The organism is Limnochorda sp. (genome assembly GCF_047459355.1).
Lineage (GTDB): Bacteria > Bacillota > Limnochordia > Limnochordales > Limnochordaceae > Limnochorda.
This window is the reverse complement of sequence record NZ_VSCV01000004.1, coordinates 56784-112300: the sequence shown is the minus strand read 5'-3', so window position 1 is coordinate 112300 and position 55517 is coordinate 56784. Positions and strand designations below refer to the sequence as shown.

At 69.5% G+C, this 55517-nt stretch carries 49 protein-coding genes, 2 tRNA genes and 1 other RNA gene (1 of these 52 only partly in view); 43 read left to right on the top strand and 9 right to left on the bottom strand.

Annotated elements, in window-relative coordinates; all coding sequences use genetic code 11:
• Positions 1-335 precede the first annotated feature (335 nt).
• Positions 336-411: transfer RNA gene (locus FWJ67_RS03295), tRNA-Glu, on the bottom strand.
• Positions 412-877: 466 nt separating this feature from the next.
• Between FWJ67_RS03295 and FWJ67_RS03290 the strand changes: the two genes are divergently transcribed.
• Positions 878-1282, top strand: a complete 405-nt coding sequence (locus FWJ67_RS03290; RefSeq protein ID WP_369686580.1) for a DUF4236 domain-containing protein — start codon at positions 878-880, stop codon at positions 1280-1282.
• Positions 1283-1734: 452 nt separating this feature from the next.
• On the opposite strand, the gene FWJ67_RS03285 is transcribed toward FWJ67_RS03290, so the two are convergent.
• Positions 1735-2631 (bottom strand): diaminopimelate dehydrogenase, encoded by an 897-nt coding sequence (locus tag FWJ67_RS03285; RefSeq protein ID WP_304173931.1) that lies wholly within the window; start codon positions 2629-2631, stop codon positions 1735-1737.
• A gap of 409 nt (positions 2632-3040) precedes the next feature.
• On the opposite strand from FWJ67_RS03285, the gene abc-f reads away from it, so the two are divergent.
• The 17 genes from abc-f to ftsZ all read left to right on the top strand — a co-directional run bounded on the left by abc-f (position 3041) and on the right by ftsZ (position 22453).
• On the top strand, positions 3041-4741 hold the full coding sequence (gene abc-f / locus FWJ67_RS03280) for a ribosomal protection-like ABC-F family protein (RefSeq protein WP_414482571.1): 1701 nt from the start codon (positions 3041-3043) through the stop codon (positions 4739-4741).
• Between the two features lie 93 nt (positions 4742-4834).
• Positions 4835-5539: a zinc ribbon domain-containing protein gene (locus FWJ67_RS03275; protein ID WP_304173927.1), complete on the top strand. Its 705-nt coding sequence runs from the start codon at positions 4835-4837 to the stop codon at positions 5537-5539.
• An 86-nt stretch (positions 5540-5625) separates the two neighbouring features.
• Positions 5626-5977, top strand: an RNA gene (gene rnpB / locus FWJ67_RS03270) — RNase P RNA component class A.
• 233 nt (positions 5978-6210) lie between these two features.
• Complete coding sequence (mraZ, locus tag FWJ67_RS03265; protein WP_304173925.1) at positions 6211-6642, top strand: division/cell wall cluster transcriptional repressor MraZ; 432 nt, start codon at positions 6211-6213, stop codon at positions 6640-6642.
• Between the two features lie 81 nt (positions 6643-6723).
• Positions 6724-7692 carry a 16S rRNA (cytosine(1402)-N(4))-methyltransferase RsmH gene (rsmH, locus tag FWJ67_RS03260; protein WP_414481854.1) on the top strand — a complete coding sequence of 323 codons (969 nt, stop codon included), beginning with the start codon at positions 6724-6726 and terminating at the stop codon, positions 7690-7692.
• Position 7693: 1 nt separating this feature from the next.
• Positions 7694-8191 (top strand): septum formation initiator family protein, encoded by a 498-nt coding sequence (locus FWJ67_RS03255; protein WP_304173921.1) that lies wholly within the window; start codon positions 7694-7696, stop codon positions 8189-8191.
• Between the two features lie 13 nt (positions 8192-8204).
• Complete coding sequence (locus FWJ67_RS03250; RefSeq protein ID WP_414482570.1) at positions 8205-10313, top strand: penicillin-binding transpeptidase domain-containing protein; 2109 nt, start codon at positions 8205-8207, stop codon at positions 10311-10313.
• Positions 10314-10398: 85 nt separating this feature from the next.
• The gene (locus FWJ67_RS03245) at positions 10399-11895 is read left to right on the top strand and encodes a UDP-N-acetylmuramoyl-L-alanyl-D-glutamate--2,6-diaminopimelate ligase (RefSeq protein WP_414481853.1); all 1497 of its coding nucleotides are present in this window, start codon (positions 10399-10401) and stop codon (positions 11893-11895) included.
• On the top strand, positions 11888-13321 hold the full coding sequence (locus FWJ67_RS03240; protein WP_414482569.1) for a UDP-N-acetylmuramoyl-tripeptide--D-alanyl-D-alanine ligase: 1434 nt from the start codon (positions 11888-11890) through the stop codon (positions 13319-13321). Before FWJ67_RS03245 ends, FWJ67_RS03240 begins: the two co-directional genes overlap by 8 nt.
• Complete coding sequence (gene mraY / locus FWJ67_RS03235) at positions 13311-14291, top strand: phospho-N-acetylmuramoyl-pentapeptide-transferase (RefSeq protein ID WP_304172541.1); 981 nt, start codon at positions 13311-13313, stop codon at positions 14289-14291. Before FWJ67_RS03240 ends, mraY begins: the two co-directional genes overlap by 11 nt.
• 53 nt (positions 14292-14344) lie before the next feature.
• Positions 14345-15442: a putative lipid II flippase FtsW gene (ftsW, locus tag FWJ67_RS03230; RefSeq protein ID WP_304172540.1), complete on the top strand. Its 1098-nt coding sequence runs from the start codon at positions 14345-14347 to the stop codon at positions 15440-15442.
• Positions 15439-16623 (top strand): undecaprenyldiphospho-muramoylpentapeptide beta-N-acetylglucosaminyltransferase, encoded by a 1185-nt coding sequence (gene murG, locus FWJ67_RS03225; protein WP_414481852.1) that lies wholly within the window; start codon positions 15439-15441, stop codon positions 16621-16623. The genes ftsW and murG overlap by 4 nt, the downstream gene beginning before the upstream one ends.
• 129 nt (positions 16624-16752) lie before the next feature.
• Entirely contained in the window at positions 16753-18177 is a 1425-nt protein-coding gene (gene murC / locus FWJ67_RS03220) for a UDP-N-acetylmuramate--L-alanine ligase (protein WP_414481851.1), read from the top strand.
• Positions 18174-19151: a UDP-N-acetylmuramate dehydrogenase gene (gene murB / locus FWJ67_RS03215; protein ID WP_414481850.1), complete on the top strand. Its 978-nt coding sequence runs from the start codon at positions 18174-18176 to the stop codon at positions 19149-19151. The genes murC and murB overlap by 4 nt, the downstream gene beginning before the upstream one ends.
• Positions 19132-20478, top strand: a complete 1347-nt coding sequence (gene murA / locus FWJ67_RS03210; RefSeq protein ID WP_304172536.1) for a UDP-N-acetylglucosamine 1-carboxyvinyltransferase — start codon at positions 19132-19134, stop codon at positions 20476-20478. The genes murB and murA overlap by 20 nt, the downstream gene beginning before the upstream one ends.
• A gap of 89 nt (positions 20479-20567) precedes the next feature.
• Entirely contained in the window at positions 20568-21221 is a 654-nt protein-coding gene (locus tag FWJ67_RS03205) for a cell division protein FtsQ/DivIB (protein ID WP_304172535.1), read from the top strand.
• Positions 21222-21388: 167 nt separating this feature from the next.
• Positions 21389-22453 (top strand): cell division protein FtsZ, encoded by a 1065-nt coding sequence (ftsZ, locus tag FWJ67_RS03200; protein WP_414481849.1) that lies wholly within the window; start codon positions 21389-21391, stop codon positions 22451-22453.
• Positions 22454-22477: 24 nt separating this feature from the next.
• On the opposite strand, the gene sigE is transcribed toward ftsZ, so the two are convergent.
• Positions 22478-23206 (bottom strand): RNA polymerase sporulation sigma factor SigE, encoded by a 729-nt coding sequence (sigE, locus tag FWJ67_RS03195; protein ID WP_369686554.1) that lies wholly within the window; start codon positions 23204-23206, stop codon positions 22478-22480.
• Positions 23206-24168, bottom strand: coding sequence for a sigma-E processing peptidase SpoIIGA (locus FWJ67_RS03190; protein WP_414481848.1), 963 nt, complete (start codon positions 24166-24168; stop codon positions 23206-23208). Before FWJ67_RS03190 ends, sigE begins: the two co-directional genes overlap by 1 nt.
• Positions 24169-24341: 173 nt before the next feature.
• Between FWJ67_RS03190 and sigG the strand changes: the two genes are divergently transcribed.
• Positions 24342-25118: an RNA polymerase sporulation sigma factor SigG gene (gene sigG / locus FWJ67_RS03185; RefSeq protein WP_414481847.1), complete on the top strand. Its 777-nt coding sequence runs from the start codon at positions 24342-24344 to the stop codon at positions 25116-25118.
• 181 nt (positions 25119-25299) lie between these two features.
• A complete protein-coding gene (locus FWJ67_RS03180) occupies positions 25300-26067 on the top strand; it encodes a stage II sporulation protein R (RefSeq protein WP_304172531.1) in 768 nt (255 codons plus the stop codon).
• Between the two features lie 29 nt (positions 26068-26096).
• Here the strand turns inward: FWJ67_RS03180 and FWJ67_RS03175 are convergent, their stop codons facing one another.
• The gene (locus tag FWJ67_RS03175) at positions 26097-26378 is read right to left on the bottom strand and encodes a YlmC/YmxH family sporulation protein (RefSeq protein WP_304172530.1); all 282 of its coding nucleotides are present in this window, start codon (positions 26376-26378) and stop codon (positions 26097-26099) included.
• A 96-nt stretch (positions 26379-26474) separates the two neighbouring features.
• Here FWJ67_RS03175 and nrdR point away from each other — a divergent pair, with 96 nt between their 5' ends.
• The 9 genes from nrdR (at position 26475) to FWJ67_RS03130 (ending at position 38631) form a co-directional block, all read left to right on the top strand.
• The gene (nrdR, locus tag FWJ67_RS03170) at positions 26475-26942 is read left to right on the top strand and encodes a transcriptional regulator NrdR (protein WP_369686555.1); all 468 of its coding nucleotides are present in this window, start codon (positions 26475-26477) and stop codon (positions 26940-26942) included.
• A complete protein-coding gene (pgeF, locus tag FWJ67_RS03165) occupies positions 26932-27720 on the top strand; it encodes a peptidoglycan editing factor PgeF (RefSeq protein ID WP_414482568.1) in 789 nt (262 codons plus the stop codon). Before nrdR ends, pgeF begins: the two co-directional genes overlap by 11 nt.
• Before the next feature lie 73 nt (positions 27721-27793).
• Positions 27794-30061 carry a DNA translocase FtsK 4TM domain-containing protein gene (locus tag FWJ67_RS03160; protein ID WP_414481844.1) on the top strand — a complete coding sequence of 756 codons (2268 nt, stop codon included), beginning with the start codon at positions 27794-27796 and terminating at the stop codon, positions 30059-30061.
• Between the two features lie 72 nt (positions 30062-30133).
• Complete coding sequence (locus FWJ67_RS03155; protein ID WP_304172526.1) at positions 30134-31009, top strand: helix-turn-helix domain-containing protein; 876 nt, start codon at positions 30134-30136, stop codon at positions 31007-31009.
• On the top strand, positions 31006-31899 hold the full coding sequence (gene hslO / locus FWJ67_RS03150; RefSeq protein WP_304172543.1) for an Hsp33 family molecular chaperone HslO: 894 nt from the start codon (positions 31006-31008) through the stop codon (positions 31897-31899). Before FWJ67_RS03155 ends, hslO begins: the two co-directional genes overlap by 4 nt.
• A 30-nt stretch (positions 31900-31929) precedes the next feature.
• Entirely contained in the window at positions 31930-34689 is a 2760-nt protein-coding gene (locus FWJ67_RS03145) for a UPF0182 family protein (RefSeq protein ID WP_414481843.1), read from the top strand.
• A gap of 114 nt (positions 34690-34803) precedes the next feature.
• Positions 34804-35664: a stage II sporulation protein P gene (gene spoIIP, locus FWJ67_RS03140; protein ID WP_304173025.1), complete on the top strand. Its 861-nt coding sequence runs from the start codon at positions 34804-34806 to the stop codon at positions 35662-35664.
• Between the two features lie 97 nt (positions 35665-35761).
• Entirely contained in the window at positions 35762-37444 is a 1683-nt protein-coding gene (locus FWJ67_RS03135; RefSeq protein ID WP_414482567.1) for a DEAD/DEAH box helicase, read from the top strand.
• Positions 37444-38631 carry a hypothetical protein gene (locus FWJ67_RS03130; RefSeq protein WP_304173029.1) on the top strand — a complete coding sequence of 396 codons (1188 nt, stop codon included), beginning with the start codon at positions 37444-37446 and terminating at the stop codon, positions 38629-38631. The genes FWJ67_RS03135 and FWJ67_RS03130 overlap by 1 nt, the downstream gene beginning before the upstream one ends.
• On the opposite strand, the gene FWJ67_RS03125 is transcribed toward FWJ67_RS03130, so the two are convergent.
• On the bottom strand, positions 38517-39398 hold the full coding sequence (locus FWJ67_RS03125; protein WP_304173031.1) for a hypothetical protein: 882 nt from the start codon (positions 39396-39398) through the stop codon (positions 38517-38519). The two genes, FWJ67_RS03130 and FWJ67_RS03125, sit on opposite strands and share 115 nt — an antisense overlap.
• On the bottom strand, positions 39389-41194 hold the full coding sequence (locus FWJ67_RS03120; protein WP_304173033.1) for a DEAD/DEAH box helicase: 1806 nt from the start codon (positions 41192-41194) through the stop codon (positions 39389-39391). The genes FWJ67_RS03125 and FWJ67_RS03120 overlap by 10 nt, the downstream gene beginning before the upstream one ends.
• Before the next feature lie 289 nt (positions 41195-41483).
• Between FWJ67_RS03120 and FWJ67_RS03115 the strand changes: the two genes are divergently transcribed.
• The 14 genes from FWJ67_RS03115 to mnhG (FWJ67_RS03050) all read left to right on the top strand — a co-directional run bounded on the left by FWJ67_RS03115 (position 41484) and on the right by mnhG (FWJ67_RS03050) (position 53213).
• Complete coding sequence (locus FWJ67_RS03115; RefSeq protein WP_414481841.1) at positions 41484-43214, top strand: ABC transporter substrate-binding protein; 1731 nt, start codon at positions 41484-41486, stop codon at positions 43212-43214.
• Between the two features lie 121 nt (positions 43215-43335).
• Positions 43336-44307, top strand: a complete 972-nt coding sequence (locus FWJ67_RS03110) for an ABC transporter permease (RefSeq protein WP_304173037.1) — start codon at positions 43336-43338, stop codon at positions 44305-44307.
• A gap of 24 nt (positions 44308-44331) precedes the next feature.
• Positions 44332-45459: an ABC transporter permease gene (locus tag FWJ67_RS03105; RefSeq protein WP_414481840.1), complete on the top strand. Its 1128-nt coding sequence runs from the start codon at positions 44332-44334 to the stop codon at positions 45457-45459.
• Between the two features lie 49 nt (positions 45460-45508).
• Positions 45509-45584, top strand: a tRNA-Ala gene (locus tag FWJ67_RS03100).
• 465 nt (positions 45585-46049) lie between these two features.
• Entirely contained in the window at positions 46050-46520 is a 471-nt protein-coding gene (locus FWJ67_RS03095) for a Na+/H+ antiporter subunit E (RefSeq protein WP_304173041.1), read from the top strand.
• Complete coding sequence (locus FWJ67_RS03090) at positions 46517-46795, top strand: monovalent cation/H+ antiporter complex subunit F (protein WP_304173044.1); 279 nt, start codon at positions 46517-46519, stop codon at positions 46793-46795. The genes FWJ67_RS03095 and FWJ67_RS03090 overlap by 4 nt, the downstream gene beginning before the upstream one ends.
• Positions 46779-47198 (top strand): monovalent cation/H(+) antiporter subunit G, encoded by a 420-nt coding sequence (gene mnhG, locus FWJ67_RS03085; protein WP_304173046.1) that lies wholly within the window; start codon positions 46779-46781, stop codon positions 47196-47198. The genes FWJ67_RS03090 and mnhG (FWJ67_RS03085) overlap by 17 nt, the downstream gene beginning before the upstream one ends.
• A 151-nt stretch (positions 47199-47349) precedes the next feature.
• Positions 47350-49698: a hydrogen gas-evolving membrane-bound hydrogenase subunit E gene (gene mbhE / locus FWJ67_RS03080; protein ID WP_414481839.1), complete on the top strand. Its 2349-nt coding sequence runs from the start codon at positions 47350-47352 to the stop codon at positions 49696-49698.
• Positions 49698-50231 (top strand): MnhB domain-containing protein, encoded by a 534-nt coding sequence (locus FWJ67_RS03075; protein ID WP_414481838.1) that lies wholly within the window; start codon positions 49698-49700, stop codon positions 50229-50231. Before mbhE ends, FWJ67_RS03075 begins: the two co-directional genes overlap by 1 nt.
• Positions 50219-50581: a Na(+)/H(+) antiporter subunit C gene (locus FWJ67_RS03070; protein ID WP_304173052.1), complete on the top strand. Its 363-nt coding sequence runs from the start codon at positions 50219-50221 to the stop codon at positions 50579-50581. Before FWJ67_RS03075 ends, FWJ67_RS03070 begins: the two co-directional genes overlap by 13 nt.
• Entirely contained in the window at positions 50574-52115 is a 1542-nt protein-coding gene (locus FWJ67_RS03065) for a proton-conducting transporter membrane subunit (RefSeq protein ID WP_304173054.1), read from the top strand. Before FWJ67_RS03070 ends, FWJ67_RS03065 begins: the two co-directional genes overlap by 8 nt.
• Before the next feature lie 24 nt (positions 52116-52139).
• Positions 52140-52610 carry a Na+/H+ antiporter subunit E gene (locus FWJ67_RS03060; protein WP_304173056.1) on the top strand — a complete coding sequence of 157 codons (471 nt, stop codon included), beginning with the start codon at positions 52140-52142 and terminating at the stop codon, positions 52608-52610.
• Positions 52607-52879 carry a monovalent cation/H+ antiporter complex subunit F gene (locus FWJ67_RS03055; RefSeq protein WP_304173058.1) on the top strand — a complete coding sequence of 91 codons (273 nt, stop codon included), beginning with the start codon at positions 52607-52609 and terminating at the stop codon, positions 52877-52879. Before FWJ67_RS03060 ends, FWJ67_RS03055 begins: the two co-directional genes overlap by 4 nt.
• The gene (gene mnhG, locus FWJ67_RS03050; RefSeq protein WP_304173060.1) at positions 52863-53213 is read left to right on the top strand and encodes a monovalent cation/H(+) antiporter subunit G; all 351 of its coding nucleotides are present in this window, start codon (positions 52863-52865) and stop codon (positions 53211-53213) included. The genes FWJ67_RS03055 and mnhG (FWJ67_RS03050) overlap by 17 nt, the downstream gene beginning before the upstream one ends.
• 170 nt (positions 53214-53383) lie before the next feature.
• On the opposite strand, the gene FWJ67_RS03045 is transcribed toward mnhG (FWJ67_RS03050), so the two are convergent.
• Together FWJ67_RS03045 and FWJ67_RS03040 are read right to left on the bottom strand one after the other, a co-directional pair.
• Positions 53384-54814 carry an NADH-quinone oxidoreductase subunit N gene (locus FWJ67_RS03045; protein WP_414481836.1) on the bottom strand — a complete coding sequence of 477 codons (1431 nt, stop codon included), beginning with the start codon at positions 54812-54814 and terminating at the stop codon, positions 53384-53386.
• 3 nt (positions 54815-54817) lie between these two features.
• Positions 54818-55517: the end of a complex I subunit 4 family protein gene (locus tag FWJ67_RS03040; protein WP_304173064.1), read on the bottom strand. The gene runs 791 nt beyond the window's last position; 700 of the gene's 1491 nt are visible here — the last part of the coding sequence; its start codon lies beyond the right edge, outside the window; it ends in the stop codon at positions 54818-54820.

The following is a 55517-nucleotide window of genomic DNA, read 5'->3' as shown; positions in this document are numbered from 1 at the left end:
GAGCGGCAGGCCGACGTTTGGGCCGGGAGCTCGGTCTCGTCTTTCCCGGTGGGGACCGGTAGCGTGGCCGACGGCATGGGGTCAACTCCAGACCCGGATCGGCTACCGGCATTGGGCCGAGGACCCCTGGTATACGGGGCCGGTAGCCTCACTGGGCATCATCTTTTAGCTCTCAGCTCGCAGCGCAAACTCTTGAAGCAGGAGAACGCGAAAACCGCCCGCCCCATCGAATCGACGAGGGGCAGGCGGCCGAGCGCTTGTTCCCGGATCCTGGTCAAGCCTCCGCCCTGTCTCCGTGTTGGTGGACGACCAAGCCAAGCGCTCTCGTGTCGACGTGGTACCCCCAACGGGATTCGAACCCGTGCCACCGCCTTGAAAGGGCGGCGTCCTAGGCCGCTAGACGATGGGGGCACGCGACCCGTCTCGGGGCCGGCAACCGCACTCCATTCTATCCTTCCGGTTCGGGGCCGTCAACCGCGATCCCTGCTGAGCTCAGACGGGTTCGGGGCTGGGGTCCCAGGGATCGGGCCTGGCAGGCCTCGGGCCCGCCCGATGGCGGGCCTGGAGGCCTGTTGCCGTCGAGTTCCCGTGCGGCGCCTCAGAACTGATCGCTCAAGAGGAGCAGGATAAGGATCAGAAAGATCAGGAACGCACTGTCCTGGTCGCCCTTGCGGCCGTAACCCGACATCCCTCGGCCTCCTTCCACAGCAGCGATACACCCTTGACAAGCCTATGGCGGCACGCCAGAGCCCGTCCTCATCCCGGGGACCCATTCACCAGCCGACATGGAGGGACCCCGGGGCTCCCCGGCCGCTCAAGGACACCGGCGCGCGGCCGTTTAGGATGAAAGAGACCATCGACGGGGGGCTGAAACAGCGTGAAAGGGCTCCGATTCCAGAAGCGGATTCCATTAGGTAAAGGCGTGCGGCTCAATCTCAGCAAAAGCGGTGTCGGAATCAGCGCCGGCGTCAAAGGGTTCCGGGTCGGGGTTGGGCCCCGGGGCGGCACCGTCCGGGCGAGCCTGCCCGGCACAGGCATCGGGTACGAGTACCGCACCAAGAAGGGCCGCCGGAGGGAGCGAGCGGCCACCGCGGCCGACACGTCCGCCCTTCAACCGGCCGCTTCCCAGGTTGAACGCCGGGCGGCCCGGGAAGAGGAACAAGGACATCCCTGGGTCTGGATTCTGGCGGGAATCATCGCCAGCCTCGCGACCGGGTCCGCCTGGTGGCTCCTCCTCACGGCATGGGGCCTTGTCATCCTGTTTCGGCGTCGCGGGCAGTGAAACACTCTGCTCCAAGATCTCTTGAGGTGCGCCGCCTGGTCCTCACCGCCACCATGAAGCCAGGCGGCGTGCTTTTATCTATGGAGGCCGGCTCTGAAGTATGTGGAAGCCGAAGGATGGAGGACGACGGTGAATGAGTCCTTCCCCGCTGAGATCTGCTCCGGGCCGGCAGAGAGGAACCGAAGTCGGCTGACATCCAGCCGAATTCGATTGAAAAAGCCCGGCCTGGGCCGGGCGGGGCGCTCTGCCTAGAACTGATCGCTCAAAAGGAGCAGGATGAGGATCAGGAAGATGAGGAACGCATTGTCGTCGCCGTTCAGCTTCACCGGCCTCTGCCTCCTCTTCGCCCTGAGGGCACGTCTGGTACACCCTACGGACCAGCGGTTGGGCTGGCCATAGGCCGTGGGGCCCATCCATGCCCCCGGGCGGTCAGGAGGCGGGCGGGTAGGGGGCTAGACCAGGCGGCGCAGGTTCTCCTCCGGGTCCCCCGGGAGGAAGTCGATCAGGGGCACCTCCAGCAGGGTGTAGGCGCCCGGCGGTTGCTTGAAGCTAGCCCGGAGCGCGGAGACCATGATCTGGGCCGTCAGGGCCGGGTTGTTGATCCGGATATCGTAGACGAACTGTTGGTTGTGGGTCCGGCCTGAGACCCCCTTGCGCTCGATGCGGACTCCGTGGCCCATGTCGACCAGGTCCTGCACCGAGGGCACCTGGATCACCCGGGTCTCGTCATTCCGGAAGTAGGGGTCCTCCACGATGGCCTGCCGCACGGCCTCCAGGTCGGCGCCGGGCTCCAACTCCACATAGACCATGCGGCGGTGGGTTCCCTGGCCGGCGGGGATGGTGATGGCCAGCCCATCCCGCACACCTGGCACCTGCCGGACCACCACCGAGTGCCCCATGCTCATCCCGGGGCCGTAGTTGGTGTAGGTGATCCCCCGGGGGGCCATCAGCTCCATCAGGGCCCGGACCATGGAGTTGGTTCCCGGATCCCATCCGGCCGAGATGATAGCGACCGCGCCATGCTCGGTGGCGATGCGGCCCAGGCGTTCCCTTAGATGGACCAGCTCGCCGTGGATGTCGTAGGAGTCGACGGTGTGGATGCCGGCCCGCAGGTACCTTTCGGCCACCTCGGGAACCTGGCGGGTGGGAACGCACAGGAGCGCTCCGTCCACCTTACCCAGCTGGGCCACCTCCGCCACCACGGGAATGTGGGGTGGAAGCTCCCCCCGCTGGGTCGGATCCCGGCGGATCACCCCGGCCAGGACCATGTCGGGGGCTTCGAGGACAGCCTCGACCGCCGCCTGGCCCACCCGGCCGTACCCAACCACCACAACGCGACGGGTGCTCATCGAGGGTTTCCTCCTTCGTACCAGCCTACCGCCGCACCATTCCCCGTTCGGGGGCTCCATCCTTCCGCGGCGGTGCGTCTTGCGGCCCCAGACACCATCGGGTATGATACATCCCAGGAGTCACGGCCAGTGGGCCGCGCTCCGCCGCATCTCACCGCCCGCGAGGCAGAGGTATTTGCGCATGAAGAGGACCGCCCAGCGTTAACTGCAGACCGCAACGCCGCACCGGGGAGTAGGGTTCCTGTTCTCGCCTGGCGTTGCATCTTGGGCCGGTCCTGCGCGTGCCTTCGCGCCTCCTTACTTCAATAGGAAGGTTTCCCTCTTATCAGGCCACGGGAGCGCGACCGTGGCTTTGCTTTTTCAGCGCCCGACGCGGGACCGCCCGACCTTGGCGAAGGAGGCAGATCGCATGGTGGTCCTGCACGTCCATGAACTCGCTATCGGGTACGGTGGCCAACAGGTCTTCGAAGGGGCCAGCTTCCACTTGGCGGCTGGGGAACGGGTGGGGTTGGTGGGCCCCAACGGGTGCGGGAAGTCCACCCTCTTGGAGATCCTGGCCGGACGGGTCGCACCGGACAGAGGCCAGGTCCGGTGGATCCCGACCGGCATCTCGATCGGGTATGTGCCTCAGGCGCCGCCGTGGGAGCCTGAGGTTCCCCTGGGGGAGCAACTGGGCCCGGTCCCGCCCGAGCTGCTGGCTCGTTGGGGGCTCGACCGGCAGCTCCTGCGCCGGCCTGCCGGAACGCTATCGGGCGGGCAGAAGACCCGGGCCGCGCTGGCCCGCGCTCTTGCCGGCGAGCCGCCCGTGCTGCTCCTCGACGAGCCGACCAACCACCTGGACATCAACGGGCTGGAGCGGCTGGAGGAGACCCTCCTGGGCTACCAGGGCACGGTCCTGGTTGTGAGTCATGACCGCTTCTTCCTGGACCGGGTGGTCGGCCGCATTCTGGCCTTCGAGGACGGCAAGATCCGATCGTATCCCGGGAACTACTCGGCCTATGCCGCCCAGCGGCAACGGGAACTGGAGCGGGCCGATGCAGAATACCGCCAGTATCAGAAAGAGAAGCGGCGCCTGGAAGAGGCGATCCGCCGGGAGCAGGAGTGGGCCCGACGGGCTCAGAATCGGAAGCTCCCCCGGGAATACGGGCTGGCCAAGCCGGCGCTGCGAGCCAAGGCCAAGGTTCACGCCCGGAAGGCTCGGGCCATGGAGAAACGCCTGGAACGGATGCGTAAAGAACCTCCCGCGAAGCAAGAGCGGATCGAGCTGGCCTTCGGGGGAGAAGGAAGAGGCGGCAGAGTTCTCGTGGCCGCGGACGAGATGGGTTTTCACTATCCCGGTGGCTCCTGGCTTTTTCGCGGATCGACCTTCACCATCCAGCGAGGGGACCGGGTGCTGGTGATCGGCCCCAACGGCTCCGGAAAGACCACCCTGCTGCGTCTTCTCCTGGGGGAGCTGGAGCCTGTAGAAGGCCGTATCCACCGCAACGTGGCTCGGAGCGCCTTCCTTGCCCAGGAACTGGAGAACCTGGACCCAGACCGGACGGTTCTGGCCGAAGCGTCGGGAGGGAACGAGGCCGCGAATCAGGTCCAGGTGCGAACCTTGCTGGGGTGCCTCTTGCTCGGGGGTGACACGGTTTGGAAGCGGGTGGGGGATCTTTCGGGAGGCGAGCGGGTGCGGCTGGCAGTGGCCAAGCTGATCCTGGCCGGCCCTGACCTCTTGGTCCTAGACGAGCCCACCAACGGCCTGGATCTGCCCTCCAGAGAACGGATCGTGGAAGCCCTGGAGGCATTCCAGGGTACCCTGGTGGTGGTGTCCCACGACCGGTACCTCCTCCGCCGGCTGGGCACGGCGGTCTTGGCTCTTGAAGAAGGACGGATCGTTTTCTACCCGGGGGGCTATGAAGCCTTTGAACAGCACCGGAAGGAGCTCCGCTCCCGCAAGGCAGGCCGAGGCGACGGTGCGCGGCGGCTCCTGCTCGAGGCGCGGCTCGCCCAGCTGGCTGCCGAACTTGCCAATCCGCCCGAGGGGCAGGGAGAGCGGGTGCTGGAGGAGTACCTGGCCGTGAGCCGGGCGCTGAAGAAGCTGCGAGCTGCACGGCCAGAGGTGTGAGATGTTCGGCAGGGCCTGGGCCGCCGCTGTCGAAATCGGTCGCACCCGGTGGAAAAACCGCGCCGTACCACGGTCAGGGACGGGGGTTAGCCCGTGCGAGCCACCCAAGAGCTCTACCGGTTGCAAACCATTGACTTGGAGCTGGACCGAATCCGGGCGTCCCTGGAGTCTTCACCTCTGGCGGCGGCCGCCCGCGAGGCCGAGGCGCGAGTGGAGAGCCTCCAGGCCACACTGGCCGATCTGGCCCTGGCCCGCCAAAAGCTGGCTCGCGAGGTCCGCCGGCTGGAGCTAGAGGCCCAGGCCGCCAGGGCTGAGCAGCGCCGGGCCGAGGAAGAGCTTTACGCCGGCGGCAAGAGTGGCAAGGAATTGGGGCTTCTCCAGCAGCGCGCGGCGCGGGCCGCATCTCAGGCCGAGGCCCTGGAGACCCAGGGGCTGGAGCGGATGGAAGAAGCTGAACGCCTGGAGGCCCAGCAGGCCCACCTCCAGCAGAGCCTGGAGTGGGCTCAGGAAGAGGCGAGCCAGCGCCGCATGGCCAGGGAGATGGAACTGGACGAGCTCCGGCTGCGTCAGGCTGACTTGGAGGCGGAACGGGTTCAGGTGTGGGAACGGGTCCCCCTGGAGCTCCGCCGCCGCTACGAGCGGATGCGCCGGCAGATGCCCAACCCGGTGGCGGCCGTCGTTCGGGGGCGGTGCGGCGCCTGCCATCTCACCCTCCCCCAGGGCATCCTGAACCGGCTCCGGGCCGATGAGGGTCTGGTCCAGTGTGAGCAGTGTGGCAGGCTCCTCCACCTCCTCTGAAAGCTGGCGGTTGCGCCGGTGTGCCAAGTGTGCGATAATGAGCCCGGCGCCCGGAAGACGGCGCCCTCTTTTTCCCTGCGAGTCGGTGAGCCGGCTGGGTGATCGCGGGTGCAGTGCCGAAAGGCCGCACCTGAGGAAAGTCCGAGCTCCACAGGGCAGGGTGCTGGGTAACACCCAGTGGGGGCGACCCTAAGGAAAGTGCCACAGAAAACAAACCGCCTGCCCTCGGGCAGGTAAGGCTGAAACGGTGAGGTAAGAGCTCACCAGCGGCCAGGCGACTGGTCGGCTTGGCAAACCCCACCCGGAGCAAGACCGAGCAGGAGGGAGGATGAGGTGGCCCGCCTCTCCCTCGGGTAGGTCGCTGGAGGTGCCAGGCAACTGGCATCCTAGATAGATGATCACCTTCAACAGAACTCGGATTACAGGCCGACTCACCGACCATTTCGGCCGGCCCCTGCGGGGGCCGGCTTTTTGCTGCCTCTGCGGGCGCGCCTGCCCGCGGTGCGGGCCGGCGGCCTGCTCTCGGTCACGTAGCGCCTTCATCCCCACCCGGTATGACAAGGCCTCCCTCTCTTTTCCATTCCAGGCAGGAACCGGGAGATGCGCGACGAATACGTGGGGCGCAGAGTGGGGCGAAGTGGGGGATTGTGGGAGACTGGGGAGAGACGGCTGTGTTTCTAGGCCAGTACGAGCACAGCCTGGACGAGAAGGGCCGCCTCACCATCCCTTCTCGGTTCCGTGAGGAGCTCACCGGGCGGTTGGTGGTCACTCGGGGGCTCGACCACTGTCTCTTCCTTTACCCCTACAGCGAATGGCAGGAGCTCGGGCAGAGGCTGCGGGCCCTCCCCATGACCCAGCGGGACGCCCGGGCCTTCGTCCGCCTCCTCTTCGCTGGCGCCACCGAGCAGAGCCTCGATCGCCAGGGAAGGTTGCTCCTGCCGGCAAGCCTTCGGGAGTATGCCGGGATCGAACGCGACGTGATCATCTTGGGCGTGGCCAACCGGGTGGAGCTCTGGAGCAAGGAGCGGTGGTTGGCGTACGAGACCGAAGCGTCCCAGGCGTACGAAGAGCTCGCTGAAAAGATCGTGGACTTGGGGTTGTAGGCCGGAAGGGGGAAGCTGGGACCGATGGTCTGTCCGGCGCGCAAGGATCAGCTCCCACCGTTCCGGCGGTGGGTCGGAGGGATGGGCGTGGAGGGACATGTTCCCGTCTTGCTGGACGAGGTGCTCGCCATCCTCGATCCGACCCCCGGGGGCCGGTATCTGGACGCCACCCTGGGCGGGGGCGGCCATGCGGCGGCCATCCTGGCTCAAGCCGGCCCCGAGGGCCTCCTGGTAGGTATCGACAGGGATCCCTATGCCCGCGAGCGGGCCGCCCAGCGGCTGGCCAGCCTCCCCGGACGTGTCGAGATCCTGGCGGGCCGGCATGAGGAACTGGACCGGCTCCTGGACGAGGCGGGGCTCGAGGCCCTGCGGTTTGACGGGATCCTCTTCGACCTGGGTATCTCCTCCTTCCAGGTGGACGATCCCCGCCGGGGCTTCACCTACCACGATCCCCAAGCTCCCTTGGACATGCGGATGGATCCCAGCCAACCCACCACCGCGGCGGACCTGGTCAACCGCCTTTCCGTCCACGAGCTTGCGCGAATCTTCAAGGAATACGGCGAGGAGCGCTGGGCGGCCCGCATCGCCCGGTTCGTGGTGGAACGGCGGGCGCGGGAGCCGCTCCAGACCGCTGGGGATCTGGTGGAGGTGGTGAAGGCCGCCGTCCCCGCGGCAGCCCGCCGGAAGGGTGGTCATCCGGCGCGGCGGGTCTTCCAGGCCCTGCGTATCGCGGTCAACCGGGAGTTGGAGGGGCTGGCGGACGGGCTGCGAGCCGCGGTGGAGCGTCTCCGCCCCGGCGGCCGCCTGGTGGTGATCAGCTTCCACTCCCTCGAAGACCGGATCGTCAAGCGCACCTTTCAGGATTTGGCACAGGGGTGTACCTGCCCGCCCGGCCTCCCCATGTGTGCCTGCGGCCAGGTCCCCCAGGTTGAGCTGCTGACCCGGTCGCCCATCGTCCCGTCGGAGACGGAAGTGGCCCGGAACCCGCGGGCCCGCAGCGCCCGTCTGCGGGCGGTAGCCCGGGTTCTGGAAGGGCAGGGGGCGGAATAACATGGTAGCGGCACCCCTTGAACAGACCTTTCTGCTGCCGGAGGAGCCCGGCCAGCAGCCCAAACCCAGCCCGAAGCAGCGCCCGGCCAGGCGCCTCAAGCCCTACGCCCGGGTGGTGTGGCTGGGGATCTGCACGGTCCTCCTGGCCTGGCAGTGCCTGGCCCAGCAGGCGGCCGTTCTCGAGCGGAGCTACGAGGTGGCCCGGCTCCAGGCGGAACTGGCCGACCTGGAGGAGCAGATCCTGCGGCTGACGGTGGAGAAGGCCCGGCTCGCCTCCCTCGCCCGGGTAGAGCAGGTGGCCCGAACCCAGCTGGGGATGGTGCATCCGGAGGAGGTCCACGTGGTCCGGGTTCCCAGCGGGGGCTCGGCGACGTCGTCGCTGCCCCTGCCGGCCCAGGCCGACGGGGAACCTCAAGGCTGGTGGCAGCGGGTGCTGGCCTGGTTCCGGCCGGAGAGCGCCATCGTGAGGGCCGACGAGGGCCACCCAACGGAGCGGTAAGCGGGGGAGACTGGTGCGGAACGCCTACACCCGGGCTCTGGTCCAACGCCGGATCGCCTTCCTCTTTGTCCTGGCGGCCGTGGCTTCCCTCTTGCTGGGCGGCCGCCTGGTCTACCTCCAGCTCTTGAAGGGTGACGCCTACCGCGCGCTGGCCCTCGATCAGAGGCTCCGCCCGGTTCCGGTCTTGGCCCAGCGGGGCCAGATCGTCGACCGGCACGGCAGCCCTCTGGCCGTCTCCATCGCCTCCGACGCCGTCTATGCGGTGCCCGCGGAAGTGAAGGACGTTCCCGGCACCGCGCGGGTGCTGGCCCAGCTCCTCAACCTGGATCCGGAGCGGGTGGAGGCGCTCCTGACCCAGCGGGCGGCCAGCGTCTGGATCGCGCGCAAGGTTCCCCCCGACCAGGCCCAGGCCGTCCGCCAAGCCCGACTGCCGGGCATCTACCTGGTGGAACGGCCCCAACGGTACTACCCCCACGGCCAGCTGGCCGCCCATGTTCTGGGCATCGCCGGGATCGACAACCAGGGCCTCGAGGGGATCGAGGTGGCCTATGACGAGGTCCTCCGGGGCGTTCCCGGCCGGGATCTGGCGGAGCGGGACGCCGGGGGCCGGGTGATCCCCCACGGCGAGCGGGTCTACCTCCCGCCCGAGCCGGGGAAGAACGTGGTCCTGGCCATCGACCAGGTGATCCAGTACATCGCGGAGCGGGAGCTGGCGGCCGCCGTTGAGCGGACCCAGAGCGACTTTGGCCTGTTTGTTGCCATGAAGCCCGACACAGGCGAGATTCTGGCCTTGGCCATCAGCCCCAGCTTCGATCCCAACCGCTACCAGGAGTTTCCGGCCGAGGTCCGCCGGAACCGGATCGTCACCGATCAGTTTGAGCCCGGTTCGATCTTCAAGATTGTGACGGCCACCGCCGCCTTGGAGCAAGGGGTGGTGACGCCGACGGACACCTTCTTCGATTCGGGCTCCATCGAGATCGGCGGCGGGGTGGTCCGCTCGTGGCGCCCCGGCGGGCACGGCAGCCTCACCTTCGCGGAGGCGGTCTACGTCTCGAGCAACCCGGTCTTCGCCCTGGTGGGGGCGGAGCGGCTGGGGCCCGAGACCTTCTACCGGTACATCCGGGCCTACGGCTTCGGCCAGCCTACCGGCATCGACTTTCCGGGCGAGGCCTCCGGCTTCGTAGCCGCCCCGGGCCAGATCAAGCACGGCGAGCTCCTCCGATGGGCCAACATCGGCTTCGGCCAAGGCATTGCGGTCACGCCCATCCAGATGGTGCGCGCCGCCGCGGCCATCGCCAACAGGGGCGTGCTCATGAAACCCCAGCTCGTCCGGGAGATTCGGGAGCCCGACGGCACCCTCATCTGGGCCCACGAGCCGGAGCCGGTCCGGCAGGTGATCAGCCCGGCCACCGCGGCCACCTTCCTGGAGATCCTGCGCGGCGTGGTGACCGAAGGGTCCGGAGCACCGGCCGATATTCCGGGGTACCCGGTGGCGGGCAAGACGGGGACCGCGCAGATCGCCGAGGGCGGCCGCTACGGCGACAAAGCGATGGCGTCCTTCTTGGGGATCGTCCCCTACGACCGGCCCCAGCTGGTGGGTTTGGTCATGCTCTATAATCTGAAGGTGTACCCCCGCTGGGGCGGCACCAACGCCGCGCCTGTCTTCAAGGCCATCGCGGAGCCGGTTCTGGAGTACCTGGGCGTCCCTCGCCGCTACGGGGCGAAGGAGGAGCCCCAGGACACCCTGGTCACCGTCCCGAACCTGCGGATGCGGGAGGCGGCCCAGGCGGTGGAGGCCCTCCGCGCGGTGGGGCTCTTGAGTCGGGTGGAGGGGAGCGGCCAGTACGTCATGGACCAGACGCCGAAGCCCGGCTCCCGGGTGCCGGCGGGCTCCATGGTCATCCTCCACCTGATCAGCGAGCCCCAGCCGGGACGGTCCGTGCCCGTGCCCGACGTCCGGGGGATGGGGCTGCGGGATGCGGTGGCCACCCTGGCCGGCATGGGCTTCGAGATTGAGGCGACGGGCAGCGGGGTGGCCGTCGCCCAAGAGCCCCGGCCGGGCGCCTTGGCCTTGTACGGAAGCCCTGTGAGGGTCCGCTTCGAGGCCGACCCAGCTTTCTAAAGGAAAGAACGGGCTCTGGGAAGAATAGGGAGAGCCGGCAACGGGCCCCGGTCCCGGCCGTGGGTTGACAGGAGGAGTGGTGGCGGTGAGGCTTTCCGCAGCAGTGGAGGGACTTCCCGGTGCCCAGCGCATCGGCGACGGCGATCCGGAGGTCCGGCACCTGCGCTACCACTCCCAGCAGGTCCAACCCGGCGATCTTTTTGCCTGTGTGCGGGGCTTCCGGTACGACGGGCACCGCTTTGCCGAGGAGGCGGTCCGGCGAGGGGCCGCCGCTCTTTTGGTGGAGGAGCGGCTCCCCGTGGACCGGCCCCAGGTGCTGGTGCCCAACACCCGAGTGGCCATGGGGCGGGTGGCCGCCCGGCTCCTGGGGGATCCGTCGCGCCAGTTGCGGGTCATCGGAATCACGGGCACCAACGGGAAGACCACCACCAGCTACCTGGTGAAAGCCTGCCTCGAGGCGGCCGGGCACCGGACGGGGCTCATCGGCACAGTCCACCACCTGGTGGGGGACCGCCGGCTGGAGGCCCAGCGGACCACTCCCGAGGCGCCTGATCTGCTGGAGCTTCTGGCCGCCATGGTGGACGAAGGTGCCGAGGCGGTGGTGATGGAGGTCTCCTCCCACGCCCTCAGCCTTCACCGGACCGAGGGCTGCGAGATCGACGTGGGTGTTTTGACCAACGTGACCCAAGACCACTTGGATTTTCACGCCACCTTTGAGGCGTACGTGGCCGCCAAGGCCCGGCTCTTCCGCCTGCTCACCCAAGAGGCCCGCAAGGCGGGGAAGCTCGCGGTCCTCAATGTGGATGATCCCCACTGGCAGACCATGCGGCAGGCGACCCAAGCGCCGACCGTCCTCTACGGGCTGAGCCCGGACGCGGAGGTGCGAGCCGAAGAGGTGCGCCTGCACCCGCAGGGTTCCGCCTTCTGGCTGGTCAGCCCCCAGGGGCGGGCGCCCGTCCAGCTCCGGCTGCCCGCCCGGTACAATGTGGCCAACGCCTTGGCGGCGGCGGCCGCCTGCTTGGGCAGCGGCGTGGAGCTGGAGGCGGTGGTCCAGGGGCTGGAGTCGGTGCAGGGGGTCCCGGGCCGCCTGGAGCGGGTGGATGAGGGACAGCCGTTCGGGGTGCTGGTCGATTACGCGCACACCCCCGACAGCCTGGCCAATGTGCTGCAAGCCGTCCGGACGTTCACCGCCCGGCGGCTCATCGTGGTCTTCGGCTGCGGGGGCGACCGGGACCGGGGGAAACGACCGCTCATGGGGGCAGTGGCCGCCCGCCTGGCCGATCACGTCGTCATCACCTCCGACAACCCCCGGAGCGAAGACCCTCTGGCCATCTGCCGGGAGGTGGAGGCGGGGGTCCAAGAGGTGCGGCGGGAGGGCGGCGGGGCCACGTACCAAGTGTTGCCCGACCGGCGGGAGGCCATCCAGCAGGCCATCGCCTTAGCGAGGGAAGGGGATCAAGTGGTGATCGCAGGGAAGGGGCATGAGACCTACCAGATCTTCGCCGACCGGACCGTCCCCTTCGACGACCGGGAGGAGGCGCGCCGAGCGTTGCGCGCGTTGAGGTCTGAGGGCCGTGTTTGAGCGGACCGCGTCGGAGATCGCCCAGGTGGTGGGTGGCCGCCTCCTGGCCGGCAGCCCCCGGGCCCGGGCCGTGGGGGTCTCTACCGACAGCCGGACCATCCAGCCTGGGCGGCTCTTCATCCCCTTGAAGGGGGAGCGGCTGGACGGCCACCGCTTCATCGAAGAGGCGGTGGAGGAGGGGGCGGCGGGCGCCCTGGTCGAGGAGGAGGGACCGGGCCGGCCGGAGCTGGTCCGCGCGCTGCTGGCCCGGCGGGAGCTTTGGAGTCAGGCCTTCCTGGTGGGTGTTCCGGGAAGCTCCTGGGAGGCTTTTCACCGCCTGGCCGCCGACCACCGGAGCCGCTTTCCCATCCCGGTGGTGGCGGTGACGGGGAGCAACGGCAAGACCACCACCAAGGAACTGGTGGCCCAGCTCTTGGGGGCCCGCTGGCGGACCCTGCGCTCGCCGGGGAACTTCAACAACGAGGTAGGGCTCCCGCTCACCCTTCTGGATCTGGGGCCCGAGTTTGAGGTGCTGGTGGTGGAGATGGGTATGCGGGGCCGGGGCGAGATCGCCCGGCTCTGCCAGCTGGCCCGGCCGACGGCGGGGATCGTGACCAACGTGGGCGTCTCCCACCTGGAGCTCCTCGGCTCCCAGGAGGCCATCGCGGCCGCCAAGGCGGAGCTGGTGGAAGCCTTGCCGTCCGATGGCCTCGCGGTCCTCAACGGAGACGACCCTTGGGTGCGGGCCATGGCCGGTCAGACGGGGGCCCGGGTGGTCACCTACGGCTTGGAGCAGGGCGAGGTTACGGCCCGGGACCTGGAGCTGGGCGCCGACGGGGCCCGGTTCCAGCTGGTCTGGGAGGGACGTCAGGCCCCGGTCCAGCTCCCCTTGCTGGGCCGCCACAACGTGCTCAATGCGCTCGCCGCCGCGGCTTGTGCCCTGGGGCTGGGGATGGAGCTGGCGGCGGTGGCGGACGCCTTGGGCCGGGTCCAGGCGCCCAAGCTCCGCCTGGAGCGGGTGGCCGTCCGGGACTTCACAGTCCTCAACGATGCCTACAACGCGAGCCCCGCGTCCATGGCGGCGGCCCTCGAGGTGCTGGCTCAGGTGGCCCCAGGCCGGAAAGGGGCGGTGCTGGGCGACATGCTGGAGCTGGGGCCCGTGACCGAGACGGAGCACCTGGCCGTGGGCCGCCGGGCCGCCCAGGTGGGGCTGGCCTACCTGGTGATCGTGGGCGAGCAGGCGGAGCGGATCGCCCAGGGCGCCCGGGAAGGCGGGCTGCCGCCCGAGGCCATCCACGTGACGCCGGGTTGGGAGAGGGCGGCCCAGGTTTTGGAGCGCCTGGCCCAGGAGGGGGATACGGTGCTGGTGAAAGCGTCCCGCGGCCTGGGCCTCGAGCGGGTGGTCCAGTGGCTCCAAGAGGAGGGGGCGGGCCACCATGAGTCCTGAACTGCGGCTCCTGGTGGGGGCGGGGCTCGCCTTGGGGCTGGTCTTGCTCCTGGAGCGGCCCCTCATCCAGTACCTTCGGCGGCGCCGGGTGGGCCAGAGCATCCGGGCCGAGGGTCCCCGCCGGCACCAGGAGAAGGCGGGGGTGCCCACCATGGGCGGGCTGGTGGTCTTGCTCGTGGCCACCGGCGTCAGCCTGGCCCTGGGGCCCGCCACCGACCGGCTTCTGATGGCGGTCTTGGTCACCTTGGGTTACGGGGCCATCGGCTTCGCCGACGACTACCGGAAAGTCAGCTTGCGCCGGAGCTTGGGCCTGCGGGCTCGGGAAAAGCTGCTCGGACAAGCCTTCTTCGGCTTGCTCTTGGTCCTCTTCCACCTGAGTCTGGTGGAGGAGTCGGTGGCGCTGGTGGTTCCTTTCGTTCGGGAACCGTGGACGCCGCCCCTTTGGCTGGTGGCCCTGCTGGACTTGGTGGCGGTGGTGGGGGCCACCAACGCCGTCAACCTGACCGATGGCTTGGACGGTCTGGCCGCCGGGGCCACCGCCATCGGAGCGGGGGTCTTGGCCGTCATCTTGGGGCACCGGGGGGAGTGGGACCTGGCCATGCTGGCGGCGACCCTGGCGGCGGCCTGTGTGGGGTTCTTGTGGTTCAACGCGCACCCCGCCCAAGTCTTCATGGGGGACACGGGCAGCCTGGGGCTGGGCGCGGCCTTGGCCGCCATCACCGTCCTGAGTGAGACGGTCTTGATTCTCCCGCTGGTGGGGCTCCTCTTCGTGGTGGAGACCCTCTCCGTCATCCTGCAGGTGGTGTACTTCCGCCTGACGGGGGGCCGGCGGATCTTCCGCATGGCCCCGCTCCACCACCACTTCGAGCTGGGCGGGTGGCAGGAGGATCAGGTGGTGGCCCGGTTCTGGATTGGGGCTCTGGTGGGTGGCGCCGTGGGCCTCGCGTCGGTGCCGGGTCTCTTCTGGTGACGGGCATGAGGCCGGGAACGGGCTCGTACACCCTTACGGGGGGTGAGAGGCCGATGATCCGGGATGAGGGCACCTCCTTTGATCTGCCCCTGTTGGCGGCGGTGCTGTCCCTCCTGGCCGTGGGGCTGGTGGCTGTCTTCAGCGCCTCGAGCGTGACGGGCCTGTTGGAGCGGGGCGATGCGGCCTACTATTTCAAGCGCCAGCTTCTCTGGGCGGTGGCCGGCACGGCGGCCATGACCGTCGCGAGCCAGTTCGACTACCACCGCCTGAGGCTGGTCACCCTGCCCCTCCTGCTCGTTTCGGTGGCGGGCCTGGTGCTGGTGCTGGTGGTGGGCCAGGAGATCAGCGGCTCCCGCCGGTGGATCGACCTGGGCTTCCTCAACTTCCAGCCCTCGGAGCTCTTCAAGCTGGCCAACATCCTCTTCCTCTCGGCCTATCTGGCCGCCGCGGGAGAAGAGGTGCGGACCTTCACCCGGGGAATCCTGCCGGGGCTGGTGGTGGTGGGGCTTGGGTTCCTTCTGATCCTGGCCGAGCCCGACTTCGGCACCGCCGCCGCCATGGCCGCCACCTCCGTCCTCCTCTTTTTTGCCGCGGGGGCCCACCTGGGGCACCTGATCGGCCTGGGGGTGGCCGCCCTCCCGGCCCTGGTCTTCTTGGTGGTAGCCGAGCCGTACCGGGTCCGCCGGCTCCTGGCCTTTGTCGACCCCTGGGCCGATCCGCTGGACTCGGGTTGGAACGTCATCCAGTCGTTGCTGGCCATCGGCTCGGGCGGGGTCTTCGGCGTGGGGCTGGGGCAGAGCCGCCAGAAGTTCGCCTACCTGCCCGAGCAGCACACCGACTTCATCTTTGCCATCCTGGCCGAGGAGTTTGGACTCTTGGGGAGCCTGGTGGTGGTGGGGCTCTTCTTCTTCGTGGCCTGGCGGGGGTACCGGCTGGCCCTCAAGGCGCCCGACACCTACGGGGCGCTGCTGGCCACGGGCCTGACCACCATGATCTGCCTCCAGGCCTTCCTCAACATCGGCGTGGTGACGGGGGTTCTGCCCGTGACGGGGATCACGTTGCCCTTCATCAGCGCCGGCGGCTCCTCCCTGGTGGTCACCTTGACGGGGGTGGGGATCCTGCTCAACATCTCCCGCCAGATCCGGCCATGAGCCGGGCCCGGGGGCCGGTCCGGATCCTGATCGTCGCCGGGGGGACGGGGGGCCACATCTACCCGGGGCTGTCGCTGGCGGACGCTTTACGGGAGGCCGTCGCCCGAGAAGGGGGGCGGGCCGAGATCCACTTCGTCGGCACCCGGCGGGGGTTGGAGGAGCGGGTGATCCCCCCGGCAGGGTACCGCCTGACGACCCTGCCGGCCCTGGGCTTTCCCCGGGGCCGGGGGGTGCGCCAGCTTCCCGCCTGGGTGCGGAGCCTTTCGGTCAACGGGTACACCTGGCTCCGGGCTCTGGCCCTGGTGGCCGCCTTCCGCCCCCACGTGGCGGTGGGCATGGGGGGGTACCTGACGGGTCCCGTCCTGCTGGCCGCGCACCTCTTGCGGGTGCCCACCCTGGTCCACGAGGCCAACGCACGGCCGGGGGTGGCCAACCGGCTGGCCGCTCGCTTTGTCCACCATGTGGCCGTCGGGTTTGAGGCGGCCGCCAGCGGCTTCCCCCAGGCCCGCCGGGTGACGGTGACGGGGAATCCCATCCGCCCCGAGATCCTCCAGGGCGACCGCCGGCGAGCCCTCGAGCGGCTCGGTCTGGAGGAGGGGCGGCCCACCCTCCTGGTCTTGGGCGGCAGCCTCGGGGCCCGGCCCATCAACGAGGCCCTCTTCGCCGCCCGGGAGCGCCTGGAGGCGGGGGTGCCGGGGCTGCAGGTGATCCACCAGACGGGGGCGGGGGAGTTTGCGCGGGTGGCCCAGGCCTGGCAGCAGGTGCGTATGGCTCAGGTGGGGCCCGGAGAGGTTAGATGGAAAGGCTGGCGCGTGGTGCCCTACCTGGACCCGGTGGCCGACTGCCTGGCCGCGGCCGATCTGGTCTGCTCCCGGGCCGGGGGGAGTACCTGTGCGGAGCTGACGGCCCTGGGCCGGCCAGCCCTGCTCATTCCCTTTGCGGCCGCGGCCGAGGCGCACCAGGAGGAGAATGCGGCCGCGCTGGTCCGGGCCGGGGCGGCCCGGCTCCTGCCGCAGCGGGAGCTGACGGGCGAGCGCCTGGCCCAGGAGCTGGTCGACCTCCTGACCCGTCCCGACCGTCTGGCGGCGATGGGCCGCGCCAGCCGCCGCCTGGGCCGGCCCCAGGCGGCCCAGCACCTGGCGCAGCTGGTGCTGGAGCTGGCGCAGCCCGCCGGCCGGTAGGACGGTGCCTGGCCCCGGGTGGACCGGGCCGGGAACAGGAGATGCGCCCCCGGACGGGAACCACCTTACGGTACCACCATACGATGGAACGCTTCGGTCTCCATGGCCTGGGCGAAGGACGGTGGGCGCGTGGCAGTCTATCACCTCATTGGCATTGGCGGCTCGGGGATGAGCGGGTTGGCCCGGCTTCTCCTGGAGGCGGGCCATCAGGTCCAGGGCTCCGATCGGAAGGCGTCCCCTCGGCTGGACACGCTGCGCCAGCTCGGCGCACGGATCTTCGTGGGCCACGCCGGCCCCAACCTGGACGGGGCGGAGCGGGTGGTGGTCTCCACGGCCATCGGCCCGAACAACCCGGAGCTGGTCGAAGCCCGGCGGCGGGGGCTGCCCGTGGAGCACCGGGCCGCGGTCCTGGCCCAGGTTCTGGCAGGGCGGCGGCTGGTGGCCGTTTCGGGCACCCACGGCAAGACGACCACCACGGCCATGGCCGCCTGGGTCCTCCAGGAGGCGGGGTTGGAGCCCGGTTTCGCCGTGGGCGCGGAAGTGGCCCAGCTGGGCGGGAGCGCCCGCCTGGGCCGGGGTCCCGTGGTGGCCGAGGTGGATGAGAGCGACGGCTCCTTCCTCCGCTTCCACCCAGAGGTGGCGGTGGTCACCAACGTGGAGGCCGACCACCTGGAGCATTACGGCTCCTTCGACCGGATCGTCGCGGCCTTCCGCCGGTTCGTGAGCCAGGTCCGCCCTGGAGGTCTGGTCATCACCTGCGGGGACGATCCCACGGCCCGGGCCCTCGCCCAGGAGGTGCCCCGGGCGGTCACCTACGGGGTGGAGCGGCAGGGGGACCTGTGGGCCGAGGAGATCACCCTGGAGGCGGAAGGCAGCCGCTTTCTGGCCGTGCACCGGGAGGAGGGCCCCCTGGGGCTGGTAACACTCGGGGTTCCTGGCAGGCATAACATAGCCAATGCCCTTGCGGTCATAGCCGTGGCCCGGTTCCTGGAGCTCCCCTTCGAGGCCGTGGCTCGGGCCCTCGCGACCTTCCGGGGCGCCGCGCGGCGCTTCGAGACGGTGGCCGAGGTGGGAGGCGTTCGGGTGATCGACGACTACGCGCACCACCCCACGGAGATCAGGGCGACCCTGGCGGCCGCCCGACCTCCGGAGGGACGGCTGGTGGTGGTCTTCCAACCGCACCGCTACACCCGCACCCAGCGCCTGGCCGACGCCTTCGCCCAGGCGTTCCGGGCGGCCGACCTGCTCTTTCTGACGGAGATCTATGCGGCCGACGAGGCTCCCATTCCTGGGGTGACGGGGGAGGGCTTGGCCCGGCTCATCCAGGCCCACCATCCTGGGCCCGTGATCTTCGAGGCGGAGCGGGAGGACTTGGTGGAGCGGCTGCTGGAGGTGCTCCAGCCGGGCGACTGGCTGCTCACCCTGGGGGCGGGCGATGTGCACACCGTCGGCCGGGCCGTCGCCGAGCGCCTGGCCGCCCAGGAGGCGGTCCAGGGAGACGGCGGGGGCGTGGCGGCGCCGCACCAGACCATTGGGAGCAGGGCGGACCGATGAGCGACGGGTGGGCGGCGGGAGCCAGGGAGCGGGAGGCCGCGCTGGAGGCTCTCGCGAAACTGGCGGGGCCCTGCGGGGAGCGGAACGCGCCCCTGGCCCCCTACACCAGCCTCCGGGTGGGCGGCCCGGCCGATCTCCTCGTCTCCCCCGACTCGGTCGACCTCCTCCAGCGGCTCTTGGCCGCGGCGGCCGAGGCCGGGGTGCCCCGGACCATCATCGGCGCCGGGACCAACCTGCTGGTGGCCGATGACGGCGTGCGGGGCCTGGTGATCCGCATCGCTCGTCCCCTGGGCCGGGTGGTCTTCCAGGACGCCACGGTCCAGGTGGAGGCGGGCGCCTCCCTGCCCGGCCTGGCGGCCCAGTGCGCCCGGCGGGGCCTGGCCGGGCTGGAGTTCGCTGGGGGCATTCCCGGGACCGTGGGCGGCGCGGTGGTGATGAACGCAGGGGCCAACCAATCGAACATCGGCCAAACCCTCCAGTGGGTGGATGCCTTCTCCCTGGCCGGCGAACCCCGCCGGTTCCAGGCGGAGGAGCTGGAGCTCCGCTACCGGGGGAGCCGCTTCCTGCGGGAACCGTGGGTGGTGGCCCGGGCCCTGCTGGCCTTGGAGCCCGACGACCCGGAGCGGATCCGGGAGCGGATGCGGGCGTATCTGGAGCGCCGCCGCCGGACCCAGCCCTTGGGGACCCACAACGCGGGGAGCATCTTCAAGAACCCGCCGGGGGATTACGCCGGCCGCCTCCTGGAAGCGGTGGGCGCCAAAGGGTGGACGGAGGGCGCCGCGCAGGTCTCCACCCGCCATGCCAACTTCATCATCAACCGGGGCGGGGCCCGGGCGGCCGACGTCTGGCGCCTGATCCGGCGGATGCAGCAGGCGGTGGCGGAGGCCTACGGCATCCACCTGGAACTGGAGGTCCGTCTGGTGGGTTGGCCGGTCCCCGAGGGAGTGAGCGCCGGTGTCCGTCTACCGGATTGAGGGTGGACGCCGTCTGGAGGGCCGCCTGACGGTGCGGGGGGCGAAGAACGCCAGCCTGAAGCTGATGGCGGCCGCCCTCATGGCTGAGGGCCCCACGGTGTTGGAAGCCGTACCCCGAATCACCGATATCGAGACCATGATCAGCGTCCTCCAAGCCCTGGGCGCCCAGTGCCACTGGCTGAGCGATCACGTGCTGGAGATCGACCCCAGAGGCTTGAACCGCTGGGAGCCCCCGGACCGGTTGGTCCGGCGGATGCGGGCGTCGGTCCAGGTGATGGGGCCGCTCCTGGCCAAGATGGGCCGGGTGCGGCTCACCTATCCGGGCGGGTGCTCCATCGGCGCGCGCCCCATCGACCTCCACCTGGAGGGCCTCCGGGCCCTGGGGGCGGAGGTGGTCGACGAGGGCGGGTATGTGGAGGCCCGCATGGTCCAGCCCCGGGACGCGGTCATCCACCTGGATTACCCCAGCGTCGGGGCGACGGAGAACCTCATCTGCGCGGCCGCCCTGGGCAGCGGCAGCGTCCGCATCCTGAACGCCGCCCAGGAGCCGGAAGTGGCCGAATTGGGCCGCTTCCTCAACCGGATGGGGGCCCGGGTGCGGGGAGCAGGGCAGGGGACGGTGGAAGTGGAAGGAGTCCGGCGGCTCACGGGGGTGCGCCACGCGGTCATCCCCGACCGGATCGAGGCGGGGACCTACCTGCTGGCCGGGGCCATCACCCGGGGCCAGGTGGAGGTGGGGCCCGTGGTGCCCGCCCACGTCGAAGCCCTGGTCGCCCGGCTGGAGGCGGCTGGCTGCCAGCTCGCGTGGGCAGGGGGGCGGGGGCCCCGGCGCCGGGAAGGGAGCCTGGCCCTGGAGGGCGTCGAAGGGAATCCCGTCGACTGGGTGATCCTCCGGGCCGAGAGGCGGCCCCGGCCGCTGCACGTGCGGACCCAGCCCCACCCGGGCTTTCCCACGGACCTGCAGCCCCAGCTCATGGCCTACCTCTCCCTGGCCGACGGCACCAGCCTGGTCACGGAGACGGTCCACACGGCCCGGTTCAACCACGTGGACGAACTGGTCCGGATGGGGGCCAGCATCCAGGTGGAGGGCCGGACCGCCGTCATCCGGGGCGTGCCTGGCCTGACAGGGACCACCGTCCAGGCCGACGACCTCCGGGCCGGCGCGGGCCTGGTGCTGGCCGGCCTGGCGGCCGAGGGGACGACGGTGGTGGAGGGCATCGAGCACATTCGGCGGGGCTACGAGGACCTCGCGGGGCGGCTGCGGGAGGCGGGGGCGGCCATCGAGGAGGTGGAGTTGGAGGAGGAGCCCGTTCCGGCCGGGGTGTAGCCCGCCACCGGCCATCCCAAGTCCTGAAGAAAGGGTGAGAGGCGACGTCCCGCACCCGGCACCTTCTGGTCTTCCTCTTCTTTGCGGCCGTGCTGGCCAGCTACAGCCTGCTGGAGTCCAACCTCTTCACCCTTACCGTGGTGGAGGTGGAAGGGGCAGAGAGCCTCGACCCCGACGCCATCCGCCAGATGAGCGGGCTCATGCCTGGGGAGAGCCTGCTCAGCCTGGATCTCGATGCGGTCGCAACCCGTCTGGCCCAGGACGCCCGCCTGGCCCAGGTGCAGGTGACCCGGCGGTGGCCCCACACCGTCCGGATCCGCATCACCGAACGGCGGCCCGTGGCCCTGGTGGCCGTGGGCGAGGGGTGGCTGGCGGTGGACCGGGGCGGGATTCTGTTCCCCGCCGACCCCGACTGGGTGGGCCGGCTCCCCGTCCTGACGGGCGTTGATCCCGGTGAGGGCCTGCCCGGCAGTCCCTTGGACGAGCCCGTCCCCGAGCTGCTCGCTTTGCTCACGGGATCGGGCCTCGCCCTCTTCCCGCGCCTCGCTGAGATCCACCTGGCCGAGGACGGGGCCGTCGACCTCGTGTTGCGGGATCCGGTCCGGGTCCGGTTGGGGCCGCTCGCGACCGCACCCGCCAAACTGCCTATCTTGAAAGCCATCTTGGATGACCTGAGCGCCCGCGGGGCTCAGGCAAGCGAGATCGACTTGCGCCTGGAGGCTCCTGTCATCCGATCCCGCTAGCCTCTCCCGGCGGGGCCAGCTGGACCCTGGGTTCCGAAGAGGTGGCAGCGGGGTTTCCTCCTGGAGAAGCTGGTCCCGGCTGGAGGGAAGTTCCTGGAGGCTGTGGAATAAGCCCTAGCGAGATGGGATGGCGGTGAGCTACCGGTGCTCGGAGGGGGGACGCCCTGGTGTTGGAGCCGGATCGCGGAAACGGACAGTATGCAACGATCAAGGTCGTCGGTGTGGGCGGTGGCGGCGGCAATGCCATCAACCGCATGATTGAGGCTGGACTCCAAGGTGTGGAGTTCATCAGCATGAATACCGACGCCCAGGCCCTCAGCATCTCCAAGGCGCCCCGGCGGGTCCAGCTGGGTGAGAAGCTGACCAAAGGCCTTGGCGCGGGGTCCAACCCGGAGGTCGGGGAGAAGGCGGCCGAAGAGAGCCGGGAGCAGATCCGGGAAGCGCTGGAGGGCGCGGACATGGTCTTCATCACCGCCGGCATGGGTGGGGGAACGGGCACGGGCGGGGCGCCGGTGGTGGCTCAGATCGCCCGGGAGGTGGACGCGCTCACCGTCGCGGTGGTCACCCGGCCCTTCACCTTCGAGGGGCGCCGCCGGGCCCAGCAGGCCGAAGCCGGCATCGAGAAGCTGGAAGCGCAGGTGGACACCCTCATCACCATCCCCAATGACCGGCTCCTGCAGGTGGTGGAGAAGAAGACCTCCATTCAGGACGCTTTCCGGGTGGCCGACGATGTGTTGCGCCAGGGGGTGCAGGGCATCTCCGACCTGATCATCGTGCCCGGCCTGATCAACCTGGACTTTGCCGATGTGAAGGCCATCATGAGCTCGGCCGGTTCGGCCCTGATGGGCATCGGCGTGGGAACGGGTGAGGAGCGGGCCATCGAGGCGGCCCGGAAGGCGATCGCCAGTCCCCTCTTGGAGGCTTCCATCGAAGGCGCCAAGGGCATCCTCTTCAACATCACCGGAAGCGACAACCTGGGCCTTCACGAGGTGAACGCGGCCGCCGAGATCATCGCGGAGGCGGCCGATCCCGAGGCGAACATCATCTTCGGGGCGGTCATCGACGAGGAGATGAAGGACGAGGTCCGGGTCACCGTCATCGCCACGGGCTTCGACCGGCAGAAGGCCCGCCTCCTGGCCCGGGCGGAGCCCAACCTGGAGATCCGGCCCCTGGCCCCGAGCGATCGGGGGGACAAGCTGGACATCCCTGCCTTCTTGCGGCGGCGTCCGTGAGGCGCGAGGCCTTGCGGCCCGCCCTCACTCGAGACGCTGGATCTCCAGCCGGAGCTTCCGCAAGATGCGCTTCTCCAGCCGGGAGATGTACGACTGGGAGATGCCGAGAAGATCGGCCACCTCTTTCTGAGTCTTCTGCTCGCCGCCGTTGTCCAAGCCAAATCGGAGCCGCATGATGGTCTTCTCCCGGCTGGAGAGCTGGGCCAAGGCGCAGGCCAGAAGGGAGCGGTCCACCTCTTCTTCGATGTGCTTCACCACGTCCGACTCCTGCCCCAAGACGTCGGAAAGGAGCAGCTCATTCCCGTCCCAGTCGGTGTTGAGCGGTTCATCGAAGGAGACCTCGGCGCGGATCTTGCTGGTCCGGCGCAGGTGCATCAGGATCTCGTTCTCGATGCAGCGGGAGGCGTAGGTGGCCAGCTTGATCCGCTTGGACGGATCGAAGGTGTTGACCGCCTTGATCAGGCCGATGGTCCCGATGGAGACCAAGTCCTCGATCATGATGCCGGTGTTGTCGAATTTGCGGGCGATGTAGACCACCAGCCGCAGGTTCCGCTCGATGAGGGTGTTCCGGACCGTGTTGTCCCCCTGTTCCAGCCGCTCCAGGAGCTCCAGCTCTTCCGCCGCGGTCAGGGGCGGCGGGAGGACTTCGGAGGAGCCCACGTAGGCCAGGCGGTGCCGCCCCCGGATCCAGGTGAGCACCTGGGCCCAGAAGAGCTTGAGGGTCCAGCCGACCTGCCGAGACCGGGGAACCATCACGCACTTCCTCTCCTTTCCAAGGGTTCTGGGGATGGGACATCGGGAAGGGTCTGGGCCTCGCCCCAGTCGGGCGGGACCAGGGCCTGGTAGCGGCCGGCCGCGTCCAAGAGGTGGACGCTCAAGCCCACCACGGCCGGGAGGGTCACCTGGTGGCGGCCATCGCCGAGCTGCACCCGGTCGGGGCGGAAGCCCAGCATCAGCCCGTGGCGGGTCCCCAGGGAGCTGAAGGGGATCATCCGCCAGCGGCCTGCCCAGTCGGGGCTCCGCTGGAGCCGGCCTGCCGCCCCCAGGTCGCCCTCGGCCACCTGGGCGGCCAAGGGGCGGAGGCTTTCGGGGAAGAGGGGCGCGGCCGCTTCCATCTCCAGCACCACCACGGGCCAGCCCGACAGGGGTTCCCGCAGCTGGTTGCCCGTGTCCACCAAGCCCACCACCTCCACCCACCGGCCGCCCACCTCCACCCGGACCAGGAGCTCACTGGCCCGCTGGAGGCGCTCTCGCCGGAGCCAGCGGGGCGCCTGCCAGCCCATCACCGCCAAGGTCAGGCCGGCGGTGGTGACCGCGGCGGCGCCGTTGGGCTGGGGGCCCTGGCCCAGGAGGAAGCCCGCGGCGAAGCCGGCGCCGGCCGCGGCCGCGACGGCCCCGTAAAAGGGAAGGAGCAAAGGCAAGAGGCTCCGGGGCCGGGCCAGGTCGAAGGCGACGGCCAGCATCAGCCACGAGACCAGAAGGACCAGGCCGATCCGGGCCGCCAAGGGCGGCAGGGGGACCATGCCCAGGGCGGCCAGGCTCTCCCAGAGCCCGTAACCTGCCCCCACCAGGGAGGCGACAGCCAGACGGCCCCAATTCCGGGGCCGGCCGGCCAGCCGCGCCGTCGTCCACAGGAGGAGGCCGTCGAAGAGGGCCTCGCCCAGGAACCGGAGGAGCAGCAGGTCCAGGTAGATCACCCGGGTCAACTCCACCACCTCGCCCCCTCCCGCGCCGGGCATTCTACCCGCGGGGTCCACCCGCTCCCTACCAAACTTCCGTGCCGGGATCACCCGTGCGGGCCGGGACCGGGAGCACGCATAGAGCCCCGGGCCTGGGACCATACTCACAGCATGTGGGGGGAACGGACGGAAGCGGAGGGGGTGGTGGTGTGGTCAACAAGGTGGAGATCTGCGGGGTGAACACCTCCAAGCTGCCGGTGCTCACCAACGCCGAGATGCGGGAGCTGTTGCGCCGGATGCAGGCGGGGGACCGGTCGGCCCGGGAGGAGCTCATCCAGGGCAACCTCCGCCTGGTGCTGTCGGTGATCCAACGGTTCAACAACCGCGGCGAGAACGTGGACGATCTGTTCCAGGTGGGCTGCATCGGCCTGATGAAGGCCATCGACAACTTCGATCTCTCCCAGAACGTCCGCTTCTCCACCTACGCGGTGCCCATGATCATCGGCGAGATCCGCCGGTACCTGCGGGACAACAACCCCATCCGGGTGAGCCGCTCCCTGCGGGATGTGGCGTACAAGGCCCTCCAGGTCCGGGACGCTCTCGTCCATAGGTATGCGCGGGAACCGACGGTCAATCAGATCGCCGAGGAGCTGAACCTCCCCCGGGAGGATGTGGTCTTCGCCCTGGATGCCATCCAGGAGCCCATCTCCCTCTTCGAGCCCATCTACCACGACGGCGGAGACCCCATTTACGTCATGGACCAGATCTCAGACGAGAAGAGTGAGGACGGCGCCTGGCTGGAAGGGATCTCCATCCGGGAAGCCATGGCCCGTCTGAGCGAGCGGGAGCAGGCCATCCTCACCAAGCGCTTCTTCCAGGGCCGGACCCAGATGGAGGTGGCCGAGGAGATCGGCATCTCTCAGGCTCAGGTCTCCCGGCTGGAGAAGGCGGCCCTGAAGCACCTGCGGCGACACATCAGCGAATAGCCCGCCCACCTCGAAGCGAAGGAAAGGAGCACGAGACAGGGGACGATCGCCCATGACGGCCGCAGCCGAGAGGTTCCTGAAACGACACCTGAAACGACAGAAGAGTGCGACGACCATCACCCAGGCCCGTCCCGGCAAGCCCGCCCCCCCGGCACCCTCATGTCCGGGGCGCCCAGCCCTGATGGCGGGCATGCTGGGCCTCCTCTTGACGGGGTTCCTCCACTGGCCTGCCTTGGCGGGAACGCCGGGGCCAGCAGGGCTGGAGCCTGACCTGACGGGCCCGCCGGCCGGAATGGTCCGGCTCCACGTCGTCGCCCACAGCGACCACCCCCGGGATCAGGCCCTCAAGCTCCTGGTGCGGGACGCCCTCTGGCGCCGGTACGGAGCGGAGCTTCTGGGGTTGGCCGACGAAGCCGGGGTCCTGACCTGGGCGGCCGAGCGGCGGGAGGCGGTGGAAGCCCTGGCCCAGGAGGTGCTGGCCAGCCACGGGGCGGGGTACGGGGCCCACCTGGTGGCGGGTTGGGCCGCCTTCCCCGAGACGACCCTGGGCGGCAGGCCCGTTCCCGCCGGCGACTACCTCGCCGTCCGGCTCATCCTGGGCGAGGGAGCGGGCCAGAACTGGTGGTGTGTCCTCTTTCCGCCCCTCTGCCTGGTGGACGAGGCCCAACTGACGGGCCTCCAGGCGCAGGCCGATGATCCGGCGGGCCCTGAGCGGGTCGTCCCCGTTTGGTCGCCCGGGACCATCGGGCCGCCCGGGGACGGGGAGCCTGCCGCTCCCCGCCCGGTGGGGATTGACTGGCGCTCCTCCCTTCTGGAGCGCTCCCTGGGTGAGGCCGGTTCCTGGCCGCTCCGGTGGTCCGAGGCCCACCAACTCTTGGCCGGCGCCGCCCGCCTGGTGAGCCCGACCGCCCAGGCCCGAGGGGATGAGGGGGAGCCCCCGCCGGAGTAGGGCGGGTCCAGGGCCCGGGGGCTCCTCCCTCACACCACCGAGGGGCCGCCCGCCTGGGGCGCCACCCCTTGGCCGAGCTCGGGCATCTCCACCAAGATCACATCCACCCCGATCTTGCGTACCCTGCTCCAGGGAATCTCGATCTCCCCCCCGCGGGTCATGCCCAACAGACCGCTCTCGCCCGGCACGATCAGGGCCCGGACCCGGCCAGTCGCCATGTCGATGTCCAAATCGTACAGGGAGCCGAGCCTGCGCCCGTCGGTCAGGTTGATGATGTCCAGCATGCGGAGCTCGGAGGCTTTGGCCAGCACGGGGCGTCCCCCCACCAGGCTTCCAGGCATTATATGGCGGGGGCGAAGGGTGTATAATGAAAAGGATGGACGAGCCAGTTCTGGGAGGATTTGGCCCTGAGGTGCCCTTACTGTGGTGAACCGGACAGCCGGGTGCTCGACTCCCGCGGCACCGACGAAGGCCACACCATCCGCCGGCGGCGGGAGTGCCCCGCCTGCGGGAGGCGCTTCACCACCTACGAGCGGTGGGAAGAGGGCCCCTTGATGGTGGTCAAGAAGGACGGCCGCCGGGAACGGTTCGACCATGGCAAGCTCCTGACCGGCATGCTGAAGGCGTGCGAGAAGCGACCGCTGACCGCCGCGCAGCTGGACGGGGTGGCCAGTGAGATCGAGCGGGAGATCCGGGCCCAGTACGACCGGGAGGTCGAATCGCGGGTCATCGGCGAGATGGTGATGGACCGCCTGCGGGAGCTGGACCCGGTGGCCTATGTCCGCTTTGCCTCGGTTTACCGGGAGTTCGCCGACTTGGGCCGGTTCCGGGAGGAGCTGGACCAGTTGATGGGGCAGGGGCAGGATGGGTCTTGAGGCGCCGGTGATGGAACAGGATCCCCTCCTGGCCCAGCACGGCGTGGCCCACGGGTTCACCGGCCGCCAGGGCGGCGTCAGCCAGGGGGTCTTCGCTTCCCTGAACCTGGGCCTCCACGTGGGCGATGACCCCGAAAGGGTCCGGGAGAACCGGCGGCGAGCCTTGATGGCGGCCGGGGTGGACCCCGGCCGGCTCACCCTTGGGGAGCAGGTGCACGGGACGGGCCTGCGCTGGGTTGGGGCCGGGGAGGCGGGTGCGGGCGCCTGGGCTCAGGCCGGCGCCCTCCCCGCAACCGACGGGCTCTTGACCCGGGAGCGGGGCGTGGTGCTGGGGGTGCTGGTGGCCGACTGCATCCCCCTGCTCTTGGCCGACCCCGAGGCAGGTCTGGTGGCCGCGGTCCACGCGGGCTGGCGGGGGACGGCGGGGCGGATCGGGGCCCAGGCGGTGGAGGCGCTGGTGGCCGCGGGAGCCCAACCCTCCCGGATCCTGGCTGCCATGGGACCCAGCATCGGTCCCTGCTGCTATGAGGTCTCGCCAGACCTGGCCGGCCGCTTCACCCGCCTCTTTGGCCGGGAGGTGCTCCGCGTCCAAGGGGGGCGCCCCCATCTGGACCTGAGGCTGGCCAACCGCCTGACCCTCCTGGAGGCGGGCCTGGATCCCGGGCACATCTCCTGGCACCCGCCCTGCACCGCCTGCCACACCGCCCGCTACTTCTCCCACCGGGCCCAAGGGGGCCGGGCCGGTCGCCAGGCTGGGCTCATCTGGCTGCCTCGGTAGCCCGCCCGCCCGGGCAGGGCGCGGCAGGGATCGTCCCGTCGGAGACGAAAGCTGAGGCGAAAGGAGGCCGCCCATGTCTGCAGGCTTTGAGCCCAGCGAGAAAGCCCCCAGTCGCGGCCGGGTGATCTTGGCCATCGTGCTCATCACCACCGCGGTTCTGGCCTGGGTCAGCCTTCACGCGCGGGCCGGAACCTTGGGGGCGTGGGCCGCCGGAACCTTGCGGGCCCTCTTCGGCAGGGCCGCCGATCTGCCGCCCTTCTTCCTCCTCTGGGCGGGCCTTCAGCTCATCTTCGGCCGCCTCACCCGCCGCTGGTGGCGGCGGTGCCTGGGGGCGGTCATGCTCCTGGCCGTTCTTTTTGTGCTGTTGGAGGTGGCGGCGGTCTATCCCCTGCCGGCGCTCGCCCGGGTGACGCTGGCCCCGGCCGCGTGGACGTCCCAGGCGGGCCTGGTGGGCGGCTGGCTGGCCAGCCGGTCGCTCGAGCTCTTCGGCCTGGCCGGCACCGCGGTGATCAGTCTGGGCCTGGTCTTGATGGGGCTGGTCTTGCTCCTGGAGCCGGCGGCGTGGGTCCGGCTGGGCCGCCAGGGGATCCGGCTGGTCACGGGTTTGGTGGGTGTCGTGGCCGCCCTGGTCCAGGGAATTGGGGAAGGCATCGACGCGGTCCGGCGTTTCGCCCGCTGGCGTCAGGTGCGCCGGGACCGCCACGGGGAGCCGGCCCGCCGGCCGCGAGGTGCCGCCCGGCGGCGGGGCGGGGGGGTGCAGGAGGCCGGAGCCCTGGACGGGGCCTCCGGGGAGGAGGAAGCCCTGGTCACGCCGGCCGCGGCGGCCCGGGAGGCCTCCGAGGGAGAGGCCCCTGCCGACGAAACCGTGGTCGTCCGCGCTCGGGGCGGTCGGGGGGGTGGGGCGCGCCGCGCCCGCCAGACGGGCGGGTACCGGCTGCCTGATGTCTCCCTCCTGCGCCGGAACCGCTTCCGCTTGAACCCGGCGGACGAGCCTGACCGGGTCCCCATCCTGGAGGAGACCTTGCGGAGTTTTGGCATCGAGGGTCGGGTGGTGGAGGTGATCCGGGGGCCGGTCATCACCCGGTACGAGGTCCAGCCGCCGCCGGGCATCAAGGTGAGCCGGATCGTGGGGCTGGCCGACGACATCGCGCTGGCCTTGGCGGCGGTGGACGTCCGGATTGAGGCGCCCGTCCCCGGCAAGTCTGTGGTGGGCATCGAGGTGCCCAACCGGACGGTGCAGCCCGTCCTCCTGCGGGATGTGGTCGAATCAGACGCCTTCCGCAACCACCCTTCCCCCCTGGCGGTGGCCTTGGGCCTGGACATCACGGGCCAGCCCGTGGTGGCGGACCTGTCCAAGCTGGTCCACCTCCTCATCGCTGGGGCGACGGGGTCGGGGAAGAGCGTGTGCATCAACGCCCTCCTGGTGAGCTTGCTCTACCGGGCCCAGCCCGATGAGGTCCGCCTCCTCCTCATCGACCCCAAGCGGGTGGAGCTCTCGGTGTACGAGGGGATCCCGCATCTGGCCGCCCCGGTGGTCACCGATCCTCGGGAGGCGGCCAAGGCCCTGCGCTGGGCGGTCAAGGAGATGGAGCGCCGGTACGAGCTCTTCGCCGAGCTGGGCACCCGGAACATCACCGGGTACAACGAGCTGATCCCCGACGAGCCCCTGCCCTACCTGGTGGTGGTGATCGACGAGCTGGCGGATCTGATGCTGGTGGCGGCGGCCGATGTGGAGGACGCCATCGCGCGCCTGGCCCAGATGGCCCGGGCCGCGGGGATCTTCCTGGTGATCGCCACCCAGCGGCCGTCGGTGGACGTGATTACGGGGCTGATCAAGGCCAACGTGCCCTCCCGTCTCTCCTTTGCCGTCTCATCCCAGGTCGACTCCCGGACGATCTTGGATATGGTGGGGGCGGAGCGGCTCCTCGGCAAGGGGGACATGCTCTTCCACCCCGTCGGCGCGGCCAAGCCCATCCGGGCCCAGGGCGCGCTCATCACCGAGCACGAGGTCAACCAGGTGGTCCACTTCTGGCGGAGCCAGGTGGATGGCGAGCCCGAGTACCTGGCCGAGGCTTTCCCCGACAGCCGGGAGGAGCACGCCCTGGAGGTGGACGGGGACGACGAGCTCTTTGAGGACGCGGTCCAGCTGGTGCTGGAGTCGGGACAAGCCTCCATCTCCATGATCCAGCGCCGGTTCCGGGTGGGCTACAGCCGGGCCGCCCGGATCATCGATCTGATGGAGCGTCGGGGGATCGTCGGGCCGGCCCAGGGGAGCAAGCCCCGGGAGGTGAACGTGGGCCGGGCCCGGGAGTTTGTGAGCCAAACGCCGCCCGCACCCTAGCAGGGCGGGAGCGAGTGTAGGCCTGCCCATCAGGGAGGAGGGGACGAGGCCGCGACGGGGGAGGTGAGGCGCGTGAGCACCGAGTCCATCGGGCAGAAGCTGCGCGAGGCTCGCATGCGCGCCGGTATTCCGCTGGAGGAGGCCTCTGAGCGGACCAAGATCAAGGTTCGGGTCCTGGAAGCGCTGGAAGCGGGAGCGTTCGACCAGGTTCCCGGCGGGGACGTGTACGTCCGGAACTTCCTGCGTTCCTACGCGCGCTTTTTGAAGATCGATGCGGACGGGCTCGTAGCCGAGTTCGACGCGGCCCGGCCCCAGGCGGCCCAGCCAGCCCAGATCATCAGCGAAGGGCCGGCGGTCGTCCGCTGGTCCGAGGCGCCGCCCGCCTTCACCCGGCGCCGGAAGAGCCGGGCCCGCCTCTGGGGCGCCGGGGCGGTGGTGGTGTTGCTGGCGGCGGTGGCCGTGGGCCTGGTGGCTTGGCTGGGCGGGGCTCCCGGCGCGGGCGAGTTGGCCCAAGGCCCACCGGTGGTGGAGCCGGTCGGGGGACGGGAGGGGCTCCCCAGCGGGACCGAGGTCCAGACCCCTGCCGGCGGGAGCTCTGAGGTTGCTGCGACCGAGACGCCACCGGCCAGCCCGGCCGCCCTCCCGGAGCCGGCCCCCGAGGCGCCTGGGGCGACCACCCTGGCCTTTGAGCCCCTGGAGGTACGGACCGTGGTCCACCAGCGCTCCTGGATGCGGGTGGATGTGGACGGCACCACGGTCTACACGGGCATTCTCGAGGCCGGCGAGGAGGCGACCTGGACCGGCGATGATGAGATCCGGATCCGCTTCGGGTATGCTCAAGGGGTTCAGGTCTTCCTGAACGGCCACGATTTGGGCCGGGCCGGGGAGGATGTGGTCACCCGGACCTATACCCGGGCCACCTTGGCGGAACTGGAGGGTCGGCGCTGAGCACCGATCGGGTTGTCCACGGCATCGCAGCCAACGGTGAGGTACGGATCCTGGCGGCCGAATCCACCCACACGGTGGAGGAGGCCCGCCAGCGTCACGGGCTGTGGCCCACCGCCACCGCCGCCCTGGGTCGGGCCATGACGGGGGCAGCCCTTCTGGCCGCCACCTTGAAGGGCGAGGAGGAGCTGACCTTACAGCTGGTGGGCGACGGCCCCCTGGGGCGGGTGGTGGTCGTCGCCAGCGCGACCGGCGCCGTGCGGGGGTATGTGGAGCACCCGGAGGTCCACCTGCCCCTGAAGGCCGACGGCCACCTGGATGTGGGCGGGGCGGTGGGGCAGGGGGAGCTCCTGGTCATCCGGGACCTGGGCTTGAAGGAGCCCTACGTAGGCCGGGTTCCCCTGGTCTCCGGGGAGATCGGGGAGGATTTGGCCTACTACCTGGCCCACTCCGAGCAAATCCCCTCGGCCGTCGCCCTCGGGGTCCTGGTTGACGTGGACGGCCGGGCCCGGGCGGCCGGCGGCCTTATGATCCAGCTGATGCCCGGCCACCGGGAGGAGACGGTGGCGGCGGTGGAGCAGGCGGTCCAGCGGTTGCCCGCCCTGAGCCGGAGCATCGATGGGGGCCGGGGCCCCCGGCAGCTGGCCGAGGAGCACTTGGGAGCTTTGGGAATCCGGTGGCTGGCCGAGCGCCCCCTCCGGTTCGCCTGCACCTGCAGCCGGGAGCGCTTCGAGCGGGGATTGGTCGCCCTGGGCCCCGAGGAGCTCCAGGCCCTGCTGGAGGAGCAGGGCGAGGCCGAAACGGTCTGCCGCTTCTGCGCCGCCCAGTACCTCTTCGATCGGGAGGATCTCGAGCGCTTGCTCCGGGAGGCGTCCGGCTCGGCCGAGGCATGAGTTTGTTGGTCGGTCAGAAAGGGTGACTCCATGGGGAATCTGGCCCGGAACACGAGCCTCATCCTTCTCGCGGGGTTCCTCCTCTTCGGGAGCCTCCTCAGCCTGTCGGCCCGGTTTCTCACCGACTGGTGGTGGTTTGAGAGCCTGGGCCAGCTGCCCGTCCTCCTCACGCGTTTGGGGTGGGAGTGGGGGATCCGGCTGGGCTTGGGCGTGGTCCTGGCCCTGTTCATCTACGCCAACCTGGCCGCCACCCGGGGCCAGCTGGGCCGGGCCCTCTTCCGCTACCAGGACCGGCTGCCCCCGGGGCTGAATGTCCGGACCTTCAGCACCCTGTTCTGGCTCGTTTCGCTGGTCCTGGGCTTTCTCTACGCGAGCGGGGTGGCCCCCGCCTGGGAGACGGTGGCCCGCTTCATCCACAGTGAGCCGACGGGGATGGTGGATCCGGCCTTCGGGCAGGACTTGGCCTTCTACTTCTTCTCCATTCCCTTTTACCGGCTGGTCTATACCAGCCTCTTTGGCCTGCTGGTCTTGGTCCTCCTCATGGTGGGGAGCGTCTACATCCTCTCGGGCGCGCTCCAGTTCGACGGGTGGCGGCCTGACATGGAGCGGGGGGCCAAGATCCACCTGACGGTGCTCCTGGTCCTTTTGGTCTTGCTCAAGACGGGCGACTACTGGCTGGGGATCTACGAGCTGGTCTACTCCAACCGGGGGGCCATCTACGGCGCCGGGTACACCGACCTGGTGGTCCAGGCCAACGCCAACCGGTTGCTGGTGGTCTTGAGCCTGCTGGTCGCGGCGGGCCTGGTGGTCAACCTCTTCCGCCGGGGCACCCTCTGGATCGTGGCGGGGCTGGTGGGGCTCATCGGTGTCTCCCTGGTGGTGGGCTCGGTGGTCCCCGGCCTGGTGCAGGAGTTTGTGGTGGAGCCCAATGAGCTGGTGCGGGAGCGCCCCTACATCGAGCGCCACATCCAGATGACCCGCCAGGCCTTCGGTTTGGACCGGATCGACGAGCGGGTCTTCGAGGCCGCGCCGCGGCTGGACCCCAACGCCTTGGCCCGCAACCGGAGCATCCTGGAGAACATCCGCCTCTGGGACTGGCGGCCCCTTCTGCAGACCTACCAACAGCTCCAGGCCTTCCGGCTCTACTACACCTTCCCCGACATGCACGTGGACCGCTACTGGATCGACGGCCGCTACCAGCAGGTGATGGTGGCCGCCCGGGAGATCGATCCCACCCGGCTCCAGAACCCTACCTGGATCAACCAGCACCTCCAGTACACCCACGGCTACGGGGTGGTCATGAGCCCGGTCACCCGGGTGAGCCCCCAGGGGCTGCCCGAGTTCGTTATCTGGAACATCCCGCCCCAGGGTGATCTGGTGGTGGAGCGGCCGGAGATCTACTACGGCCGCCAGACGACCGATTACGTCATCGTCAACACCCGGATTGAAGAGTTCGACTACCCCCGGGGCGAGCAGAACGCCTGGACCCGCTACCAGGGCCACGGCGGCGTCCCCTTAAGCAACGCCCTGGTCCGGGCCGCCTTCGCGCTCCGCACCGGCGACCTCCAGATCCTCCTCTCCCGGGACATCACCCCCGAAAGCCGGGTGATGTTCGACCGGGAGGTGCTCACCCGGGTCCGGAAGATCGCGCCCTTCCTCAAGTACGATGACGAGCCCTACCTGGTGGTGGCCGACGGGAAGCTCTACTGGATCGTGGAAGGGTACACCACCACGGACCGGTACCCCTACAGCCAGCCCGTCCGGGGGGTGGGGAACTACATCCGGAACTCGGTGAAGGCGGTGGTGGACGCCTACCACGGCGACGTCACCTTCTACCTGGTGGAGCCCGATGAGCCCATCGCCCGGACCTACGCCAAGATCTACCCCTCCCTCTTCCAGCCCCTGGAGGCCATGCCTGAGTCGATCCGGGCCCACCTGCGGGTGCCCGAGACCTACTTCCAGATCCTGGCCCAGGTGCTGACCATCTACCACATGCAGGATCCGGTGGTCTTCTACAACCGGGAGGACGCCTGGTCCATCCCCCAGGAGATCTACGGCGAGCGGCCCACCACCATGGAGCCTTACTACGTCATCACCCAGCTCCCCGGCGAGGAGAGGCCTGAGTTCATCCTCCTCATGCCCTTCACGCCCGTCCGGCGGGACAACATGGTGGGCTGGCTGGCCGCCCGGAACGACGGTGAGCACTACGGGGAGGGCATCCTCTACCTCTTCCCCAAGGAGCGGCTCACCTTCGGGCCCATGCAGATCGAGGCCCGTATCGACCAGGATCCGTACATCTCCGAGCTCCTCACCCTCTGGGGGCAGCGGGGCTCGCGGGTGATCCGGGGGAACTTGCTGGCCATCCCCATTGAGAACTCCCTGCTCTACGTGGAGCCCATCTTCCTCCAGGCGGAGCAGAGCGACCTGCCGGAGCTGACCCGGGTGATCGTCGCCCACGGGGACCAGGTGGTCATGCAGCCCACCCTGGAGATGGCCCTGGCGGAGATCTTCGGCGCGGAGGCGGTGGCCCGGGCCTTCCCCGACATCGCGGCGGACGAGATCCAGCCGGAAGAGCCCAGCGGCGCGGCCGGCCTGGGCGACTTGGCCCGGCAGGCGGAGAGCGTCTACCGCCGGGCCCAGGAGCGGCTCCGGGCCGGCGACTGGGCGGGCTACGGCCAGGCCATCGAGGAGCTGGGCCGGCTCCTCCAGCGCCTGGTGGACCAGGTGGAGGAAGGGCCGGCCGGGCCACCGCTCGCTCCCGGCGACCCCGGAGACGGGCTGCCTATCTAACGGTTGGATCCCGGTTGAACCGAGCCGTGGCCTGATCGTCGCCTCTCGGCCGGGCCGGCGGGACATACTCCGCCGGCCCGGCCCATATCTTTGGGCTGGAAAGGAGGACGGTCCATGGCCACAGCAGCCCGCACGGTCCTCCGCAAGGGGCCGACCCTGCTCCTGGTCCTGCTCATCCTGGTAGCCGCCGGGGTGATCACCGCTCGGCTCATCGGGGTGGGGCCCGGAGCCCCGGCCCGGCCTGTGCCGCCTCCGGCCGCCGAGCCCGGCGGGGCTGAGGAGGGAGGGCCCGCCGGATCCCCCGAAGGGGCGCCCCCGCCCGCGGGCCGTTCCCAGGTGCCGGAGGTGCTCATCTACCACACCCACGCCACGGAGAACTACGCCCCCGAGCCGGCCCACGCCTCGGGGAAGCCTGGGCAGATCACCGAAGTGGGCCGGGCTTTGGCCGAGGCGCTCAACGGCGCGGGCATCCGCACCCTGCATGCCACCCAAGTCCACGACTACCCCGATTGGGGCCAGTCCTACGCCAACAGCCGGGAGACGGTCCGGCAGGTTCTGGCGGCCAACGACCGGATCCGGGCCGTCATCGACGTGCACCGGGACGCGCTGCCTGAGGTGGACGATCCTGGGCTGGCGGTGATGGAGATCGGGGGGAAGCGGACGGCCCGGATCCTCTTCGTGGTGGGGGATCTTTCCAACCCCAACACGGAGGAGAACCTGGCCTTCGCCGAGGCGGTCCGGGCCCGGCTGGACCAGCTCTATCCCGGGCTCTCCCGGGGGGTGAAGATCCAGCACGACGACTACAACGGCAACCTCCACCCCAACGCGCTCCAGGTCTTCATCGGCGAGTACCGCCACACCACCCTGGAGGAGGCCAAGCGGGCGGCGGAGCTTCTGGCCGACGGGATCCGGAGCGTTCTCCAAGAGCAGGAGGCGACCACCGGCCGCTCCTTCCTCGGCATCATCGGCCCCTAGCCTCGCGGCTCCAGGCTCCTCGCCCCCGCCGGCCGGAACCATGGGGCGCCCACCCGGGGAAGACTGAAGGGGAGAGCGGGTCCCGGAGGTGGGCGGCATGGAACCCGTGACGGTCACTTTCACGGGGAGGCTGGAAGCCTTTCTGGAGCCCCTCGCCGCGGGGCAGGATGGGGGGCGGGCCGCCTGGCAGGAGGCGGTGGCCCTCCCCACCGCGGCCAGCCGCTGGGACCGCCTCCTCTGCGAGGAGGCGCTGCCCCTCCAGCTCTTGCCCCACCAGCGGCGCGCGGTCCTGCAGGTGCTGGGCCCGTTGGAAGGCCGGGCCATCCTGGCCGACGAGGTGGGCTTGGGGAAGACAGTGGAAGCGCTCCTGGTGGCCCGGGAGCTGATGGAGCGGGGCCTGGCCCAGACCCTCCTCGCCCTGGTCCCGGCGGGGTTGGTGGGCCAGTGGCTCTGGGAGGCCCAACGGGTGGGGGTGCCCCTGGAGCGGCCTGGGGGCACCCGGTCGTGGAGCCGGGCGCCCCGGCTGATCACCACCCTGGAGCGGGCTCGCCGGCCGGAGGTGCGGGAGCTCCTGACCCAGCGGTCGTGGGACGTGGTGGTCGTCGACGAGGCCCACCGCCTTCAGAACCCGGCCACCCTGAGCTTCCGGCTGGTGGACGGGCTCCAGAAGAAGTACCTCCTCCTCCTCACGGCCACCCCCATGCAGAACGAGCTGCGGGAGCTGTACCACCTGGTCACCCTCCTCCGGCCGGGCCATTTCCACACCCTCGCCTCCTTCCGCCGGTACTTCATGCTGGACCGGCGGGAGCCCCGGAACCTCCCCCTCCTGCGGGAGCGCCTGCGGGAGGTGATGGTCCGGACCACCCGCCGGGAGGCGGCCCTGGAGCTGCCGCCCCGGCGGGTCCGGGTGGAGCGGCTGGCGCCCAACGAGGCCGAAGCCCACCTCTTGGCCCAGGCCCTGGCCGCGGCCCGGGAGGCGGCGGCCGCCCTCCCCCAGGGAAAGGGCCGCCTGGCCCTGGTCACCCTCCTCAAGCAGGCGGCCAGCTCTCCGGCCAGCCTGGCCCAGTCCCTGGAGCGCCTGAGCCGCCGCGGGGGGATGCTGGGACGGGAGCGGGCGGCCCGGCTGCTGGCCTGGTGCCGTCAGGTCCCGGTGAGCACCAAGCTGGAGGCGGCGGTTCGCCTCCTCCAGGAGCCGGAGCCGGCCCTGGTCTTCACCGAGTTCCGCGGCACCCAGGTGGCCCTGGCCCAGCGGCTCCGGCAGGAGGGTTGGGAGCCGCTGCTCCTCCACGGCGGGATGGGCTCCCGGGAGCGGGAGGCGGTCCTGCGGGCCTTCGCCCGGGGGGAAGGGCGGGTGCTGGTGGCGACCGACGCCGGCTCGGTGGGCCACAACCTGCAGTTTTGCCGGCGGGTGATCAACGTGGACCTCCCCTGGAACCCCATGCGCCTGGAGCAGCGGATCGGGCGGGTCCACCGCTACGGCCAGCTCCGGCCCGTGGAGGTGGTCCACCTGGTCCTCCAGGGAAGCCTGGAGGAGAGCATCCTCCGGCTTCTGATGGAGAAGCTGAACCTCTTCGAACGGGTGGTGGGCGAGCTGGAGCTGATCCTGGGGGACGCGGGCCTCAACGTGGAGGCGGAGCTGGCTCAAGTTCTGGCTGGTCCCGAGCCCCCTGAGGCGGTGCTGGCCCGGGTGGGGGAGCGGATCACCCAGGCGGCCCGCCGCTACGAAGCTGCCCGCCGGCGCCTGGGCTGGCTGGACCTGGCCGAGGGAGGCCGGCCGTGATGGCGGTGCCGGTCGCCGGGAGAGGGCCAGGGGCCTGCCAGTTCTTCCTGCCGCCGCCTTCGGAGGATTGGCTGGCGGCCCTGGACGGGCTCCCCCGGTGGACGGTGGGCCGGTTGCCGCTGGATCCCTGGCCCCATCCGCCCTACCCGCCACCCGGGCCTCGGCTTGCCCGCATCCGCCTCCGCCTGGATGAGGCCCGGGTGGAGTACCGCCAGAACCTCTTGGCGGCCTGGCGGGTCCTTTGGCGGTCCGACGTGGTGGAAGAGCAGCGGCTCCTGGTGCTGGCCGACGCGGAGGGGCACTGGGTGGAGCCGTCCCGGCTGCCCGCCGGCGCCCTCCCATCGCCCGCTCCCGGAGCCCGGGGACAGGGCTACGGCTTGCGTCAGCTCGCCCGGGGGGTGGAGGGGTCCCTCCCCCGGTGGCTGGAGCTTCTGGGCGGCTCCTTCCGGGACCGGGTCCGGAGGCGGCGCCAGCGGGAGGAGGAGCGGCTCCACCGGTACTACCAGGGCCTGGAGGCAGAGGCGGCCGAGCCGGTGCGGGCGCTCCTCCACCAGCTTCAGGAGCTGCAAGCCCGCCGGCTCCTGCCGGGAGCAGGACCCGCCGGCCTGCCCCAGCAAGCCTGGGACCAGCTGGTCCACCTCCGGGCGGAGCTGGCGCAGACCCTCGCCCGTCTCCGGCGGGAACGGCAGCTCCGGCTGGAGGAGGTGGCCGAGCGGTACCGGATCGGCGTGGAGGTCCAGCCCCTGGCCGCCGCCCTGGTCTGGGTGCCCCATCTGGTGCTCGCCTTGAGCCTGCGGGCCGAACCTCCCGGGGAGCGGGACGACGTCTTGGAGGTGGAGGCGGCGTGGAACCTCCTCCAGGGCCGGTGGACGGGGCTGGCCTGTCAGGGGTGCGGCCGGGAGGCGGGGGAGCTCACCCTCTGCCGGTGCCCCCGCCTCCTCTGCCCAGCCTGCGCCCGGCCCTGCACCTGCTCCCGCCCCTTCTGCCGGGAATGCGCGCCGGGATGGTGCTCATGGTGCGATGAGCCCTTCTGTCCGGCCTGCGCGGGCCAGGTCACCCTGCCCGACGGGGCTCAGGGATCCTGCTGCCGCGCCTGCAGTGCTGCCGCCGAGGGGCTTTGGGCGGGGCTCCGCCCCTGGGTGACCTCAGCCGGCAGGAGCTGGGCGTGGGCCTCCTCGGGCAGGTAGAGGAGGAGTCCCAGAAGGGGCCGGGCCCGCAGGCGAGGGGCCAGGTTCCGCTCCAGCTCCTCCACCTGCCGGCGGAGCTCTTCGTCCAAGGAGGGGTCACCCTTCTCCTGGGCCACCGCCCGGTAATAGGCCTCCAGCTGGGCCCGCTCCGCTTCCCACCGCTCCCGCTGCTTTCGGGCCCACGAACGGACCTGGGGGACCAGCCAGTGGGCCAGGGCCTCCAGGGTAACGGCGAAGGCTCGCCGGAAGCCTCGGGGCCGGGCGGGCGGGGTCGCCGGCTCAAGCAGCCCCTCCCGGGCCCACGTCGCCCAAACGGGGTCATCTTTGGGGGCTTCCACAGAGGCGGGGCCCTCGGGCCAGCGGGTGGTGGTGGCCAGGGTCCAGGCCAGGCGCCCGGAGCCGCTGCTCGTCACCCGCCAGAGCAGGATGAGGGTGGGGGAGAGGTCCGCTGGATCGGCGCCCACCCACCGGGCGGCCAGGCCCCGGGCCCGCTCCTCGGCCAGCCGGGTCCACTGGTGGAGGCGCCGGCCGCCTGGCAGGAGCCACTCGGCCTCGGGATGGGCCCGCCAGACCTCTTCCGTCAGGGCCCAGAGGCGGGGCGGGGCCGGCGGCGGGGGAAAGAAGGGGGAGAGGAACCGGCCCTCCAGCTGGGCCCATCCCTCGGGCGGCAGCTCCACCTGGATCAGATCGGGTTCCAGGGCCTGCCAGCGGCCCCCCAGGAGGTGGACCCCCTGGGCCAGCCAGCCAAGATCGCCGGTCACAGCCATGGGATCCGCTCCCGGCTCCTTTCCAGGCGGCGTCGCTCCGCCAGGATTTGGTCCGCCAGGGCGTCCAGCCGGGCCAGGAGGTCCGCCTCGTCACGGGCGTCCACCAGGGCCCGGGTGAAGGCCGCTTCGAGGGAGCCCTGAAAGACGTGGCCCGCCAGGATGGTCTCCAGGTCGCCGATGACCGCCTCAAAGAGGCGGATCTTCTGGTGGAGGAGGTAGAGCATGTACGCCTCCACCGTGTCCCGGACGGCGAGGGTCCAGACCTGGACGGGGCGGGTCTGGCCCAGGCGGTGGACCCGCCCGATCCGCTGTTCCAGGCGCATGGGATTCCAGGGCAGGTCGTAGTGGAGCACTTGGTGGCAGAACTGGAAGTTGAGCCCTTCGGCCCCCGAGTCGGTGCTGACCAAGACCCGCCCGGCCCGGCGGAAGACCTCCCGGACGTACGCCTTCCGGGAGGTGGAGAGGCTGCCGTCGAAGGGCAGGGCGGCGATGCCTTCCGCCTGGAGCCGTTGGATGAGGAGCTGCTGGGTGGCCCGGTACTCGGTGAAGAGGAGGATCTGGCCTTCGGTCTGGCGGATCAGCTCCAGACACCGTTCCAGCTTGGACTGGCGGGGCACGGCCCGGGCCTGCTCCAGGAGCTGGTCGGCGGTGGCCCGGTCCAAGGTGCCCTCAGACCGCATCTTGGCCAGGGTGGCACAGGCCGCCTCCACACTCGAGACCAGCTCCCGCTGGAGGGTGATCAAGGGGAGCATGCCCCCGAGGTTCCCCACCCGGCGGTATCCTTCCTGGACCAGACGGGTGACCGCCTCATACAGGGCCCGCTCCTCGGGCGTCGGCTCCACCAGCAGCGTCTCCACCCGGCGCTCGGGAAGGCGCTGCGCCACATCCCGGTGCCGGTGGCGGATCATCACCCGGCCCAGGAGCCGCCGGAGCTCCTCGGGCGCCCGGGGCGTGTGGCGGTCGATCATGAAGGCCGCCTGAAAGGTTCGGTAGGTGCCCAGCTGACCGGGGCGGAGGAGGGTGGTGAGGTGGAAAAGCTCCTCCAGCCCGTTCTGGACGGGGGTCGCGGTGACCAGGAGGGTGTAGGTCCGGGGGATGGCCCGCACCAGCTGGTGGTTTTGGGTCCGGGGGTTCTTCAGCTTGTGGGCCTCATCCACGATGAGAAGGTCGAAGGTCTGTTCCAGGAGGATCTCCCGGTGGGGGGACCGCTTGGCCAGATCCAAAGAGCCCAGGATCACCCCGGACCGCTCCCAGTCTGACGGGTGGCGCTGGATGACGGGGTCGATCTCCAGCTTCTCCCGCAGCTCGTGGTCCCACTGAAGGATGAGGCTGGGGGGCACCAGAATGAGGGCCCGCTCCACCTGGCCCCGCAGCAAGTACTCCTTAAGGATGAGGCCCGCCTCCAAGGTCTTGCCCAGGCCCACCTCATCTGCCAGAATGGCCCGCCCGTCCAGCTCCTCCACCACCCGCCGGGCCGTCTCCAGCTGGTGGGGGTAGGGGATGACGCCCACCTGCTGCCAGCGCTGGGCCAAGACCTTGGGGGCCAGGAGCTCCCCCCGGTCGGTGGGCTCCAGAAGGTGGAGCCGCCACGCCAGCAGGAACCAGTCCAGGCCCGCGGGATCGGGCCGGGCCCGGCCCACGGCCCGGGCGAGGGGAGCGGCCCGGCTGATGGAGCCGTGGAGGCTGGCCTCACCGGCAGGGTACCCGTCGGTCCAGCGCTCGGGAACAGCCCGCGGGGGCAGGGGCGGGAGGCTCCCCCCAAGGATGGGCACCGTCACCGTCAACTCCAGAGGCACCGCGCTCCCTCCCCTTGTAGGATGTCCCCCAGCCGGGCAAGCCACCCCAAGGTCCGGCCCTGCCGGAAGGAGCCGCTGGAAGGGGATGCCAGAAGGGGAGGTGGGGGAGGGACGGAAGGAGGCGCGGGCTTTGTGACGAATCATGAGCCAAAACATGGGACGTCCGGTACGGGGCCACTGCCCGGAGAGGCGGGCGAGGGGACCGGGGGCCATGCCTTCCCGGTGAAGTGGGCAACGTCCAAGACCGCACCGCGGGGTCACATCAAAGAAGCGAAGGAGGCGAGTATAGGTGAAGCGATGGATCGCGATGGTCCTGTCACTGGCGCTGGTGGCCGTCTTCAGCCCGGGAGCCTGGGCCGAAGGCGTGGTCCCCGCCGTCGTCGAGGTGCCTGAGATCGGCCGCTACGGCGGGACGCTCCGAACGGGCCAGATCTCGGACCCGAAGACCTTCAACTACTACCTGTACAAGGAGAGCTCTTCCAACGACGTGCTCCAGCACGTCTTCGAAGGCCTCGTGGCTGTCGACGGCGTCACGGCCGAGGTTGTGCCGAGCTTGGCCTACAAGTGGGAGGTCAGCGAGGACGGGCTCACCTACACCTTCTACCTCCGCCAGGGCGTCACGTGGCATGACGGCCACCCCCTCACCGCCGACGACGTCATCTTCTCGTTCGACCTGGTCTACGACCCCAACATCCCCAACAACTTCCGGGATGGGCTCCTGGTCGCCGGCCAGCCCCTGACCTACGAAAAGGTGGACGACTACACGGTCCGCTTCCACCTGCCTGACGTCTTCGTGCCCATTCTCCGGCAGATCTCGATCCCCATCGTGCCGGCCCACATCCTGCGGCCCTACTACGAGGCTGGGACCTTCAACGAGGTCTGGAGCGTGGCCACGCCCGCCAGTGAGATCATCGGGACCGGCCCCTACCGCATGGTGGACTTCCGGCCCGGCGAGTATGTCCTCCTGCAGCGGAACCCCAACTACTGGAAGGTGGACCAGGAGGGCAACCAGCTGCCCTACCTGACCCGGTTCGTCATCCGCTCCTTCGACAGCCTCGAGTCGATGGACCTGGCCTTCCGGAACGGTGACCTGGACGTGATGGGGCTGCCCGCGTCCAAGGCGCCGGAGTACCGCGCGCTGATCGAGTCGGGCCGGCTCCGGGCGGTCCTCCACAACTCGGGGCCCACCTTCGACAGCCAGTTCGTCGTCTTCAACCAGAACCCCAACACGGTGCCGGCGCCCAAGATCAACTGGTTCACCAACACCAAGTTCCGGCAGGCCGTCTCCCACGCCATGGACCGCCAGTCCATCGCGGACGCCATCTACAACGGCGAGGCGGTGCCGGCCTACGGGCCTGAGTCGCCGGCCAACACTCTCTTCTACACGCCCAACGTGCCTCAGTACCCCTACAGCCTGGAGAAGGCGGCTGAACTCCTGGCCGAGGCCGGGTTCACCCGGGGCGCCGACGGCATCCTGCGCGACAGCGACGGGAACCCGGTGGAGTTCACCCTCCTGACCAACGCGGGGAACACCCAGCGGGAGGCCATCGGGAACCTCCTCACTGAGGACCTGGGCAAGCTGGGCATCAAGGTCAACTTCCGGCCCATCGACTTCAACGTGCTGGTCGACCACCTGATCAGCGGCGAGGGCTGGGATGCGATCATCATCGGCCTGACCGGCGGCGGCATCGATCCCAACGGCGGCCGGAACGTCTGGCATTCCAGCGGTGGGCTCCACATGTGGTGGCCCGGGCAGACGTCGCCCGCGACCGACTGGGAGGCCGAGCTGGACTACATCTTCGACGAGGGCGTCAAGATCCTGGACGAGGAGGAGCGCATCCGCTTCTACTACCGGTACCAGGAGATCGCCGGCGAGCAGCAGCCCCTCATCTACACGGTGGTTCCCAACAGCTACCAGGTCTACGTGCCTGAGCTGAAGAACTACCGGCCCACCGCCTACGCGGCCAACGTGGCCTTCGAGGCGCTCTGGAACGTCGAAGAGATCTGGCTCGACCGGTAGTCGGTCGGAACGAAGCGAACCGAACCATCCCACGGTCCGGAAGCGGGGAGCGAGGGCTCCCTGCTTCCGGGCTCTGGGGTGGCGTTCATGGCCTGTCCCAGGCCGTGGAGAGGGTGAAGTCATGTTCCGCTACATCGCACGCCGGCTGCTCTACCTGATCCCCATGCTGCTGGGGATCAGCATCGTCAGCTTCTTCATCATGCAGCTTGCCCCGGGCAGCTTTCTGGATCAGTTCCGGATGAGCCCTCAGATTCGGCCTGAGACGCTGGAGGCCATGGCCCGCCAGTTTGGCCTGGACCAGCCGCCCCTGGTCCAGTACCTGGTCTGGCTGAAGAACATGGTCTTTCACGGGGATATGGGCCGCTCTTTCTCGTACAACGCGCCCGTTGCCTACCTCATCGGCTCCCGAGCCCTCAACACCATCCTCCTCACCGTCAGCGCCAGCCTGCTGGCCTGGATCATTGCCATCCCCATCGGCATCTACTCGGCGGTCCGCCAGTACTCCGTGGGGGACCGGATCTTCAGCTTCTTCTCCTACGTGGGCCTCTCCATTCCCAACTTCTTCCTGGCCCTGATCCTGCTCTACCTGGTGGTGGTCTACCAGTGGCCCCTGCCGGTGGGTGGGGCGACAAGCATCGATTACGCCTGGATGACCTGGCCCGAGCGGGTGGTCGACCGGATCCGGCACCTGATCATCCCCGTGGCGGTGCTGGCCACCTCCCAGATCGCTTCCGTCTCCCGGTACATGCGGGCCCAGCTCTTGGACCAGCTCCGTCAGGACTACGTCCGGACGGCCCGGGCCAAGGGCCTCCCGGAGCGATCGGTCATCTACAAGCACGCCCTGCGGAACGCCCTCAACCCGCTGATCACCCTCTTTGGGTTCGACCTGGGGATGATCCTGAGCGGCGCGGCCCTGACCGAGCAGGTGACCAACTACCCTGGCCTCGGCAAGCTGATCCTGGGTGCTGTCTTAAGCCGGGACTACTGGCTGGTGATGGGGAGTCTCCTGGTCGGCGGTGCTTTGTTGGTCATCGGCAACCTAATCGCCGACGTGCTCTTGGCGGTGTCCGACCCCAGGATCCGGTACGATTGACCCCAGCTACGGAGGAGGCTCGCCATGTCGTCGCCAGCCGTGGAAGCTCAACTGCCGCAGGTGCCCGCTGAAGCAGGGATCCAGTCCCGGTCGCCCATGGCCATCGCCTGGAGCCGGCTCCGCCGGAACCGGGTGGCCATGGTGGCAGGCGTTTTCCTGATCGTCTTGCACGTCATCTGCATCTTTGCCGAGTTCTTTGCGCCCTACCCGGAGGGCCAGACCAACCGGGACCTGTTCTACCTGCCGCCCACCAAGATCCACTTCCGGGATGAGAACGGGCGGCTCACCTGGCCCTACGTCTATGCCTACACGAAGGTGGACCGGGGCCTGCACCGCTACGAGCCCGATCCCTCCCTGGGGAAGTTCCCCATCAAGTTCTTCGTGCGGGGCCATCGCTACAAGGTGTTGGGCCTGTTTGAGACGGACATCCACCTGTACGGGGTCGATCCGCCGGCGGTGATCTACCCCCTGGGCGCCGACCTGTACGGGCGGGACATCCTCTCCCGGATCTGGTACGGGGGGCGCCGGACCCTCTTCGTGGGGGTCATCGGCATCCTGATCAGCACCACCATCGGCTTGGTCTACGGGGCCACCTCCGGCTACTTCGGGGGCAAGGTGGACAACGTGATGATGCGGATCGCCGAGATCATCATCAGCATCCCCCAGTTCTACCTTCTGGTGGCCCTCTCGGCCATTCTGCCCGTGGGCTTGTCCTCCACCACCCGGTTCTTCCTGGTGACGGTGATCATCGGGTTCATCGGCTGGGCAGGCCTCTCCCGGGTGATCCGGGGGATGGTCCTCTCCTTGCGGGCCCAGGAGTTCGTCGAAGGGGCTCGGGCGGCGGGAGCCAGCACCTGGCGGATCATCCGCCGGCACATCATCCCCAACACCCTCTCCTACCTGATCGTCTCCATGACCATCCAGCTGCCCGGGTTCATCTTGTCGGAGGCGAGCCTCTCCTTCATCGGGCTGGGTATTCAGGAGCCCCAAGCCAGCTGGGGGTTGATGCTGAGCGACGGGCAGAACCTGGCCGCGCTCAGCCGCTACCCGTGGATCTTGGCGCCGGGCTTCTTTATCGCCGCATCGGTCCTGGCCTGGAGCTTCCTGGGGGATGGGGTGCGGGACGCCTTCGACCCGCGGCACCAAGATTGAACTTGAGCTTGCGTCCCGGCCGCGGTCGGTGTATACTAGGCCTTGCTGCGGGCCTGTAGCTCAGTTGGGAGAGCGCCGCGTTCGCAACGCGGAGGTCGGGGGTTCGAATCCCCTCGGGTCCACCAAGGCAAAAGCCCACCGGAAGCGGTTTTCCGGTGGGCTTCTTGTTTGGCTCCCCGATGCCACATTGCCTGGGCTAAAGGCCCTTCGGAAGCAGGTTCCGAAGGGCCTTTCTCGTTGTCCGCACCCCGGGTGCCGGTCCCTACGGCCCAACCCCTGCCTGTGAACTCCAGCCTGAGAACGCCTCTCCGGGGCCGGCAAAGACCGCCCAAAATGGCCTAAAACTTGACGGGAACACTTCTGTACCGTACACTAGGAGTGTCTTCCACCCTTTTCGAGGCGCGTCCACAGGCACGTTTCCGATTTCCTCCATGTGCCGCTGCCGGACCTTCTGGCAGCGCCCCGGAAGCCTTGTGGGGCCGACACGCAACGGGCAGGCACCATCTGCTGGTTCTCCGCGCCTCGGGCAGAGGCCCAGCCAAGCTTGTGCGGCTGAGGGTTCGGAACACCACTCGGGAAGGAGCCATAGCGTGGGCCAGCTTCTCCTCAATCTGGTCGTAACCCTGGCCTGGATCGTGGTCACCGAATCGTACACCCTTTCGACGGCCGTGTTGGGGTTTGGGGTTGGGGCGGTCCTCACCTGGCTCACGGCCCGGGCAACGGGGCAACGCTTCTACCTGAGCGCGGTGGGGGGCGTCATCTGGTTTATCCTCCGTTTCTTGGTGGAACAGGTGAAGGGAACCATCGACGTGGCATGGACGATCCTCAACCCTCGCAGCCGGCCCGAGCCTGGCATCATCGAGATCCCCTTCGAAGTGGAGAAACCCTGGCAGAAGTTGATGGTGGCCAACATGATCACCTACACCCCCGGCTCGGTCTCGACCATGCTGTCGCCGGACCGATCGCGGGTGTACGTCCATGTGCTGGATCTGAACCCGCGCGGCCACATGGTTGCGTCGGCGCGGCTGTTCGAGCGGATGGTGCGGGGGGTGTGGGATTGAGCGTCCTCTTGGATGTGGCTCTGGCCGTTCTCGGCCTCTCGTTGGCGCTGGCCTTCGCCCGGGTGGTGCTGGGCCCCACCGCCGCCGACCGGGCGATGGGTCTGGAGCTCGCGGGGGTGAACCTCCTGGCCATCATGGGGACCTGGAGCCTCCGCAGCGGCCACACCGAGTTCATGGATGCGGCCTTGGTCTTGGCCGCCATCTCCTTCGTGGGGACCGTTGCCATCGCCAACTATCTGGGGAAGGGGCGGCCTGTCGATGATGATCGTGGCTGAAGTCATGATTCTCCTGGGGGCCCTGGTGCTGCTCATCAGCAGCTACGGGACCTTCAAGTTCCAGGATGTGTACAACCGGCTGCACGCCGCCTCCATCTCCACCTCAGGCGGTGCGCTTCTCCTTGGGGGCGGCCTGTCCATCCTGGGCTCCCTCGTGCACGGAAAGTTGTTCCTGAAGCCCCTTCTCATCATTCTGATCATCTTCCTCACCTCTCCTGTCAGCAGCCATGTGGTGGCCCAGGCGGCCTACCGGACCGGGGTGCCGCTGGTGGCGCACACGGTCCAGGACGACCTGGCCCTGGCCTTCCTGGAGTGGGAGCAGGGAGTGGTGGAGGTGGAGGGTGAGGAAGGGGAAGGGGACGACGAGGCCGACGAGCCGCTGGCGGAAGCCCTGGTGCCTTAGCCGTCGGTCTGCTCGTTCTCCTCATGAAGCGTCTTCCGGAGGTCCAATGGGGGATTCTTCTCCCGGAGGCCTCAGGGCAGGGGCGTCCCCTGTCGATAGGAACGAAGAACGATAGTCCTTCCCGTCGAGGACGACAGGAAATGAGGATCCGATGCTGCCAACGGTCTTGACGCTGCCCTTCGTCGCTGCGGGTCTGGTGGCTTTGTTCGGCCACCGGGCGGGTTCGAAGCTGGCTTCCGTCGCTTTGGCTGTGCCGCTGGCCATCTTCGCGTGGCTGGTGGCCCAGGTGGGTGCCCTGCCCCCTGGGGGGCTCGTGTGGAGCCACGGGTGGATCGAGGAGCTGGGCCTGGCGCTGAGCTTCCGGCTGGACGGCTGGTCCTTGCTCTTCGCCCTCCTCATCGCGGGGATCGGGACGCTGGTCCTCTGGTACAGCCGCTTCTACCTGGGGCCTGACGAGGATCACTCGAAGTTTGTCCTCTACCTGCTCCTCTTCATGGGCTCCATGCTGGGCGTCGTCTTCGCGGAGAACCTGCTGGTGCTCTACATGTTCTGGGAGCTGACCAGCATCAGCAGCTTTCTCCTCATCGGGTACTGGCACGAGCGGGAGGCCTCCCGGGAGGGCGCCCTGAAAGCGCTCGTCATCACCGTCATCGGCGGCTTCGCGATGCTGGTGGGCCTCCTGCTCCTCTCCTTGAGCGCGGGCACCCTTTCGGTGCGGGAGCTGGCCCTGAAGGCGTCGGAGATCCAGGCCCATCCTTTCTACCCGTGGATCGTCGGGCTGATCTTGGCGGGCGCCTTCACCAAGTCGGCCCAGGTGCCCTTCCACATTTGGTTGCCGTCGGCCATGGAGGCGCCCACACCGGTCAGCGCCTACCTCCACTCGGCGACCATGGTCAAGGCGGGGCTCTACTTGGTGGGTCGGCTCAGCCTGGTTCTGGGCGGCACCGCTGCCTGGACCTACCCGGTGGTGGTCGTGGGGCTGCTCACCATGCTGGTGGGGTCCTACACCGCGCTCCGCCAGCGGGATCTCAAGGCGCTCCTGGCCTACTCGACCGTCTCCCAGCTGGGGTTCATCATGGCCGCCCTGGGGCTGGGCACGCCGGGGGCGCTGGGCGCGGCCGCCTTCCACCTCTTCAACCACGCCACCTTTAAGGGAGCCCTCTTCCTGGTGGTGGGCATCGTCGACCACGAGACGGGCACCCGGGACCTGGCCAAGCTGGGCGGGTTGCGGCGGGCTATGCCCTGGAGCGCGGCTTTCATGACCCTGAGCGCTCTCTCCCTGGCCGGGGTTCCCTTGCTGAGCGGCTTCATCAGCAAGGAGCTGATCTTCACCAGCCTGGTGGAGGCGGGAAGCCTGATGGGCGGCCTGGCGTGGCTCCTGCCCGGGGTGGCCACGGTGGCCAGCCTGCTCACGGCCCTCTACTCCTTCGTCCTCTTCCATGAGGTCTTCGACGGTCAGGCCCGGGGGACCACGCCTCGTCCGGCCCGGGAAGCGTCGCCCGCCTTGCTCCTCAGCCCCGGGCTCCTCACCGCGGTGGCGGTGCTGGTGGGATTGGGACCCCATCTGGTGACAGGCTCCCTCATTGATCCGGCCGCCTCCGCCCTGGCGGGTCAACCGGTGGAGATCCACGCCGCCCTCTGGCATGGGGTGAACGCGCCCTTCCTCATGAGCGCCACAGCCCTGGTGGGGGCTCTGGCGTTCTACCCGGCGCGGCACCGGCTGCGGGCCCTCCTGGAGCGACTCACCACCCGCTGGACCGCGGAGCGGGCGTACCAGGCCTTCCTCAACGGCCTCATGGGCCTGGCCCAGCGGGTGACCGACCGCCACATGACGGGTCGCCTGGCCGACTACCTGCTCTACATCCTGATCGCCTTCGTCGTCCTGGTGGGCGGGACCGTCTTGGCCAACGGCGGCTTTGCCTTGCGGCCGCTGGATCTGGCGTCGCCCACGGTGGTGGAGCTGGTCCTCCTGGCGGCGATGGTGGCCGGCACCCTCTTCGTGGTTCGGACCCGGAGCGGGTTGGCTGCCATCATCACCCTGGGCGTGGTCGGCTACTCGGTGGTCCTCCTCTGGGTCCACTGGCAGGCGCCCGACCTGGCCTTGACCCAGCTGGTGGTGGAGTCGGTTTCGGTGGTGCTCCTGCTCCTGGCCTTCGTCCACTTCCCCAAGCTGGAGCGCAAGCCCGTGGCGGCCGGACGGCGGCGCCTCAACCTGGCCGTCGCGGTCCTGTCGGGGGCGATGGTCAGCTGGCTCTCCATCCGGGCCAACGGGACCCAGCTCTTTGAGCCGATCTCCCAGTACTTCATCGAAAACAGCCTGCCCTTGGGCGGCGGGCGGAACATCGTCAACGTGATCCTGGTCGACTTCCGCGGGCTGGATACCTTGGGCGAGATCACGGTTCTCTCCATCGCCGCCCTCGGCGTCTACATGCTGGTCGGCAGCCGGATCCGCCGGACCCGGCGGGAGGCGGCTGAGAGGCAGGAGGGGGAGGGGCTCTGATGGACGCCTTCATCCCGCGGATGATTGCCCGGCTCGCGACACCGCTCATCCTGGCCTTGGCCCTCTACCTCTTCTTGAGGGGCCACCACGAGCCCGGAGGCGGCTTCATCGCCGGCCTGGTGGCCGCTTCCGCCCTGGTGCTCCAGGCGGTGGTGGGCGGCCGCAGTGCGGGGGCCAAGTACATCCCCGTGCCCGGGTGGGTTCTCATCGGCCTTGGTCTTTTCTGCGCGGCGGGGACAGGCCTCATCGGCCTTGTGCTGGGCCAGCCGTTCCTGACCCATTATTTTGGCACGGTCCTTCTCGGCGGCGTGGAGGTGGAGCTGACCACGGCCCAGCTTTTCGACCTGGGGGTCTTCCTGGTGGTGGTGGGGACCACCCAGTCGGTCATCCTCAACATCTCCGGCGACCGGGGTGGGGACGAGGAGGAGGATGACGCCGGCGCCGGGCGGGAGGCACCGGCGGCCCCTGGAGCCGGAGAGGTCCGGGTGGGGAGCCGGCCGGAAGGAGAGGGGGGCGAGCCGTGGAACTCCTGACCTCGTTGGTCATCGGGCTGCTGGTGGGTGCCGGCGTCTACCTGCTCCTCCAGCGGGAGGTGCTCCGGGTCGTCCTGGGGACGATGCTCATCTCCCATGCCACCAACCTGATGCTCTTCATTTCCGGTGGCGTGAAGCGAGGCGGGCCGCCCATTGTGGGGCGGGGGATCCCCACGGCCGGCGGGGGGCTGGCCTACACCGACCCGCTCCCCCAGGCCCTGATCCTGACCGCGATCGTCATCGGCTTCGCCAGCACCGCCTTCGTCCTGGTTCTGGCCTACAAGGCCATCCAGAGCCGGGGGAGCGACGACATGGAAGATCTTCGGAGCGTGGAGGAACCCCATGAGTAATCTCCAACTGGCGCCGTTGAGCAACCTGCCTGTCCTGCCGGTGGTGGTCAGCCTTCTCTTCGCCGTCCTGTTGATTTTGGGCCACGGCCGCCTCCGCTACCAGCGGGCCGTGGGGGCTGCCGGCGTGCTGGCCGCCCTCGTAGCCGATCTGATCCTCTTCACCACGGTCCTGCGGGAGGGGCCTCTGGTCTACCGGGCGGGGGACTGGCCGGCCCCCTACGGTATCCTCTTCGTCGCCGACCGGCTCAACGTGCTCTTGGTGCTGGTCGCAGGCGTGGTCGGGGCCATCACCTTCTGGTTCGCCGTCCGCTCCCTGGATGAGGCGCGGCAGCGGGCCTTCTTCTACCCGCTCTTCCACGTCCAGCTGGCGGGCGTCTACGGCGCGTTCCTGACCGGGGACCTCTTCAACCTCTTCGTCTTTTATGAGGTGACACTCCTCGCCTCCTTCGTCCTCCTCACCCTGGGCGGGGAGCGCTTCCAGCTCCAGGAGGGCCTGAAGTACGTCATCATCAACACCCTCTCCTCCGCCTTCTTCCTGGTAGGGGTGGCCATCCTCTACCGGACCCTGGGCACGGTCAACATGGCCGACCTGGCCGTCAAGGTGGCCAGCGCCCCCGATCAGGGATGGCTCTTGGTCATCGCGGTGGTCTTCGTGGTGGTCTTCGGGCTGAAGGCGGCCATCTTCCCCCTCTACTTCTGGCTGCCCTACAGCTACCCCACCGCACCGACGGCCATCGCCGGCCTGTTCGCGGCCCTCTTGAGCAAGGTGGGGATCTACTCCCTCTTCCGGGTCTTCACCTTGATCTTCGTGGGCCAGGTGAGCGTCACCCATCACGGGCTCTTCCTGGTCCTGGCCAGCTTCACCATGGTCCTGGGCGTGCTGGGACCCGTGGCCCAGATGGACTTCAAGCGGATCCTGGCCTTCCACATCGTGAGCCAGATCGGCTACATGCTGATGGGGCTGGGCTTCTACACGCCCGTCGCCTTGGCCGGCGGCATCTACCACATCGTCCACAACATGGTGATCAAGACGGGGCTCTTCCTGACCGCCGGGGCCACCGAAGAGGTGACGGGGACCAGCCACCTGGAGCGGATGAGCGGCCTGCTCAGGAGCCATCCAGTCCTGGCCGCGGTCTTCTTCATGAGCGGTCTGTCCCTCGCGGGGATGCCGCCCTTCTCGGGCTTCTTCAGCAAGCTGGCCCTGATGGTGGGCGGCCTGCAGGCGGGAGGGTACCTGGTGGTCGCCATCAGCGTGGCCGTGAGCTTCCTGACCCTCTTCTCCATGATCAAGATCTGGCGCTACGTCTACTGGGGGCCGGACCGGGGTGAGCGGCGGCTGGACGCCCGGGCCACCTCGCCGCTGGTGTGGCCTGCGGCCGCGTTGCTCCTCATCTCGGTCGGCATGGGTCTGGGCGCCTCCTTCGTCTTCGACTACAGCTACGCCACCGCGCTCGAGCTGATGGATCCGGCCCGGTATGTGGCCGCCGTCCTCGGGCCGCAGGCGGCTGCCGTCTTGGCCCACGCCGGACTCTAGACGCCCCCAAGGAGGGGTGGAGGTATGGGACAACTCCTCATGAACCTGACGGTCGCTCTCCTCTGGGCCTCCTTCTTTGAGCCCTTCTCCTGGCTCAACCTGCTGGCCGGCTTTGGGGTGGGCGCCCTTCTGACGTGGCTGGTGGTCCGCCAGGACGGCCGCCGCTTTTACCTGAGCGCCCCCTGGGGCGCCGTGAAGCTGGTGGCCCGGCTCTTGTGGGAGCAGCTGAAGTCGGCCCTGTGGGTGAGCCGCTTCATCCTCGATCCCCGGGGCCGCCAGCCGGGGATTGTGGCCGTGCCCGTCACGGCCCTGTCGGACTGGCAACGGGTGACGGTCGCCAACCTGATCACCCTCACCCCGGGAACGGTCTCCGTCTGCTTCTCTCCCGACCGGAGCCGGCTCTACGTCCACGCGGTGGACCTGAAGGACCCGGAGAGCGTGGCCCAGTCAGAGCAGCTCTTTGAGGGGCTGGTGCGGGAGGTGTGGGAACGATGACCTTCCTCGATCTCGCCCTGGCGGTCTTGGGCCTCTCCTTGGCCCTGGCCCTGGCCCGGGTGATCCTGGGCCCCACGGCGCCGGACCGGGCCATGGCTTTGGAGGCGGCCGGGGTCCATTTGGTGGCCATCATGGGTGTCTGGAGCGTGCGCGCTCGGGGCGATTTCTTCGACGCCATGCTGGTCTTGGCGGCTGTCTCCTTCGTGGGGACGCTGGCCCTGGCCAACTACCTGGGGAAGGGGTGGCCCATCGATGGAGACCGCCGCTGAACTCCTCATCCTCATCGCGGCCCTCTGGATGCTCTTGGGGTCCATCGGCCTCATCCGGTTCCCCGACGTCTACAACCGGCTCCACGCCTCAGGGATCGTGGGCACGGTGGCCATCCTACTCTTGGGTCTGGGCGTGACCTGGCTCGCCTCCCTCCAGCACGGGGTGGTGATGATCCGCCCTTTGGCGGCGGTGGCCCTCATCTTCTTTATCTCGCCCGTCAGCACCCACATGATCGCCCAGGCGGCCCACCGGAGCGGGGTGGCCCTGGCGGCCGGAAGCGTCCGGGATGATTTGGCCGAGGCCAACCAGGAGGGGAAGGGGCGGGCTGGCTGATCCCACCCGTTCCCGCCCCGTCTCCGCACCCAGCGGGCCGAGGGCGGGGCAGGGCCTCCAGGTGCCAAAAGCCTTGCCGAGCGAGACGAGAGAGAGGAAGATCAAGAAAGCCCCTGGGCTGATGCCCAGGGGCTTCGTTGGTCGTTCGATCCGCCTCCAGCGCTGGAGGGTCAGAGGGCCCCGGCCACCAGGCGGACCCAGCTGTAGACCTGGTCGGGGACCAGCCCCAGCAGGATGGTGACCACCAACGTGATGGCCGTCGCCCAGGTGAGGCTGGCGGGCGCCCGCACGGGCTCGGCCTCGGCCGCCTCCTCTAGGAACATGGTCCGGATCACCTTGAAGTAGTACGGCGCCGAGATGACGCTGTTGATCACCATGACCACCGCCAGCCAAGTCATATCCGCGGCGATGGCGGCGCTGAAGAGGTTCAGCTTGCCGAAGAAGCCGGCGGTGGGCGGGATGCCGATCAGCGAGAGGAAGTAGATGACCAAGGCCCAGGCGAAGAAGGGCGACCGCTGGCTCAGGCCCCGGAAGTCGCTGATCTCCTCGCCGGCGCCGCTGTTGGCCACCAGGATGATGACGGCAAAGGCGCCCACGGTCATGAAGGCATAGACCAGGAGGTAGTAGAGCATGGCCGCGGTGCCCTGGCCCGTCGCCACCGCCAGACCCACCAGGACGTACCCCGCTTGGGCGATGGCCGAATAGGCCATGAGCCGCTTGATCTTGGTCTGGCTGATGGCGGTCACGTTACCGTAGGTCATGGTGAGGACCGAGAGGGCCGCAAAGATGGTGGTCCACGCATCGGCCAGCCCGGGCAGCCCCACCAGGAAGACCCGCAGCAGCGCCGCAAAGCCCGCCGCCTCAGCCCCCGTGATCAGGAAGGCGGAGATGGGCGTGGGGGAGCCTTCGTACGTGTCGGGCGCCCACATGTGGAAGGGGAAGGCGGCCACCTTGAAGGCCAGCCCCGCCAAGAGGAAGAGCATGCCCGCGAAGAGGACGGGCTGGCTGGCCGCGCCCGCCGCCAGGGCCTGGGCGATCTGGGGCAGGGCGAGGCTTCCCGTGGTGCCGTAGACCAGGGAGATGCCGAAGAGGAAGACGGCGGAGGTGGCCGAGCTCACCAGGAGGTACTTGATGGAGGCCTCCACCGACCGCCCGTCCTGCTTCAAGAGCCCCACCAGCGCGTAGCTCGCGATGGCGACCAGCTCCAGCCCCAGGTAGATGACCAGGAGGTTCAGGGAGCTGGCCATGAGGAACATGCCCACCGTCGCGAAGATGAGAAGGGCGTAGAACTCCCCGGCTTGGATCTGGCGCCGCTCCACGTACTCCAGGGAGACCAGGAGGGCCAGCGCAGTGACGGCCAGGAAGACGATCTTGAAGAAGCCGGCCAGGCTGTCCACCTGGATCATGTCAGCCCAGATGGAGGCGGTGGTGCCGAAGCCGGGGATCAGGGCCAGCAGGGATGCGAGCACCCCTGCCAGCCCCGCGTAGACCAGCACCCGCTTCTGCTCCGTGAACAGATCCAGCAGCACCAGCAGGATCCCGGTGGCCACCAGGATCAGTTCAGGCAAGAGCAGGGTGAAGTTCATACCCGTGACGGCCATGGCTCAGAAGCCTCCCAGCGCGAGCTGCACCTGGTTGATCAGCGCCACCACCGAGGGGTTGACCAGATCCAGGAGGAGGGGCGGGAAGATCCCCAGGGCCAGGGTGAGGGCCATCAGGGGCACGCTGACCACCAGCTCCCGTCCGGTGATGTCCACCATCCCGCCGGGGCTCCCCTTGGGCTCACCCAAAAGGACCCGCTGCATCATCCACAGGTGGTACCCCGCGGTCAGGATCAGGCCCAAGGCGCCCACGATCACCAGTGTGGTGTAGACGGGGAAGCTGCCGACAAAGGTGAAGAACTCACCGGCAAAGCCTGACAGCCCCGGCAGCCCCAGGTTGGCGAAGGCGGCGAAGGCCAAGACGGTCCCCACCACGGGCACCTGGCTCCAGAGACCGCCCATCTCGGGGATCATCCGGGTGTGGGTCCGCTCGTAGACCATGGTGCCCGCCAGGAAGAACATGAGCGGGGAGATGATCCCGTGGGAGACCATGACGAAGAGGGCGCCGTTCATGGCCATGGTGCTCCCGCCGGCCACCCCCGCGGCGATCCCCAGGACCACGTAGCCCATGTGGCTGATGGAGGAGTAGGCCACCATCTTCTTCAGGTCCGGCTGGGCCATGGCCGCCAGGGCCCCGTAGACGATGGCGATCACACCCAGAAGGGCCATGGGGAAGGCGAACTGGGCGGCCGCCTCCGGCAGG

Excerpts from the sequence above, each read along its gene's own strand:
- FWJ67_RS03060 (WP_304173056.1), top strand. The coding sequence starts at position 52,140 with ATGGGACAACTCCTCATGAACCTGACGGTCGCTCTCCTCTGGGCCTCC.
- FWJ67_RS03075 (WP_414481838.1), top strand. The coding sequence starts at position 49,698 with ATGGACGCCTTCATCCCGCGGATGATTGCCCGGCTCGCGACACCGCTC.
- mnhG (WP_304173060.1), top strand. The coding sequence starts at position 52,863 with ATGGAGACCGCCGCTGAACTCCTCATCCTCATCGCGGCCCTCTGGATG.
- murB (WP_414481850.1), top strand. The coding sequence starts at position 18,174 with ATGAGCGACGGGTGGGCGGCGGGAGCCAGGGAGCGGGAGGCCGCGCTG.
- mnhG (WP_304173046.1), top strand. The coding sequence starts at position 46,779 with ATGATGATCGTGGCTGAAGTCATGATTCTCCTGGGGGCCCTGGTGCTG.
- FWJ67_RS03160 (WP_414481844.1), top strand. The coding sequence starts at position 27,794 with ATGTCTGCAGGCTTTGAGCCCAGCGAGAAAGCCCCCAGTCGCGGCCGG.
- FWJ67_RS03180 (WP_304172531.1), top strand. The coding sequence starts at position 25,300 with ATGGCGGGCATGCTGGGCCTCCTCTTGACGGGGTTCCTCCACTGGCCT.
- FWJ67_RS03045 (WP_414481836.1), bottom strand. The coding sequence starts at position 54,814 with ATGGCCGTCACGGGTATGAACTTCACCCTGCTCTTGCCTGAACTGATC.
- FWJ67_RS03145 (WP_414481843.1), top strand. The coding sequence starts at position 31,930 with ATGGGGAATCTGGCCCGGAACACGAGCCTCATCCTTCTCGCGGGGTTC.
- spoIIP (WP_304173025.1), top strand. The coding sequence starts at position 34,804 with ATGGCCACAGCAGCCCGCACGGTCCTCCGCAAGGGGCCGACCCTGCTC.
- FWJ67_RS03105 (WP_414481840.1), top strand. The coding sequence starts at position 44,332 with ATGTCGTCGCCAGCCGTGGAAGCTCAACTGCCGCAGGTGCCCGCTGAA.
- FWJ67_RS03065 (WP_304173054.1), top strand. The coding sequence starts at position 50,574 with ATGAGTAATCTCCAACTGGCGCCGTTGAGCAACCTGCCTGTCCTGCCG.
- FWJ67_RS03255 (WP_304173921.1), top strand. The coding sequence starts at position 7,694 with ATGGTAGCGGCACCCCTTGAACAGACCTTTCTGCTGCCGGAGGAGCCC.
- mraY (WP_304172541.1), top strand. The coding sequence starts at position 13,311 with ATGAGTCCTGAACTGCGGCTCCTGGTGGGGGCGGGGCTCGCCTTGGGG.
- FWJ67_RS03285 (WP_304173931.1), bottom strand. The coding sequence starts at position 2,631 with ATGAGCACCCGTCGCGTTGTGGTGGTTGGGTACGGCCGGGTGGGCCAG.
- rsmH (WP_414481854.1), top strand. The coding sequence starts at position 6,724 with ATGGGCGTGGAGGGACATGTTCCCGTCTTGCTGGACGAGGTGCTCGCC.
- sigE (WP_369686554.1), bottom strand. The coding sequence starts at position 23,206 with ATGGTTCCCCGGTCTCGGCAGGTCGGCTGGACCCTCAAGCTCTTCTGG.
- pgeF (WP_414482568.1), top strand. The coding sequence starts at position 26,932 with ATGGGTCTTGAGGCGCCGGTGATGGAACAGGATCCCCTCCTGGCCCAG.
- FWJ67_RS03130 (WP_304173029.1), top strand. The coding sequence starts at position 37,444 with ATGGCGGTGCCGGTCGCCGGGAGAGGGCCAGGGGCCTGCCAGTTCTTC.
- abc-f (WP_414482571.1), top strand. The coding sequence starts at position 3,041 with ATGGTGGTCCTGCACGTCCATGAACTCGCTATCGGGTACGGTGGCCAA.
- FWJ67_RS03125 (WP_304173031.1), bottom strand. The coding sequence starts at position 39,398 with ATGGCTGTGACCGGCGATCTTGGCTGGCTGGCCCAGGGGGTCCACCTC.
- ftsW (WP_304172540.1), top strand. The coding sequence starts at position 14,345 with ATGATCCGGGATGAGGGCACCTCCTTTGATCTGCCCCTGTTGGCGGCG.
- murG (WP_414481852.1), top strand. The coding sequence starts at position 15,439 with ATGAGCCGGGCCCGGGGGCCGGTCCGGATCCTGATCGTCGCCGGGGGG.
- FWJ67_RS03055 (WP_304173058.1), top strand. The coding sequence starts at position 52,607 with ATGACCTTCCTCGATCTCGCCCTGGCGGTCTTGGGCCTCTCCTTGGCC.
- mbhE (WP_414481839.1), top strand. The coding sequence starts at position 47,350 with ATGCTGCCAACGGTCTTGACGCTGCCCTTCGTCGCTGCGGGTCTGGTG.
- FWJ67_RS03135 (WP_414482567.1), top strand. The coding sequence starts at position 35,762 with ATGGAACCCGTGACGGTCACTTTCACGGGGAGGCTGGAAGCCTTTCTG.
- FWJ67_RS03110 (WP_304173037.1), top strand. The coding sequence starts at position 43,336 with ATGTTCCGCTACATCGCACGCCGGCTGCTCTACCTGATCCCCATGCTG.